This window comes from Pigmentiphaga sp. MLSB6-MA01 (assembly GCF_058793475.1).
Genome location: NZ_JBXAFV010000021.1, coordinates 1 through 56,053 on the forward strand (window position 1 = coordinate 1; position 56,053 = coordinate 56,053).

Sequence of the window (56,053 nt, forward strand, 5' to 3'; positions counted from 1 at the left end):
CGGCGGCTCCGAATGCGCCCCGCCCGCCCCCCGGCCCCGGCACCCCGGACAAGACCTGCACCGTTGGTCACCTAGCCTCGTGAATGCCAGTACGGTTGTCTTGGTCGATCAGATAAAAACCCCTCGCCGTCTCTGGACCTGCGATCGTCACTCATCACCGTCGGTAGTCCTTGACCGGTGGGGTGGGGTGGCCCGCGGTGGGGCGCATTCGGAGCCAACTCCGGGAAGTCCCGCTCAGCGGGACCAGCTTCGCTGCGCCCCGCCGCGGGCCGCCCCACCCCACCGGTCAAGGACGGTTCAAGAACCCGATCCCAGACATTCATGAATGTCGATGCAGCCTAGAACAGGCCGAGCAGGGCCGCCAGCCCCAGACAGGCGAAGATGGCCGCCGCGATGCCATGCACCAGGCGCACCGGCAACCTGTGGGCCAGCTTGTCGCCCAGCAACACCGCGGGGACATTGGCGATCAGCATGCCCAGGGTGGTGCCGGCCACCACGGCGTAGTACGCATGGAACTGCGCGACCAGCGCCACGGTCGCGACCTGTGTCTTGTCGCCCATCTCAGCCAGGAAGAACGCCACGACCGTGGTGCCGAACACGCCCAGCCTGAGCTTGCCCGTCCCGGCGTCGTCCAGTTTGTCGGGAACGAGCATCCAGGCCGCCATGGCGATGAAGGAGACGCCCAGGATCCAGCGCAGCGCGTCGGGACCGATGACTTGCGTCAGCCATGCGCCGACGGCGCCGGCCAGGGCGTGATTGACGATGGTCGCGGTGAAGATGCCCAGGATGATGGGCCAGGGCCGCCGCCAGCGGGCGGCCAGGAACAGGGCGAGCAGTTGGGTCTTGTCGCCGATCTCGGCCAGGGCCACGATGCCTGTCGAGACGAGGAAGGCTTCCATGTTTGATACGCGCTCCGGGCCGGACGGTTGACCGAATGATCGTGCAACAGCCCCGGCCCACCGGAAGCTGCACGATCAAAGGTCTTGCCAAGTCCTGGACCGCCTGCGCCATGCCCGTAGGCAAGTATGTTGACGCAGGCCCTTGCACCCGAGGGCAAGGAGGCTACTCCCCAATGACGGGCGAAATTATAGCGCATCTGGCCTGCCCCGCGTCGCACGCCGCATAATAGGCGCTGCTTCACGATGGAAGGCCCGCATGAAGAACCGTTCCTCCGACCAGGACCACCGGAACCCGGCCCGTCCGCTGGCACAGGCCACCGGCGCCTGCCTGGCGGCCGCCGCGCTGCTCTCGCCGGTTGCCCACGCACAGGAAGACTTGCTTCCCATCCCCGTCGGCTTCGTCCACCTGACCGACGTCGCCCAGACCGTGCGGCTCGATATCCGCTACCACGGCAGCGCCAATTTCATGGGCCGGCCCGCCGCCGGCTACGACGCACCCACCTGCATCCTGACCGAACCCGCCGCGCGGCGCCTGCTGGCCGTGCAGCGCGAGATCCGGCCCCTGGGCCTGACGCTCAAGGTCTTCGATTGCTACCGGCCCCAGCGCGCCGTCAGCGACTTCGTTACCTGGACGCGCGACGCCGGCGACCAGAAGACCAAGGCCGACTATTTCCCCGACGTGGACAAAAGCGCGCTGCTCGACCTGGGCTACATCGCCGAACGCTCCGGCCACAGCCGGGGCAGCACGGTCGATCTCACGCTGGCCGCGCAGGACCCCGAGGCCGGCGTCCCCCCACCCGTCCGCGGCCCGCTGCTGGCGGGCGGCGAAGTCGACATGGGAACCCCCTTCGACCTTTTTGATGTAAAGTCGCATACAGACAATCCTGATTTACCCGAGGCTGTCCGGCACAATCGCCAGTTCCTCAAGGAACTGATGACCAGGCACGGTTTTCGCAACCTGCCCGAAGAGTGGTGGCACTACACTCTGGACGAAGAACCGTATCCGGACACCTATTTCAATTTCCCCGTACGCTGATCCGCGCGCCGCGCGCACGGCGCGCGCAGAACAAGAAGATGCCTTCCCTGGACGGACTTACCCCGCCGCGCAAGTACTGGGCCCTGGCAGCCACGATGCTGGCGATGGCGATGACCGTCCTGGAAACCACCATCACCAACGTCGCGCTGCCATCCATCGCGCGGGACCTGGGCGTATCCCCGGCGCAAGCCGTCTGGATCGTCAACACCTACCAGCTCGCCATCGTCGTCGCCCTGCTGCCCTTCTCGTCGCTGGGCGAGATCCTGGGCTACCGGCGGGTGTTCGGCGTGGGCCTGGCGGCCTTCACCATCGCCTCGGCGGGCTGCGCGATGTCGCAGTCGTTCACGATGCTCATCTCCTTCCGCGTATTCCAGGGCCTGGGCGCGGCGGCGGTCATGAGCGTCACGCCGGCGCTGCTGCGCTTCATCTACTCGCAAAAGCAGTTCGGCCGGGCCATCGGCTATAACGCGCTGGTCGTCGCGACCTCGTCCGCCGCCGGACCGATGATCGGGTCGCTGATCCTGTCGGTCGCCTCGTGGCCCTGGCTGTTCGCGGTCAACCTTCCCATCGGCCTGTTCATCCTGTCCATCGGCAGCCGCATGCTGCCCGAGACCGAACTCGCCAAGCGCCCGTTCGATGCGCTCAGCGCCATGCTGAGCGGACTGACCTTCGGCCTGATCGTGGTGGGCGTGGACCGGCTGCTGCACGATTTCACGATGGCGCTCGCGCTGCTGGCCTGCGGCGCGGTCAGCGGACTGGCGCTGGTCCGGCGCGAGCTGACCCAGGCGACGCCGCTGCTACCGCTCGACCTGCTTCGCATCCGTCCATTCGCGTTCTCGGTCGGCGCCTCGGTCTGCGCGTTCTCGGGCCAGACCATTTCCTACATCTCGCTGCCCTTCTACTTCCAGCAGACCCTGGGCCGCAGCCAGTTGGAAATGGGCATGCTGATGGTGCCCTGGCCGCTGGCGGTGGCCATCGCCGCGCCCGTGGCCGGACGCCTGTCGGAGTCCATCGCGCCCTCGATCCTGTGTTCGATAGGCGCCGGGCTCGTCGCCGGCGGCCTCCTGGTCATCTCGCTGCTGCCCGCCAGCACGCCCAACGGCTGGATCATGGCCTGCATGGTGGTCTGCGGCACCGGCTTCGGCATGTTCCAGACCCCCAACAACCGGGTCATGCTGACCGCCGCGCCGTTGCATCGCAGCGGCGGCGCCGGTGGCCTGCAGGCCACCGCGCGACAGTTCGGCATGGCCCTGGGCGCGGCGCTGGTCGCGCTGGCCTTCACCGCCGCCTCGGCGCATGGGCCCACCACCGGCCTCGTGCTGGCCGCCGTGTTCCTGGCCGCGGCCTCCGCCGTCAGCGCGGCGCGGCCCGGCACGCGCGTCTCAGGGTAGTTCCAGCTCGGCCAGCAGCGGCGCGTGGTCGGACAGGCGCGTCCACGGGCGCCCGTACAACACGCTGGCCTGCCTGACCGAGAATCCGCGCTGGTAGATCCGGTCCAGCCTCAGCCACGGGAAGATGGCGGGAAACGTGCGGGGCGGACGCGGCGCCATCAACTCATTGCCCAGGCCGAGCTTGGGCGGCCCCTGGAATCCCGGCCGCAGCCGCCAGGGTGAAGCTTCGCCCCCCCGCAGCACCCGCCCCAACATGCGGACCGAGTCGCGCAGGCGCGGAAGCTCCACGTTGTTGCCCCGCGGCGCGGTCGCGAACACTTCGTGCAGGCCCAGGCGCTCGACCAGGATATCCGACAGCACATTGGTCCAGTCGTTGAAATCCCCGGCGATCAGGATGGGATCCGAGGGCGGCACGATTTCCTCGATGCGCGACACCAGGGCTCCCACCTGGCGCGAGCGGCTGCCCGCGAACAATCCTAGATGGACCACGAAGCAATGCACCTCGTGCGGACCAATGCCCACGCGCGCATGCAGCAGGCCGCGCTGCTCCAGGCGATGATCGGAGATGTCCTGGTTCTGGTGCGACAGGATGGGAAAGCGCGACAGCAGCGCATTGCCGTGGTCGCTGTGCCGGTAGACGGCATTGCGGCCGTAGGCGGCTTCCAGCCGCAGCGCGGCGGCCAGCATCTCGTGCTGCTCGTGCAGGGTGCCGGACCTGTCGTTGCGGCCCTGGACTTCCTGAAGGAAGGCCAGATCCGCGCGGAGCCCATGCAGGCCGAGGCGCAATTCCTGCACGGACTCGCGCTTGCCCAGGGCGGACATGCCCTTGTGGATGTTGTAGCTGACGATACGAACGACTGACATCGTGAGCATCAAGGGAAGACAAGAGATTCATTTTAGTGGATTCGCCGCGCTATCATGAATCGGCAGTTCCCCTCTCCGTAGCAGCCGGCTGTCGCCCACGCTCAGCCGCTACGCTTCGGCAGCCCTTTTCTCATTCAGATCCGGGAATCTTCATGAGCAGCTACAAGATCGGCGTGATCATCGGCAGCCTCCGCAAAGAGTCATTCAACCGCCAACTGGCGCGGGCAGTGACCAAACTGCTGCCGTCCAATTTCCAGACGGCGGAAATCGCCCTCGGGGATCTTCCCCTGTACAACCAGGATCTCGATACCGCGCTGCCTCCGGCCGTCGTCACCTTCAAGCAGCAGGTGGAATCCGCGGACGGCCTGTTGTTCTTCACGCCGGAGTACAACCGATCGTATTCCGGCGTCCTGAAGAACGCGCTGGACTGGGGGTCGCGCCCCTGGGGCAAGACTTCGTGGCCCGGCAAGCCCGCCGGCATCATGGGCGCCTCGCCCGGGCAGGTCGGCACCGCCCTGGCGCAGGAGCATCTGCGCATGGTGCTGTCGGCGCTGGACGTGCCCGTGCTGCCTCAGCCGAGCATCTTCGTGCAATACACGGGCGGACTGGTGGACGCCAACGGCGAAATCACCAACGAAACCAGCGCCAAGTTCATCCAGGGATTCGTGGATCGGTACGTGGCGTGGGTGGGGAAGTTCCCACCCCCTACGCGCTGACGCGCGCCCCCTCAAGGGGGCGGCACTGGCGGACCGGCGGAGCCGGATCCGCGGTGCCCTGGCAAATGCTCGGCTCGCGTGGGGTGGAGTTCTTCCTGGGGAGGAAGGTCAGCGGTTGGGCATGAGGGCGGCGACGGCGACGCCGAGCCAGCCTACGATCATGGCGCCGCCGCCGAAGGGGGCGGTACCCCAGAACAGTTTCATGCCGGCCAGTTGGCGCATGGCCAGGTCCACGGAGAACAACAGCGTGCCGGCGATGATGAGCGCCGCGGCACCGATCAGGACGGTACGGCCGCGCTGGACGTGGGGCACCACGGCGGCCAGGCCGGTGATGGCGGCGGCATGCAGCAGCAGGAACAGCGCGGCGGTGGACAGGATGCCGCCGCCTGTCAGGTGCGTGGCCATGGCGGCCAGCATGACGCCCGCCGCGCCCATCGGTGCGGCGCACCCCAGCAAGACTCGAGAAGATAACAACATGCAGCGCTTCCTTGAAAAATGCCTCCGCGCTTGCCGCTACGCGGCGGCGCTGCCCCCCAGGGGGGCCGTTTTTCATCCTGGGGCGGCCCAGGATGAAAAACCCGCCCGGCCAGGGTCGCGCCGCCCGCGGGCTACTTCGCGAATACCTGGCTCAGGTCGCCAAATGCCTTGAATTCGAGCGCGTTGCCCGAAGGATCCAAAAAGAACATAGTAGCCTGTTCACCCACTTCGCCCTTGAAGCGGACATGGGGTTCGATCACGAACCGCGTGCCGGCCCGGCGCAGCTTCTCGGCCAGGGCCTCCCATTCCTCCATGGGAAGAATGGCGCCGAAGTGGCGCACGGGAACGTCGTCGCCATCGACCGCGCTGGTGTGGCGCGTGCCCGCTTCGCCCGGGGACAGGTGGGCCACGATCTGGTGCCCGTGGAAATTGAAATCGACCCAGGCGTCGGAGCTGCGGCCCTCGGGACAGCCGAGCAGGTCGCCATAGAAAGCCCGTGCCTGCGCCAGGTCGTCGACGGGGAAAGCCAAGTGGAAGAGGGGAATGCCAGCCATGGGGGAAACTCCGGTGCAGGCCCGCCATCCGGGCCCGGGCTATGATTGTATTGAACGAAATTTCCGATACGAAACGAAAATTTCAGGCCCATGTCATCAATATTTTCTATTAGCTTCGCGCCGTGCCCATGGTGATCCGCTACCTGCAAACCTTCGTGGCCGCCGCCCGGACCTCGTCGTTCTCGGCCGCGGGCGCGCGGCTGGGGCTGACCCAGTCGGCCGTCAGCACGCAGATCAAGCGCCTGGAGGAAGACCTGGGCTGCCTGCTGTTCGACCGGGCGGGCAAGTCGGTCCGCCTGAGCGAGCGCGGGCGCCAACTGCTGCCCGAGGCGGAACATATCGTGCAACGCTACCAGGCCATGCGCGGCGCCGGCCGGCAGCCAGCGCCCATGGCGATCGCCTTGGGCGCGATCTCCACGGCCCAGACGGGGCTGCTGCCCGGCGCGCTGCGTCGCTTCCGGCAGTCCCGCCCCGCCGCGCACGTCAACGTGGTGCCGGGCATGTCCTCGCAGCTCCTGACGCAGGTGGACGAACAGGAACTGGACCTGGCCGTGCTCATCAAACCCAACCTGAACCTGCCGCGCCACCTGAAGTGGACGCCGCTGATGCGCGAACGCTATGTCGGCATCGCGCCGCGCGGAACACGGGGCGACTGGCCGGCGGTCGCGGCGGCGCTGCCTTTCATCCGCTACAACCGCAAATCGCATGGCGGGCATCTGGTCGACCAGTTCCTGCGCCGTCTCCCGGCCGGGGTGGACGAGTTCATGGAGCTGGACGAGCCGGACGTCATCCTGCGAATGGTGCGCGCGGGGCTGGGCTGCGCCGTCATCCCGGGCACGCTGGTGGATGCGGCCGGAGATCGGCAGGTACGCATCATCGAGCTGCCCGGCCCCCCCTTCTTCCGTGAAATAGGCGTGGTTGCGCATCCCCGCGAGCGCAATGAAGCCGTGCTGGCATCGCTGGTCGAAAACATGCGGGAGCAGGCGGTCGAGCTGGAAACACGGACCTGACGCGGCCCGCCCCGCCCGCCGGGGCCCATATGGGAGCGAGGGAAGCGGCATGGCGCCTTGTTCGCCGCGCGGGCGCCGTGCTACGGTTTTCGCACGCCCCGATGTATTCCTTCCCCAGGAGACCGCTCATGACACGCACCTCCATCATGCCCTGCCTGGTCTACCGCGACGCCCCCGCCGCCATCGACTGGCTCTGCCGGGCCTTCGGCTTTGCCCAGCACCTGGTGGTGCCGGGCGATGGCGGCACGATTACCCACGCCCAGCTCACCCTGGGAGACGGCATGATCATGCTCGGCTCCGGGACGAGCGAATTCATGCGCCAGCTCACCGCCCTGCCGGCCGACATCGGCGGCCGGCAGACCCAGACCCCCTACGTCGTCGTCGCCGATCCCGAGGCGCACTACGCCGCCGCCATCAAGGCCGGGGCACGGATCGTGCGCCCCATCCAGGAGGAAGACTACGGCGGCAAGGGTTATACGCTCGCGGATCCCGAAGGCTACGTCTGGCACTTCGGCAGCTACGATCCGTGGCAGGACTCGGAACTCAACCCTCCGTAGTCCCCCCGCTTCCTCGGCCCGCCACGCGGCGCGACAGGAGCACGGCCAGCGCGGGAGCCGCGGCGAAGGCGCCGAACAGCCAGAGCGCGGCGCTTTGGGCACCGGACTGGCCGCCCGGATCGGCCAGTCCGGCCGCATTCGCCACCATGCCCGCCAGCGCCGAGGCCAGCGCCATCGCATACAGCTGCGCCGTCGTGATGGACGCCGAAGCCAGATTCTCCTCCCCCGGCGGCGCCGCGACGAACAGCCGGGTCAGGAGATGCGGCCAGCCCACGCCTATGCCCAGGCCCACGCCCGCCAGCGCCAGGCAGTACAGCGCCAGGCCGGGCGCGCCCTCCAGCCACCCCGCGCGCGGCGTCAGGATCGCCAGCGCCACCAGCGCCGCCAGGCTGATCCACGGACCGGCCCGCACCATCCGGTCGGCCGAGGCGCCGCGCCGGCCAGCGCTGCCCACCGAGCCCAGCGTCCACCCGCCGGCCATGACGGCGGTCAGGTAGCCGGCGGCGAGGGGCGTCATGCCGTGGATGACCTGCAGGAAATAGGGCACGAAGATCTCGGTGGTGATACCGACCACCAGCAGGCTCATCAACGCATACAGGACTCCCAGCCGGGTCGACAGCGAGTACGCGCCCGTCGGCAGCAGCCGCGCGGCGGCGCGCCGGTCGATCGCCGCGATGCCCACGGCCAGCAGCCCCCCCGTCGCGACGCCCGCGAGGTTCCAGGCGGCACTCGGCGCAAGGCCGCCCAGGGACACGGCCAGCACCGACACGACCAGCAAGCCGATGGTCGCGTAGGGCGGACGCATGCGGGCATCGCCCCCGGCCCGCGTCCGGCCCGGCAACTGGACAACCACGATGACGCCCAGCACGGCAGCCACCGGAATCAGCGACCAGAAGGCCCAGCGCCAATGTCCTCCCTCGGCGAACAGGCCGCCCACCGCGGGGCCGCACAGCGTCGCCACGCCCCACATGCCCGACACCAGCCCCATCGCCCTGGGCCACAGCCGCGCCTCGAACACCTGGCGGATCAACGCATAGCTCAGTGCGAGCAGCACGCCGCCGCCGAAACCCTGCACCGTTCTTGCCGCCAGCAGGCTGGGCATGGACGGAGAAAGCGCGCACCATGACGATCCCGCGGCGAAAGCGGCCAGCGCCGACAGGTAGGCGCCGCGGGGCCCCAACGATTCCAGCAGGCGGGCCGACAGCGCCGATCCCACGATGGACGCGACGACGAACAGCGAGGTGTTCCAGGCGTAGTACGCCAGCCCGCCGATGTCGGCGATCATGCTGGGCAGGATGGTGGTGACGACGTAGACGTTGATGGCATGCAGCGCGACGCCGCCGGCCAGCGCGATGGACCGCAGCGCATTGCGGCCATGGAGCAGCTCGCTCCAGGAAGCGTCGGGCAAGGTGGACGAACTCATGAGGCCTCCCGGATTCCGTCCATGCCCCAGCCCAGGGCCTTGTACAGGGCCACTGCGTTCACGTACGAGGCGGTCTCCGCATCCGTCGCCTCCTGGCTGATCTGGTAGTAGCTGCGCTGGTTCTCCAGCACGGCCAGGTACGGGCCCGCACCGGCCCGGTAGCGCCGCGTGGCGATCTCCAGCCCCGAGCGCGCATGCGCGGCGGACCTCGCCAACGCCGCCAGGCGCTCTTGCTGCAGGACAAGCCGCGTCACCGCCCCTTCGACCTCTTCCTGAGCCAGCAGCAGCGCCTGCTCATAGCGTGCCTGGGCGCCGGTCGACTGGGCATGCGCGGCGCGCAGGCGGGCGCGGGCGCTGCCCAGCCGGAACGCCGGCCAATCCACGGTAGGCGCGACCTCGAATGCACGCGCCGCGCCGCCGAGGTCTCCCCCCCGCAATGCGAAGAACCCGACGAATCCCCCCAGGCTCACGCGCGGATAGAGGTCGGCGGCGGCTGCCCCCTCGCTGGCCGTGCTGGCCGCAAGCAGTCTTTCGGCACGTACCACGTCGGGCCGGCCGCGGATCAGCGCATCGACGTTGCCCAGCGGCAGGCGGCCCACCAACGGCGCTTGCCCGCCCGCGCCGGCCGGCGCGGGCGTCTCGCCCGGCCGCCGGCCCAGCAGCACGTCCAGCCGATAACGGGTCTCCTGGCTGGCGGCCCGCAGCGGCGCGATGGCCGCTTCGCTGCGGGCCAGGTTGGCGCGCGCGTTCTCGAGGTCCTCCCGCAATCCGCTGCCGGCCTGGACGCCGGCATCCACCAGGCGCACCGTCTGTCGCCAGCTGTCGGCCTGGGCCCGCGCGACATCGAGACGGCGCTGCAACCCCTGGTACTCGTAGTGATAGCGCGCGACATCGGCGGCGATGGCCAGCCGCACGCGCTCCAGGTCAGCCTGCGCCGCCTCGGCCTGCGCCTGCGCCGAACGGGCCAGATTGGCCAGGCGGCCGAACAGGTCGATCTCCCACTGCGCATCGAACCCCGCGCGAAAGCTCTCGAAGGGCTTGCGTTCCGGATCCCCGGAGGACATGGCCTGCTGCTGGACGCCCTGGCGCCAGGCGGCCTGCGCGGTGACCGCGGGATAACGATCCAGCGCGCGTTCGTCGAACATCGCGCGCGCCCCCTGCAAGCTGGCGTAGGCCTGGCGAACGTCGTGGTTGTGTTCCAGCGCGGCGGCGATCAGGCGCTCCAGCTCGGGATCGTCGAAAAACGACCACCAGGCCGCCGTGGAAGGCGCGGAGGCGAACCGGCCCTGCTCGGCACTGGCCAGCTTGATCGCGGCGACCCGGGGCGCCTGGTAGCGGGGCCCCACGGCGCATCCCGCGATCAATGCCGCCATCGCCAGCATGGCGGGCACGACGGGTTTCTTGTGCATGCGATTCTCCTCAGTGCGCCAGCGGCGCGGCGTCGCCGGCCTCGGCCAGCTCGCGCCGGCGCGCCTGGCCGGTGGCGTGGTCGCGGGCCAGCAGCGAATAGACGGTGGGCAGCACGAACAAGGTGAACAGCGTGCCCACCACCATGCCGCAGACGATGACGATGCCCAGGCCGAAGCGGCTCTGCGCGCCCGCGCCCGAGGCGCCCAGCAACGGCAGCAGCCCGAACACCATGGCGGCGGTGGTCATCAGGATGGGCCGCAGGCGGATCTGCGCGGCGCGCAGCACCGCTTCGGCGGGCGTCAGCCTCTCGGCCACGCGCAACTCGTTGGCGAATTCCACCATCAGGATGCCGTGCTTGCTGATCAGGCCGATCAGCGTCACCAGTCCGATCTGCGTATAGATGTTGAGCGTGGCCCAGCCCAGCGCAAGCGGCACCAAGGCGCCGCAGATGGACAGCGGCACGGTGATCAGGATGACCAGCGGATCGACCAGGCTCTCGTACTGGGCCGCCAGCACCAGGTAGATGACGATCAGCGCGGCGGCGAAGGCCAGCGCCAGCGCGTTGCCCTCCTGCTTGTACTGGCGCGCGTCCGACTGCCAGTCGTGGCTGAAGCCCGCGGGCAGGTCCGCCGCGACCGACTCCAGGAAGGCCACCGCATCGCCCAGCGTCACGCCGGGCGCAGGGATGGCCTGGAAGGTGGCGGAGTTCTGCTGGTCGAACTGGGTCAGCCTGTTGGGCTCGACCTGCACCGATACCGCGACCACCGACGACAACGGCACCAGGTCGCCATCGGCGGTGCGCACGTACTGGACCGCCAGGGCCTCGGGCGTGAGCCGCCGTTCGCGGGTGCTTTGCGGGATCACGTCGTACGACCGGCCGTCCAGGCCGAAACGGTTGATGTAGTTTTCGCCCACCAGCACCGCCAGCGACTCGCCGATATCGCGCATGCCTATGCCCAGGCTGTTCGCCTTGGCGCGGTCCACCTTCACCTGCACGACGGGATTGTTGTAGTCCAGGTCGCTGTCCACCACCACGAACAGGCCGCTCCGCCGCGCGCGCTGCTTGATGTCTTCCATGACGTCGAACAGGGTCCGGTAGTCCAGCGAACTGCGCAGCACCATCTGCACCGGCAGCCCGCCGGTGGAACCAGGCAGCGCGGGCAGCTGGAACGCGAAGATGCTGCTGCCTTCGACATCGTTGACGGCCGCCTGCAGCGCCGACTGGATCTCGGCGCCCGAACGGTCGCGCTCGTTCCACGCCGACAGGTCGATGCCGCCGATGCTGGATGCCAGCCCATCGCTGCCGTTGATGATCCAGCGCCCCGTGGTCTCGGGCAGGCTCTTGTAGACGTCGTCCAGCTTGCGCGAGAAGTGCTCGACGTAGTCCAGGTTGGCATATTGCGGCGACTTGACCGCGGTCAGCACGCTGGCCTGGTCCTCCACCGGCGCCAGTTCGCGCTGCGGCATCGAGTACAGCACCGGCAGGCTCACGCAGACCGCGAGCGCCAGCGCGCCCGTCACCCAGCGATGCCGCAGCGAACGTTGCAGCACCGAGGCATAGCCGCGCGTCAGGCCGCCGAAGAAACGTTCGGCCAGCCGCGCCATGCGCCCCTCGTTCTGCCGGGCGGGAAGCAGGAAAGAGCTCATCACCGGAGACAGCGTCAGTGCGATCACGCCGGACACGATCACCGAGCCGGCCAGCGTGAACGCGAACTCCTTGAACAGCGCACCGGTCAGCCCTCCCATCAAGCCGATGGGCGCATAGACGGCCGCCAGTGTCAGGGTCATCGCAATGACCGGACCCGCCACCTCCCGGGCCCCGACCAGCGCGGCCGCGGCGGGCGAACGCCCTTCCTCGATGTGCCGGTGGACGTTCTCGACCACCACGATGGCATCGTCCACCACGAGCCCGATGGCCAGCACCATGGCGAGCAGCGTCAACAGGTTCACGCTGAACCCGAACGCCAGCATCAGCGCCGCCGCGCCCAACATCGACAGCGGGATGGTGACGATCGGCACCAGCACCGTGCGCAGCGACCCCAGGCACAGGAAAATCACCGCCACCACGATGGCCAGCGCCTCGATCAACGTATGCCCGACCTCGTCGATGGACGCCTTGATGAAGCGCGAGGTCTCGAACGCCAACTGGGCGTGCACGCCCGGCGGCAGGGTCTGGTGGATCTCGGCGAGCTGCCTGCGTATGCCGTCCACGATCACCAGCGGATTGCCGGACGGCGTCGACGCCAGGCCCACGAACACTGCCGGCGTGCCGTCCATGGTGGCGCTGCTCTCGGTCGAGGCCGCGCCCAGCTCCACCGTGCCGACGTCACGCAGCCGCACCAGCCCGTCGGCGCCGCTGTGGATCACCATATCGCGGAATTCCTCGACGCTGATGAGGTCGGTGTTGACGCGCACGTTGGCGATCACGTACATGCCTTTCACCTTGCCGGGCGCCGCCTGGTAGTTGTTGCGCCGTACCGCCTCGGCCACATCGGCCGCGGTCAGGCCCCGCCCGGCCAGCCGGTCGGGGTCCAGCCACAACCGCATCGCCAGCCGCTGCGCGCCATAGACCGAAACCTTGGCCACGCCCTCGATGCCGGAGAATTTCGGTTCCACGACCCGGCGCACGTAGTCGCTCAGCGCCGGCATCGACAGCGTGTCGCTGGCGAAGCCGACATAGGCGACATCGGTGGACTCGCCGGCCGACCGCTCGATCACCGGGTCGTAGGCCTGCTCGGGCAGCCGGTAGCGCACCTGGTTGACCTTGGCCATGACTTCGGCCAGGGCCTGCGTGGAATCGCGGTTCAGCTCCATGCGCACGGTCACGATGCTGCGGCCCTGCACCGAGGACGAGGACAGGTAGTCGATGCCTTCCACCGAGGACACGGCCTGGGCGATGGGCTGCGTGACGAACCCCTGCATCAGCTCGGCGGAGGCGCCGGGATACTCGGTCGTGATGGTGACGGTGGAACTTTCCAGCAGCGGATATTGGCGGATCGGCAGCCGGCTCAGGGACAACAGGCCCAGCAGCAGGATCAGCGCGCTGACCACCAGGGCCAGGACCGGGCGGCGGACGAAGACGTCGGTGAATGTCATGGCGGCCCCCGGTTCAGATGCCGGAGACGCGCGTGGCGGACGCGGTATCGCGCAGCGTATCGCCCGTGCTCAGCTCCACCGGCATGCCGTCGCCCAACTTGAGCTGGCCCGAGGTGACCACGCGATCGTTCTCGCGCAGGCCCTCCTCGATCTCGACCAGGCCCTCGTGGCGCGTACCCACCTTGACCGCCACCCGCCGGGCCACCAGCCCCGTGCCCGGCGCTTCCTGGACCACGAACACGGTGTCGCCATAGGCGGTATAGGCAACGGCGGTCTCGGGCACCGCCAGTACCGAAGCCGGGCCGTCCTGCCGCTCGACCCTGACACTGGCGTACATGCCCGCTTTCAGCACGCCTTCCGGATTGGCGAGGCTGGCCTGGACCCGCACGGTGCGTGAACGCGAAATCATCGGATCGATGGCGTTGATCGTGGCGCGAAAGCGCTTGCCCGGATAGGCGTCCACCCGCACGTCCACGGGCTGGCCGGTCCGCAGCCGCGGGACGGCCTGTTCGTCCAGCGAGAAATTGGCCCGCAGCGATGCCGCGTCGACCAGGGTCGCGATGGGATCGGCGGCATTCAGGTATTGCCCGGCATGGACCCGGCGCAGCCCCAGCACGCCGTCGAAGGGCGCCCGGACGGTCTTCTGCGCGATCAGGGCCTGGACCCGCTGCAACTCCCCCTGCGCCATGTCCCGCGCGGCGCGGGCATTGTCGAGCTGTTCGCGCGTGGCGGCGTCGTCGTCCAGCAGGCGGACCACGCGGGCGAGCTGGCTTTCGGCGTTGCGCAGTTGCGCCTCCAGGCGCCGCGCCTCGGCCTGCTCGGGAGCGTCGTTCAATTGCGCCAGCACCTGCCCGGCCTTGACCCGCTGGCCCGACTCGAAAGCGATGCGCGTGACACGCCCGCCCACTTCGGTGGCCAGGAGGACCTGGCGCACGGCCTCCAGCTCGCCGACGCCCACGTAGACCTGGGGCAGCCGGGCGCGCTGCACGCCGGCGACCGCCACCTTGGGCGCGGGATAGGAGGCGGCGGGAGGAGCGTCGTCGCCGCCCGATACGGCGACGCGCAGGCCGGCCAGGACGACGGCGGCCAGTATCGCCGTGCCCACCAGGATTTTCTTGCGCATGATGCGGACCTTGAAGAAGGAATGAAACCCTTCGGGCGTGGCCGCGGAACCGGGGAACGCGAACGCCGGCCCCGGCTTCCTCGACAACGGGACCGGCTGGGCCTATTATCAAAGCAATTTCTTGCATATTAGAGAGCGCCCTTTATTTATGCAAGAAAATACTTGGAAAATTGAATGACATTCCCCACCGCCGATCGCATCCTGTTCTTCATCAAGACCCATGGACCGGTCTCCACCGCCACCCTCGCCGGCAAGCTGGACCTGACCTCCGAGGCCGCGCGCCAGCAGGTGCAGAAGCTGGTGGCGGCGGGCCTGGTCGAGGGCCGCCAGCAGCCCGCGACCGGCGCCGGCCGGCCGCGCCAGGACTGGGTGCTGACCGAAGCGGGCAATCGTCGCTTTCCCGACACACACGCCCAATTGATGACACAGTTGATCGACTCGATCCGGCAATTGTTCGGCGAGGAAGGCCTGGACCGCCTGATCGCCAGGCGCGAGGCCGAAACCAGGGCCGCCTACACGGAAGCCTGCGACGGCAAGAGCCTGGAGGAACGCCTGCACCAGTTGGCGCAGGTGCGCTCCAACGAGGGCTACATGGCGCGCGTGGAACGCGACGGCGCCGACTGGCTGCTGGTGGAGGACCACTGTCCGATCTGCGCCGCGGCGCAGGCATGCCAGGGCTTCTGCCGTTCGGAACTACAGCTGTTCCAGGAAATCGCGGGCCAGGACACGCAGGTGGCGCGCGAGCAGCACCTGCTGGCCGGGGGTGGCCGCTGCGTGTACCGCATCCACAAGGTGTAGGGGCGGCGCGCCACTACGCCACTCTTGTCGTTCGTTGTCGAGCCTTTGAACGAACCTCCGCGCAAGACTCCAGCATGCGCCGCGCACCTTCCAACTCTTTTTGCAGCACTTCGGCATCTGGCCCACATCCGCGTGGGTCAGGCTACCTAGTTTCAAGTCGATGATGACGATACAGCGCAACCTGCGATGGAAAAACAGCAGGTCCACCCTATGCCAGGTCTGGTCGATGCGCAGTCGGCGCTGTCGGCCCACGAAGGTGAATCCCTCGCCAAGCTCGAGCAGGAGGTCCTCCAACCGCTGGTTCAAGGCTCCCTCGAGATCAGACTCCGAATACTCGTCCTTGAGATCCAGAAACTCCAGCACATACGGGTCCTTGATCGCATCGTCCGGCGTGATGATGTCCCCCGGCTTCGGTCTCATTGCCCTTGCGAGCATCGCGTCCTTGTCCTTGGACAACGCGGTCCGTTCATAGAACTGGCTACCTATCTGCCGATCAAGCTGGCGTACGCTCCCCCCTCGCAGCGCTTCGATTTCGTAGAACCGGCGGGCATGAACATCGCTGACCGATAGCAGCCGGACATAGGCCGACCACGACAACGTGAAAGCCTGCGCCAACTCAAAAAGATCGAGGGTCCGAGAGGCAGGCAAAGGCCTCCCTGCAGGGCATTCATTTCCAGATTTCCGAGACAGTGTCTCGGAAATGCAGGACGAAGGATAGGCAAGGAAAAACCGCCGCATGTTTTCGAGGTTGTCCACACTGAAACCACGCCCGAATCTGGCGGTCAGGTCATGAGAAAGCCTTGCGATCAACGGTAGAGAACTCCCCTCTGCTCATCCAACGCCCCCCGGAGCACTGCGCTCGGGTACGAAGATAGCGCGTGCGCATCACCATGGCTGCATGGACTATGAGCATCCTGTCCAGCTTGACGGCAGGCGAACACATTCCCCACTAAAGCGCGTACAAGAAAAAAGCCCCGCCTCTTGCGAAGCGGGGCCCGGATGGCCGCGTGGCGAAGCCGGTCGCCTACTGCGCCGTCTTGACCTCGGCGGCGCGCAGGCGCACGTGCAGCTCGCGCAGTTGCTTCTCGTCCACTTCCGACGGCGCGCCCGTCAGCAGGCACTGGGCCCGCTGGGTCTTGGGGAAGGCGATCACGTCGCGGATGGACTCGGCGCCGGCCATCATCGTGACGATGCGGTCCAGGCCAAAGGCGATGCCGCCATGCGGCGGCGCGCCGTATTGCAGCGCGTCCAGCAGGAAGCCGAACTTGACCTGGGCTTCCTCCGCATCGATCTTCAGCGCGCGGAACACCTTGCTCTGCACTTCCTCGCGATGGATACGGACCGAGCCGCCGCCGATTTCCCAGCCGTTCAGCACCATGTCGTAGGCCTTGGCCAGGCAGGCGCCGGGATCGGTTTCCAGCAAGTCCTCGTGGCCGTCCTTGGGCGAAGTGAAGGGATGGTGGGCGGCGGTATAGCGCTGCTCTTCCTCGTTGTACTCGAACATGGGGAAGTCGACCACCCACAGCGGCTTCCAGTCGCCTTTGAGCAGGCCCTGCTTGCGGCCGAACTCGCTGTGGCCGATCTTGACGCGCAACGCGCCGATCGAGTCGTTGACGATGCCGGCCTTGTCGGCGCCGAAGAACAGGATGTCGCCGTCCCGGGCGCCGCTGCGGTTCAGCAGTTCCTGCAGGGCCGCGTCATGGATGTTCTTGACGATGGGCGACTGCAGGCCCTCGCGGCCCTTGGCCAGCTCGTTGACCTTGATCCAGGCCAGGCCGCGGGCACCGTAGATGCCGACGAACTGAGTATAGGCGTCGATCTCGCTGCGGCTGAGTTCCGCCCCGCCCGGCACGCGCAGCGCCACGACGCGGCCGCCGGCGCTGTTGGCCGCGCTGGCGAAGACCTTGAAGTCGACGTCCTTCATGACGTCGGTCAGGTCGGTGAACTCGAGCTGGACGCGCAGGTCCGGCTTGTCGGAACCGAAGCGGCCCATGGCTTCGCTCCACGGCATGACCGGGAACGGGTTGGCCAGCTCGACGCCCTTCACTTCCTTGAACACGTGACGGATCATGTTCTCGAAGATGTCGCGGATTTCCTGTTCGTTCAGGAACGAGGTCTCGCAGTCGATCTGCGTGAACTCGGGCTGGCGGTCGGCGCGCAGGTCCTCGTCGCGGAAACACTTGACGATCTGGTAGTAGCGATCGAAGCCCGACACCATCAGCAGTTGCTTGAACAACTGCGGCGACTGCGGCAGCGCGAAGAAATGGCCAGGGTTGACGCGCGAGGGCACCAGGTAGTCGCGCGCGCCTTCGGGCGTGCTCTTGGTGAGCATGGGCGTTTCGATGTCGATGAAGCCCAGGCCGTCCAGGTACTTGCGCGACTCAATCGCCACGCGATAGCGCAGCATCAGGTTCTGCTGCATCTGCGGGCGGCGCAGGTCCAGCACGCGGTGCGTCAGGCGGGTGGTTTCCGACAGGTTCTCGTCGTCGAGCTGGAACGGCGGGGTCACCGACGCGTTCAGGATCTCGATGTCGTGGGCCAGCACTTCGATCTCGCCCGACTTCAGGGCGGGATTGGTCGTGCCCTCGGGGCGCTTGCGCACCAGGCCGGTCACGCTCACGCAGAATTCGTTGCGCAGGCGCTCGGCGATCTGGAAGGTGTCGGCGCGATCGGGGTCGCAGACGACCTGGGCCAGGCCTTCGCGGTCGCGCAGGTCGATGAAGATGACGCCGCCATGATCGCGGCGACGGTGCACCCAGCCAAACAGGGTCACGGTTTGTCCCAGGTGCTCGGTCGAGACCTGGCCGGTATAGCAGGTACGCATGGAATCTCCGTCTAAATTGGTGTGTATCGATGCAGGGCCGGGCCGCGCGCACGCGCGCCGGACGTCCTTGGGGACGTCAATTGCCCCGCGCCGGAGAACCCGGCGCCACCACCCCCATCGATACGATGTACTTCAAGGCCGCATCCACAGACATGCCGAGCTCGACGATATCGGCGCGCGGCACCATCAAAAAGAAGCCCGACGTCGGATTCGGCGTCGTCGGCACGTAAACGCTCACGCAATCGGCCGGCAGGTGTTCGGCGACTTCGCCGCCGGGCGTCCCGGTCAGGAAGGCCAGCGTCCATGAGCCCTCGCGGGGGTACTGCACCAGCACCGCCTTGCGGAACGCCTGGCCGTTGGGCGCCAGCACCGTGTCGCTGACCTGCTTGACCGAGTTATAGATGGAACGCACCAGCGGAATGCGGCCCAGCAGGCCCTCCCAGACCTCGAGCAGCTTGCGCCCGAGCAGGTTGGCCGCGCCCATTCCGGTGAGCAACACCACCAGGATCACCACCGCCAGGCCGAACCCGGGGATGTGGGTGCCGAACAGCGACTCGGACGTGAGCACCGACGGCACGACGGCCTCGAGCGTCGACACGACCAGCCCCAGGACCCACACGGTGATGACCAGCGGGACCCAGATCAGCAATCCGGTGACGAAGTAGCGTTTGAACACGAAGGTTCCAATAGGAGGGGCGGGCGGCGCCCCTGGCGCCGCGCCCGGGTCAGGTCGAGGCCGGCGTGCTCGTCGCGGGCGCGGCCGGTGACGCAGCCGCCCCCGAGTCCGAACCGGACGAAGCTTGCGCCGCGGGCGGACTGCTCGCGGCGGCCGAAGCGCCCTCCGTGGACGAATCGGACGACGACGCGGTCGAGCCCGCGGACTTGCCACCGCTGTTATTGCGGAAATCGGTCACGTACCAGCCCGAGCCCTTGAGCTGGAAACCGGCCGCGGTCAATTGCTTGGAAAACGCAGCCTGCCCGCATGCGGGGCAATCGGTCAACGGGGCATCGGACAGCTTCTGCAACACATCCTGCTGGTGTCCGCAGGCACTGCACTTGTAGGCGTAGATAGGCATCGCCAAGACTCCTCAGGCATACCTTGGCACCGAAGTCCGGCCACGGCCGTCTGGACCGCGGGGCCGAGCTTCGGGAAATTGATCAAAGCCTTGAATTTTAGCGACTTTTTAGGTATTTAGCGCGACGAGGAGGAAAAACAGCGCCGGCGGGAAATTCCCCGCCCTCCTAGACCGGCAGCAGGAAGAAGGCCGCGGCGATGGCCGTGGGCAGCGCGGCGCCCAGCAGCAGCGCGACCGGCGTGATGGTTCCGCCCGGGAAAGACCCCTTCAGGACCGCGAAACCGGCCGGATTGGGCGCGTTGGCAATCACGGTCAATCCCCCCCCGGTAACGGCTCCCGCCACCAGCATGGTGCGCCAGGCCTCGGAGGTCCCGTCCACCAGCGATCCCAGGTAGGTCAGCGCCGCGTTGTCGGTCACGGCGGTCAGCGCGGTCGCGCCCCAGTACAGCACCAGCGGCGACATGTCGGCCAACAGGTCCTGCAGCCACCATTTCTGCAAGCCGCCCAGCACCACCAGCCCGGCCAGGAAGAAACCCACCATCAGGCCCTCCTTGATCATCAGCGGACGCTGGTACTTCCGGTAGGCCTCGGTATAGCCGATGAACAGCAGGAACAGGCCCACGAACACCGCGGGATGGTGCGCGAACAGCACGACGGCCGCCAGGAAGACGAGGTGCACGGCCGTGACGCTCACGGGCACCCGGCGCTCCTCGCCCGCCTCCCCCGCCGCGGCGGGCGCCGAGGCCCGGATCAGGCGGTGGAAGCAGAGCGTCACGATCAGGGCGTTCAGGACCACCGCGCACGCCGCGCGCCAGCCGAAATGGGCCAACATGTAGGCCGAGTCCCAACCGAAGGTGGACGCCACCATCAGCACCGGCGGCGCCGCATACGAAGTCAGGACCCCGCCGATCGAAACATTGACGAACAGCGCGCCCAGGGTGAAATACTTGAAGCGGGTGTTCTCGATGCGATGGAAACTGGTGTCGCGCAGCATGACCGCGGCCAACGTCATGGCCGCCGGCTCGGTGATGAACGACCCCAGCAGCGGCACCACCGACAAGGTCAGGAAATAGACCGCGACCGACCGGCTGCCCGGCACCAGCGCGGCAATGGCCCCCACCAGTTGCGTGACCAGGTTCAGGATCGGCCGGCTGGCGGCGATGACCATGATGGCGAACACGAACAGCGGCTCGGTGAAATTGCGCGTGTCCATGTATTCGACGGCCGCCCCCGCGCCCGACAGGCCGGCCATGGCCACCAGCAGCACGAAGGCCCAGAACCCGAACACGGCCTCGACCTCGGACAGCATGTGCCAGAGCCCGGCGTGCCGCCCGCCCTTGTGCGCCAACGCGGCGAAGGCGGGCACCGAGAACGTGTGGACGATCGCAATCGCGAACAGGACGGTGGCGATCAACTCGATCGCGCTGACGGAGGCAAGAGTCATTGCTGGTGGGCGTCTTAGACTGGCAAGGTGCCTGTGGAGTGTAGCCCACCCCCTACGCCCTTCGGGCGCCCCCTCAAGGGGGCGATGCGGGTGGACCGGCGGAGCCGGATCCACCGCATCCTGGGTCTAGTACACGCTTCTTAAGTTGTAGCACCGGTGCTATCGCTGGCTGCCAGCGGTAGCAACCGTGTTTCAGGCCAAGACAGTTTCCCTAGACCCAGGAAACCGCGGATCTGGCTCCGCCAGTCCGCCGGTTTCGCCCCCTGGGGGGCGCGCGTCAGCGCGTAGGGGGGGCTCCCCTTCACGTCCGCAGCGTGCGGATGGTCTCGTCCAGGACTTGCGCCTGGTTCTGCAGCGACTCGGCCGACGCGACCGACTGCTGCACCGCCGCCGCCGATTCTTCGGAATACTGGGCGATCTGCTCCACGCGGCTGGCGATCTGCTCGGACGCCGCCTTCTGCTCCATGGCCGCGTTCGAGATGTCGGCGATGACTTCGGCCGTGCGGCCGGCCGCCTCGCGGATGCGGACCAGCACATCGCCGGCCTGGCGGGCGCCTTCGGCGGAACGCTGCATGTCGGCATTCACCTGACGCATGGCGTCGGCGGCGACCGAGGTCTGCTTTTGCACCGCGGCGATGACCGCGGCGATCTGCGAGGTCGAGGATTTCGTGCGCTCGGCCAGGCCGCGGACCTCGTCCGCGACCACCGAGAAGCCGCGGCCCTCTTCGCCGGCGCGAGCCGCCTCGATGGCGGCGTTCAGCGCCAGCAGGTTGGTCTGCTCGGCGATCTCCTGGATGGTCTTGACCACCGCTGAAATCTGGCGCGACGAGGCTTCCAGCTCTTGCACCACCTCGGCCGAACTGGCGACCTGGCTGGCCATTTTCTCGATCTCGGACACCGTCTGGGTCACGACCACCGCGCCTTCCTCGGCCGCGGTGCTGGACGTGCGGGAGAAGCCGTTGGCCTCGCGGGTGTTGTCGGCGATCTGCGAAATGGAGACGGTCAGTTGCTCGACCGCGGCCGCGACGCCGCTGGCCGCCTCGGACTGCACCTCGGTGCCCTTGCCGATCTGGTGCAGCGCCTGCAGCGTCTGGGTCGTGGCCGTGGCGACCTGCGACCCGGTGGCGTTCATCTGCTGGGCAAGATGGGCGATGCGGGCACGCGTGGCGTTGATGCGATCGGCCATGATATGGATCTCGTTGCGCGAACCGCGCGGACCCGCCGGCACGTCACGCGTCAGGTCGCCGTCGCCCAGCCGCGCGATGCCCTCGACCACGTCGCGCACCGGCCGCAGCGCGGTAGACATCTGGTAGTAGATCAGGAGACCGGTCACGAGGCCGCCCGCCACCAGCAGTCCGACGATCAGCGCAAGCTGCCTGTACTGCACCGCCATGAACTCGGCTTTCGGCCCTGCCGCCACCAGTGTCCAGCCCCAGTTGGGCACGGTCTGGTACGAGACCAGCATCTCGGAATCGTCGGTGGAGAGCCGGGCCTCCAGGGAGCCCAGTCCATGCTCCACCAGGTCGCGGAAGAAGGGCCGATCGGCTTCGGGAACCTCCTCCACGGTCTTGCTCTTGTAGAGGGGATGGACCAGGAACTCCGAGGTACCGTTAACGGATGGCGTCATCGCGAACATGGAACCGTGGCCGGCCACCTTCGTCCTCTCGATGAAATCGAGCGCGCTGGCGACGTCGTCCGACATGTCCACCTGGAGGGCGAGGCCGCCGAAGATCTTGCCGTTGTCGTCCTTGAGCGGCCGCACGTGCAGCGCATACCACCGCTTGTTGCGATAGACGATATTGGTCGCCGCCTGCTGCGAATCCATGGTGGTCGCGACGAAATCGTCGGCCGGTACGGGCTGGCCGGTCAGCGGCGAACCGTCGGCTCCGCGCAGCAAGGTCGCGGCCCGGATCCACCGGTTGTTGTGGCGTACCACGAGCTCGGGCTCGGCACCGGTATAGCTGCGCATGCGTTGCAGGATGGCGGAATTGCCGTTGAGCACGTTTTCGCCCGCCCGCACCGTCATCACCTCGCCGGCGGCCCCGGTTTCCGTGAGCGTGCCGTCCGGAGACGGCAGCTCGCCCAGCATGCGCTGGAACACCAGCAACTGGCGCTCGACCCGCACCCGCGACGACTCGAACGAGGACCCGAGGCTGGAGTTGACCGACCCGAGCGCGTCCATCATCTCGCGCTCGACGCCTTCCTTGCCTGCCTTCAAGCCTTGCCAGGCCACGACGACGGCGGTCACCAGCGAGACGACGGCGCTGACGGAGAGAGCCAGCACCAGTACCTGTTTGGCCAGAGAGCGCTGACCCAAGCCGAGAGACACAGCCATTCTTTACCCCAACGTTGTTGCCGGCTCGTGCCGGTCGTTTCGTGCGCACACGTTCTCTTCGCGTGGCGGGCGTGTCAGCATTTACGGCAGCGATGGCGGGGAATTGAGCATTTTTTGCTGGAGTGTTACAGGCCGGCGCCCCCTGCCTGCCCAGGATCTACAATTCGCCGGCGAAGCGTGCCGGCGCCCGCCGGACAGCGCGACCTCCACGCATGGCATATGCCGGGAGAGGCTATGAGATTGGCCGACTTCATCGACGCGAACCTGGACGAGCTTCTGGGCGATTGGCGCCGGTTCGCGCAGCAACTGGACCTGCGGCGGTCGGCCGTGTCCGGGCATGCCTTGCAGACCTCGACCCGTTCGCTGCTGCGCCAGCTCGCCGCGGACCTGCGCACGCCGCCCGCGGAAGACAGCGCCGGGCAGAAGCCGGGCGCGACGCGCCAGGCGCGCGCCCATGCCCGCAACCGGTTGCGGGCCGGCTTCACCCTGGCCGAGGTGGTGTCCGAATACTGCGCACTACGCATCAACATACTGGAACGCTGGACGCGGGAAACCGACGACATCGGACCGGATGCCAGCAAAGACCTGGTCCGCTTCAACCAGGCGCTGGACCAGGCGCTCAAGGAGTCGATCTCCCGCTATTCGGCCGGCCTGGAGCGGGCCCGCGACCTGTTCGTCGGCATCCTTGCCCATGATCTCCGGACGCCGCTTGGCGCCATCGCCATGTCGGCGCAGGCGCTGCTGCACAACGAGGGGCTTCCCGACCGCTGCCTGCAGGCCGCCGCGCGGATCGGACACAGCGGCTCGCGCATGCAGCGCATGATCGACGACCTGCTGGACTTCACCCGCACCCGCCTGGGCAGTCCGCTCCCGCTGGCGCGGTCGCGCGCCGACCTCGCGGACGTCTGCGCGCGCGCCCTGGACGAAATCCGGGCCGCGCATCCGGAACGGACCTTCCTGCTGGAATGCCAGGGGCCCCTTGCCGGCCACTGGGACCCCAACCGCCTCGCCCAACTGCTGGCCAATCTCCTGGACAACGCGGTCCAGCACGGCCACCCCGCCCGGCCGGTCGCGCTGCGCGTGCGCCGGGCCGAGGACGGCGTCATCGCCGAGGTCCACAACGACGGCCCCGCCATCCCGGCCCACATGCGGCACCAGATCTTCGATCCGCTGATGCGCGGACCGCGGCCTGGCACCGAGCGGCGCCAGACCGGCCTGGGGCTGGGCCTCTACATCGCCCGGCAGATCGCGGTGGCCCACCAGGGCACGCTCGCCGTCACATCGGCCGAATCGGGCACCACCTTCACCTTGTGGCTGCCCGACGCCCCCTCCGCGCCCTGACCGGCGCCGGCCCACCCGGGCCCGCCGGCGTCGGCGCTTCGCACGGCGGCAACTCGGTCAACTCGGCGCCGGGGTCTTCGTTGCCGGTCTCGTCCACCGCGGCCCGGGGCAGGCCGGCGGGCACGGACGGACGGCGCCCGGGCGAACCCGGCTGCTGCCCGCGCTTGGGGTCGGTTGGCATGGCGGCCTCCTGGTTGTCCGCGGGACGCTCCAGCAATGTTCGTACCTGAGCCTTGTCTATACTGCGCCATGGCGCTTCAGAGTCACACCGCATGACAGACCCCCTCTCGCATTCGACGAGTACCCGGCCCATGCTGGTGGTGGGTGTATCAACGACCAAGGCCGAACCCGCGCTCCGCCCGCACAAGGACGGCATCGGGACGTACACAGCGGCGCTGATCGGCCGTCTGCCCCGTCATGGCTGGCGCCCTGTCGGCTATGCCTGGCCGGACGGCCGGCCCCGGCCAGCGCTCTCACTCGGCGGCTACCTGCCGCATTCGTACGGCGTCCAGACCGCTGGGCAGATGCTGGGCTTGCTGCGACCGGCCGCACTGGATGTGGATGTCTTCCATTGCACCGACCATATGGCATTCAGGACGAAATGCCCCTGCGTCATCACGCTGCACGACGCCGCGCCGCTCCGCCACCCCGAATGGGCGGCCCCGCGCCTGCGGGGGCTGCGCAACCGATTGCTGGCGCGAGCCGGGAAGCTCGGCGACGCCTATATCGCGATCTCACATGCCGCGGTCGCCGAACTCGTTGCCCACTTCGGCGTCGACGAGCAAAAAATCCACGTCGTGCCCAATGGCATAGATCCCCTCTGGTTCGAAGCCGGGGACACCCTGGAACGCTACGCCCTGCTCCGCTCGAGGCTGTCGCTGCGAGGGCGCCATTTCCTGTTCGTGGGAACACTGCAGCCCCGCAAGAATGTCGATCGCATCCTGGACGCCTACCTGCTGCTACCCGTCTCTTTGCGACGTGAACATCAGTTGCTGATCGTAGGACGGCCGGGTTGGCGCAGCGAGACGACCATCGCTCGCCTCAAGGCCATGCGTGACGAAGGGGTCATATGGCTGAACGACCTGGCCGATGACGGAGACATGCGCGCCTTGTACCGCCAAGCCGAAGCCCTGGTCTTCCCTTCCTTGCACGAAGGCTTCGGCCTGCCCGTGCTGGAAGCGTTCGCCAGCGGCACCCCGGTCGTGACATCCAATGTCGCCTCGCTTCCTGAAGTAGCGGGAGATGCCGCATTGCTCGTGGACCCCGAGAATGCCGGCGACATTTCTTCCGCCATGCGGAACCTGGTCCGTTCGCCAGGCACCCGCGAGCAATGCGTAGCCCGCGGCCTGCTGCGCGCGCGACAATTTTCGCTGGACCGCACCGCGTCGGAAACGGCTGCCGTCTACCGAAGCGTGCTGTGATGCTCGCGGTCGTCCGCGCGGATGGTCACGGCACGGGAGAATGGCCCAGCACTTCCCGGTAGCACTTGGCGTAGCCGCGCACCATGGCGTCTTCGGTGAACAATTCGAGATAACGGGCTCGGGCATTCCTGCCCCACTGCCTCGCCTGCTCGGGATCCAGCCAGAAGCGGTCCATGGCCTCTCCCAGGGCCCGCGGATCCCGTGGCGGCACCACAAGCCCCGTTTCCTGGTGCAGGTTGACAAAACTCGTACCGGTACCGATTTCACACGAAATCATGGGCAGGCCCTGCTGGGCGGCCTCCGCCAGGGCAAGGCCGAAAGCTTCCGTGCGAACGTGCGATGGAAAAACGAAACCACTGGCAGCCGCCAGAACGTCGGACTTTTCCTCGTCATCGAGCGAGCCCAGGAAATGTATGTTTTTCAATCCCAAGGCCCGTGCCCGCGCCTCGAGCGCGGCGCGCTCGACGCCGTCACCGATCAGCGCCAACGGATAGTCGCGCCCCACTTGCGCCTCGAGCAGGAAATCCAGCCCCTTGTAGTAGCGGGGCACTCCCAGGAAGACGAAGAATCTTTCCCCGATCTGCTGGCGCCAACGCCAGATGGCTTCCTGGTCCCGCGGTTTCACGGCCGCTATTCCGCACGGCACCACGGCCACCTTGTCCCGCCACGCCTGGAGTACCTCGCTGCTGGCGACATAGTTCGGAGACGTCGCCACGATGCGCGCCATCCGGGCAAGATGCCGGTCCCGGATCGGCTTGTAGAGTTTCAACAGCTTCGTCTGCTTGACGATATCCGAGTGGTAGGTCATGACAGCCGGGGTTTCAATCCCCGGCATGAGGTACGCCAGGTCTCCGAATGGCCACGGAAAATGGAAATGCAGCAGATCGGCCCAGGCGGCTTCGCGCCTGAAATTCACCAGGAACTGCAGCGACATCCCGGTGGACGCGACGTCCAGATTCCTGCGATAGCGATGAATGGCATATCCCGACGCATCCGCGTCGACCATTTTCCCGCGTGGTGAGAGCGTCAGGACACGGCTCTCGATGCCATGCGCGGCGCTCCGCGAGGCAAGGCTGTGGATGGCCTGCTCGATCCCACCATAGGCATCGGGAAAATAGATCTTGAAGATATGAAGAACACGCATGACGAGGCGGATGGGCTTGAAGCGATTCCGATTCTACCCTTCCGGGGGGGGAACTGCCGAGGCGAACTGGCACCGCGGAACGTCCCAGCTCCACGGACTGGCCGGCCTTCACGTCTTGCGCCAGTACAACAGCGTCAACAGCCCGATGCATGTGGCCAGCACCGCGGCCATGGTGCCGAACGCGCCGGTCACCGTGAAGGCCTCGGAGAACGATCCCACCAGCAGATAGCCGAACGGCATGGTGCCGTTGTAGGCCATGCCGTAGAGCCCGACCAGCGCGCCGCGCACGGACTCCGGGCAGCGGCGCTGGATGGTGGCGTTGGTCGACGTGGCCGAGAAACTCAGGCAGAAACCCAGCAGCACGAAGGCCGCGCCGCTGACCACGCTGCTCCAGCTCGCGGACAGCAGCGCCAGCGCCACGCAGGCGACCCAGGGCGCGAACCGCAGCAGGCTGGCGGTGCGCGACGCGATGGACGAGGACAGGACGACGGCGGCGGCCAGCGCGCCCACGCCCGCGCAGGCGAAGAAGACGCCGGTGTATCGGGCGGCGTCGTGGAAGACCCGGTCCGCCAGCAGCGGCACGAGCGTCTGGTAGCTGCCCGCCAGCAGGCCCATGCAGGCCAGGATGGACAGGTACTTGGCGGTGAAGCGGTCGTCCAGCACATAGACCAGCGCATTGCGCAGACCGCCGCGATCGTGCGAGGGCGATGGCGCCGCCGCCGCGCGGCGCGGCATCGACCGCACGCACCAGGCCATGAACACCAGCGCGGCGGCGTAGGTCAGGAAGGCCGCGGCCTGGCCGAACGTGGGATAGATGATGGCGGCCATGCTCGGCCCCACCATGCGGCCGACGTTATAGACCATGGTGTTCATCGCGATGGCGTTGGGCAGCAGCGCCGGATCTTCCAGGCCGGTCAGCAGCAGGACCTGGCGAGACGGCGTCTCGATCGCGTTGAGCACGCCGGCGCACAGCGCCAGGGCCAGGATGATGGGCAGGGTCAGCCAGTGCAGCAGCGACAGCGCCGCGAGGATGCAGGCCACGGTCATCGAGGAATAGAGCACGCTCAGCGTCGACCGGCGCGCGTTGCCCGCGTTGACCCGCGCGCCCGCCAGCGGCGCGATCACCAACTGCGGTCCGTACAGCAGGAAATTGAGCAGGGCCAGCACGGCGGCCGAGCCCGAGAGGTGATAGACGACCAGGTTGAGCGTGACGTTCTGCGTCCAGCTGCCCAGCACCGACACCCCCTGCCCCATCAGGTAGCGCCGCATCGTGGGTTCGGTCAATGCGGGAAACACGCGTTCGAGCTGCAGCATGGGAGGGGGGCGGCGGAAGTGGGCGGAGCGACCCTGGATGTTAGCTCACGGCGCCATGGAACTCGTCCATCCATCGGCGCAGCGCCTCGATGGGCATGGGCCGGGCATACAAGAAACCCTGCGCGTAGTGCACGCCCCTGGCGGCAAGGTAGTCGCGCTGCTCGCGCGTCTCCACGCCTTCCGCCGTCAGCTCAACGCCCAGCCGCGCCGCCAGCCCGATGATCATCTCCAGGACCGAGGCATTGACCGCGTCCGTCCCGATGGCCGACACGAAGCCACGGTCGATTTTCAGGTAGTCGACCGGAAACCGCTCCAGACAGGCCAGCGAACTGTGGCCCGTGCCGAAGTCGTCGATGGCCAGCTTGACACCGCTGGCGCTGAGCACGCCCATGTTTTCGTAGACCTGTTCGATGGGAGGCAAGGGTTCCCGTTCGGTGATCTCCAGCACGAAGTCCGCGGCGCCGGAACCGACGACGCCGCGCAGGCGGGCAACGTCGTCGACGATGCCGGGCTGCACGAGATGGGCTGCCGTGATGTTCAGGCCCAGGCGGAATCGCGGCCCCAGCGGGCAACGGCGCAGATCGCGCCCGACGAGCTTGAACAGATGGCCGGTCAGGGGAACCGCCAGGCCGTTGGACTCGGCCACGGCAAAGAACAGATCCGGCCGCACGCTCCCCTGACCGGGACGGAACCAGCGCATCAGCGCCTCCGCGCCCGCGCACGATCCGTCGCGCAGGTCGATGACAGGCTGGTAGTGGACCTCGAATTCGCCCCGCCGCATGCCGCGGCGGATGGCGGCCACCAGCGAGAACCGGGACTTCAGGAAGTGGTGGCAGAGATAGCCGAGCAGCAGGGCCAGCAGGACGACGAAGGGCGCATAGCTGACCGCCAGGCGCCTCCGGTACTCGGCCAGCAGCGCGCTAGCAGCCAGGGACCGCACCCGGAACGGATAGAGCGTCGACACCGCTTCCTGCACGAGGGCGGCGCCCGGAAGCGGGGTCCCCACGCGCCGGCCCGCCAGGCCATGCCGGCCATCGAGCGACTCGATGCCGATCCGGTAACGGCCGGTGCCGCCGACGGAATCGAGCAGGTCCCCCAGGTAGCGCCCGTCCACCGTGACGACGACGCCGTCACCGGCCTCGTCCAGGCGTATCGCCATCACGGCGGACCGGTCCGGGACCATGGGCGTGCCCAGGACGAAATGAAAAGACCGCCCCGGCGGCACCTCGTCGTCCGGCAACAGCTGCGCCAGCGGCAGCGTGAATGCTTCCGTGATCGAGGAACAATAGAGCACGCGCTGCCGTATCAGGACGACGGCGCGAAAATAGGGCTGGAAGGCCGCCTGGTGCAGCGTGGCGTCGGCCTCGGCGCAGGACTTGCCGGCCAGCGGCGCCATCTCGGCCGCCATCCTGTCGGCCTCGGCGAAGATGGCGTCGGCCTGCCGCATCACCACCTCGGCGGCCCCCCGCGCGTCGTGGCGCGCGAGCTGCGCGGCCTGCATATAGACGAAGGGCACCGCCACCACCACGGGCAATGCGGCGGCGGCCGCCACCAGCAGCCCCCTCAGCCACCTGCCCTTGTCGTGCCGTTCCCGGGTCGTCACACGGCCTCTTCATGCACGGATGATAGACCCCATGCTACCGCGCGGGCGGCCCGCGCGGCTACTGGAAAGCGGTTTCGAGGAAGCTGCGCAGCTTGCGCGAATGCAGCCGCTCGGGCGGCATCTTGCTCAGGATCTCCAAGGCCCGCAGTCCGATATCCAGATGCTGGCCCACCTGCCGGCGATAGAACGCGCTGGCCATGCCCGGCAACTTCAGTTCGCCGTGCAGCGGCTTGTCCGACACGCACAGCAAGGTGCCGTAGGGCACGCGGAAACGGAAGCCATTGGCCGCGATGGTGGCCGACTCCATGTCGAGGGCGATGGCGCGCGACTGCGAGAACCGCTGCACTGGCTCCAGGTGCTCGCGCAACTCCCAGTTGCGGTTGTCGATGGTCGCCACCGTGCCGGTGCGCATGATGCGCTTGAGTTCCCAGCCCGACAGGCCCGCCACTTCTTCCACCGCCTGCTCCAGCGCCACCTGCACCTCGGCCAGCGGAGGGATGGGCACCCAGGTCGGCAGATCCGCGTCCAGCACATGGTCGTCGCGCACATAACCGTGCGCCAGCACGTAGTCGCCCAGCCGCTGCGAGGCGCGCAGCCCGGCGCAGTGCCCCAGCATCAGCCAGGCATGCGGCCGCAGCACCGCGATGTGGTCGGTGATGGTCTTGGCGTTGGATGGTCCCACTCCGATATTGACCAGGGTGATGCCCGAATGCCCCGCGCGCACGAGGTGATAGGCGGGCATCTGGGGCAGCCGCGACAGCGGCGCGGCCGGATCCGGCTGCGGATCGCCCGCGCGGGTGATGCGGTTGCCCGGCTCGACCAGCGCGTCGTAGTGCCCCTGCGCCACCAGCGTGCGGGCGCGCAGGCAGAACTCGTCCACGTAGAACTGGTAGTTCGTGAACAGCACGAAATTCTGGAAATGCGACGGCGCGGTGGCGGTGTAGTGCTGCAGGCGATGCAGCGAATAGTCGATGCGCGGCGCGGTGAATGGCGCCAGCGGCTGCGGCCCGTCAGGCGGATGGCTGTGGGTGCCGTTGACGATGGCATCGTCCGTGACCGCGAGGTCGGGCGTGTCGAACAAATCCCGCAGGGGCCGCTTCAGCGCCTCGATATCCTCGCCCTCGACATAGGTGCCGTCGGGGAACGCGAAATGCAGCGCGATGGGCACGTCGGACTCGCCGACCTCGACCGCGACGCCGTGGTTCGCCATCAACTGCCGGAGCTGCTCGGTCAGATAGGAGCGGAACAGCTTGGGCTTGGTGACGGTGGTCTGGTAGACGCCAGGCTCGGCCACGTGTCCGTACGACAGGCGCGAGTCGACCTCGTCGTACGTGTCCACGCGTATCCGGATGAACGGATAGCAAGCGCGGAAACGGCCGGGCGACGACGCCTGCATGGCGACCACCTCCCGGAAGCTGTCGCACAGGAAGGCGGTATTGCGCGCGTAGATGTCGATCAGGCGCTGGACGGCCGCGTCAGGATCGCGGAAGGATTCGGCGGGCCAGGGAGCGGGATGGCGGAGGAGGACGCTGGCGGGCGGAGTCATGATCGGTTTTGATGAAAGGCTTGACATAGCTTAGCCTACCGCGGCCTCGCCGGTCCCACCGCGTCGTACTACACTATGTGCCTGGAGATGGCATTCCTCCATGAACCGCCGCGCAAGCAGCTGATGATGCCTACAGACCCCGGCAGCGGGCTGTAGGCGCACGCCTGCACCTGGCTGATCGGGCCCTTTCCTTCCTGTCCACAAGGAGTCCGTCATGCTGCTCGCGGTCGTCGCGATCGCCATCGGCGCCGCCGTCGGGGCGCTGCTTCGCTGGGTCCTGGGGCTGAGCCTCAACGCCCTGCTGCCGGCCCTGCCGCCGGGCACCCTCGCCGCCAACCTGATCGGCGCCTACATCATCGGCCTGGCCGTGGCCTATTTCGCCGGCAACCCCGCCCTGCCGCCGCATTGGCGGCTATTGATCATCACCGGCTTCTGCGGCGGGCTGACGACCTTTTCCACTTTCTCGGCCGAACTGGTCGCCCTGATCCAGCAAGAGCGGCTGGGCTGGGTGGCCGCGACCATCCTGGTCCACGTCGGCGGCTCCGTCGCGATGACCCTGCTAGGCATCGCCACCTACGCCGGATTGCGGCAGTCCTGAGCCCGCAAGGAGACACATCGTGAACGGTTTCCAATTGACCTTCTTCACCCAGCAGGACCGGCGCCACGACGGCCAGCCCCTCGCCCACTGGCTGCTGGCGTTCGCCAGGACCCAGGGTGCCCTGGGCGGCACGCTGGTGGCCGCCGGCGAAAGCTTCGGGCACACCGGCCGCTTCCACTCGGCGCACTTCTTCGAACTGGCTGACCAGCCGGTCGAGATCACGATCGCCGTCGACGCCCCCACCTGCGACCGGCTGCTGGCGGCCCTCGCGAAAGAGCCAATCGACCTGTTCTACGTGAAGCAGCCCGTCGAATTCGGACGGGTGGGCGCCCTGGTGCCGGCGGAACACTGAACGAAGCCGGGAGACGAAGCGCCCGTTCGATCCGATGCCGCGCCGCGGCCTCAGGCCGGCGCGTGCGGCATGGCGGCAAGATCGGCCAGCAGCCCCGGACCGCTCGGGCGCCAGCCCAACCGCTCCCGCGTAAGCACGCTCGACGCCGACATGTCCTTGTCCACGAAGGCCGCAAGCCATCCAAAGTGATCCATGGCTTCGGTCGAAGCCATGGACCGGACCGGCACGCCCAGGCTGCGGCCAACGGCGTGCGCAATCTCCCGGAACGGAATCGCCCCCTCGTCCGTGGCATGGAAGCGCTCCCCCGCTCCGCCCTGCTCCAGCGCAAGACGGAACAGGCGTGCCGTGTCCGATAGATGCGCCGCCGACCAGCAGTTCGCGCCCTCGCCGACATAGGCGGAAAACCCCGTCCGGCGGGCAAGCGCGATGACATCGGTCACGAGCCCCTGCTTCGCGGGGTCATGGATCTGCGAAAGCCTCACCGTCACCACGTTCACTCCGCGGTCCAGGAGTGCCTGCCCCGCCAGCTCCGAGGCGACACGGGGATTCGGATGGCTCGGATCGAACTCGTCCTCCGCCGCCGCCACCCCCGGCGTGGATAAACCCATGGCGGTGCTGGATGCAATGACGAGCGGCCGTGCCGTTCCCGCCAACGCCGCCCCCAGCGCCTCGATGGCGCGCCGGTCCTTCCGGCAGTTTTCCACGAAATGCGTGAAATCGTGGTCAAAGGCGGTGTGGATCACACCGTCGCAGGCCGCCGCGCCGCGATGCAGGCCGGCCAGGTCTTCGATGTCGCCGCGATACGCCTGCGCGCCCGCGGCGGCCAGCGCCGCCGCCCCCTTGTCCGAGCGGGCCAGGCCAAGCACCTCGTGGCCCGCCGCGAGCAGTTCACGGCAAACGGCGGATCCGATGAAACCGGTGGAGCCTGTCAGGAAGATACGCATGGATGCTGCTCCGATCTTGATCAGTCTTCAGTTTCGCCGTGTCTCTATCATGTTAAAAGTAGTGACGTTATCGTATTAAAAGCACTAACGGGATCATGGTGAATTCGAAACCCGACAACCCGCTGGGCGCCTACCTGCGGGACCGGCGTGCACGGATCGATCCCGCGGCACTCGGCTTGCCCGCCAGGCGCCGCCGAACCCCGGGCCTGCGGCGCGAAGAGGTCGCGCAACGCGCCAACATCAGTCCGACCTGGTACACGTGGCTGGAACAAGGCCGTGGCGGAGCGGCCTCTCCCGACGTCTTGAACCGCATCGCCCATGGGCTGATGCTGACCGAAGCCGAACGCGAACATCTCTTCATCCTCGGCCTGGGCCGGCCGCCGGAAGTGCGATACAAGGCGGCCGAAGGCGTCACGCCGCGTCTTCAACGACTACTGGATGCCCTGGAAACCAGTCCGGCGATCGTCAAGACCGCGACGTGGGATATCGTGGCCTGGAATCGCGCGGCGGCGCTGGTGCTCACCGACTACGGCCAACTCCCGCCGCGCGAGCGCAATATCCTCCGGCTCGTATTCGGCAACTCCCGCATCCGGGCCGCCCAGGACGATTGGCAAAGTGTGGCGAGATTCGTCGTCGGCGCTTTCAGGGCGGAAGCCGCACGCGCCGGCGCCGCATCCGAGATTCGTGGACTCGTGGCCGAACTGGCCGCGACGAGCCCTGAATTCGAGGCATTGTGGCGGGAGAACGATGTGCACGCCCACGGCGAAGGCACCAAGCGCCTGCGCCATCCTGTTCTTGGCGTGATCGAGCTGGAGTATTCCGGCTTTGCCGTTGACGGCCGGCCCGACCTGGGCCTCATCGTCTACAACCCGGTCCATGCCGCCGACGCGGACCGCATCCGGTCGCTCGTGCGGGGGTAGCGTCGCGCGGGCGACGCCTCCGCTTCCGATGCCAGGCGCCGTCAGATCGCCGCTTGCCTCATGCGCCTGGACAACGCCTCGGCGCTCTCCTTCCGTTCGCTATAGCGGTCCGCCAGACACGGGGCCGCGTCGCGCGTCAACAGGGTGAATTTCATCAGTTCCTCGGCCACGTCCACCACCCTGTCGTAATACGCCGACGGCCTCATGCGTCCAGCCTCGTCGAACTCCTGGTACGCCTTGGCGACCGACGACTGGTTGGGAATGGTCAGCATGCGCATCCAGCGGCCCAGCACACGCATCTGGTTCACCGCGTTGAAGGACTGGGATCCCCCCGAGACCTGCATCACCGCCAGCGTCTTGCCCTGGGTGGGGCGTATCGCGCCGATGGACAGCGGGATCCAGTCGATCTGCGTCTTCATCAGGCCGCTCATGGCGCCATGGCGCTCGGGGGAACTCCAGACCATTCCTTCCGACCACTGGACCCATTCCCGCAGTTCGCGCACCTTCGGGTGCTCGTCGGACACGTCGTCCACCTGCGGCAGGCCGGAAGGATCGAACATCCGCGTCTCGCCCCCCATGGCCCGCAACAGGCGGCCAGTCTCTTCGGCCACCAGACGGCTGTAGGACCGCTCCCGCAGCGAACCGTACAGCAACAGGAAGCGGGGCGCATGGGCTGCTCGCGCCGGCGCGAGCAGCCTGCCGGGATCCAGCCGCCCGAACAGCGCGGGATCGATGTTGGGTAGATCGACCAGGCGGTCAGACACGCCGCCCCTCCCCATCGACCACGGGGACGCCGTCCTCCTTGGCGAAGGCGCCACGCTGCGGCGACGGCAGGATGTCCAGCACGGTTTCCGACGGCCGGCACAGGCGCGTGCCCAGCGGCGTGACGACGATGGGCCGGTTGATCAGGATGGGATACTGGAGCATGAAGCCGATCAGCGCGTCGTCGTCCCATTTCGGGTCGCCCAGCCCCAGCGCTTCGTAGGGGGTGCCCTTGACGCGCAGGACGTCCCGGACCGGCACGCCCATCGCGGCGATCAGCCGCTCGAGCGTGCCCCGGTCCGGCGGCGTCTTCAGGTACTCGACGATGACCGGCTCCTCCCCGCTGTTGCGGATCAGGCCCAGGACGTTGCGCGACGTGCCGCAGGCGGGGTTGTGATAGATCGTGATGGCGCTCATGGGGATACCCTGTGGCTGGACGATGAACCGGCAGCGTGCGCGTTGGCGGTGCCGGCGTCGTACCAGCCTCGGCTCCGGTTGACGATGCGCACCACCAGCAGCATCACCGGTACCTCGATCAGCACGCCCACCACCGTCGCCAGCGCAGCGCCGGAATGGAAGCCGAACAGGCTGATGGCCGCGGCCACCGCCAGCTCGAAGAAATTGCTGGCACCGATCAGCGCCGACGGACAGGCGATGCTGTGCTGCTCGCCCACCTTGCGATTGAGCCAATACGCCAGGCCGGAATTGAAGAACACCTGGATCAGGATGGGCACCGCCAGCATGGCGATCACCAACGGCTGGCGAAGGATGGCCTCGCCCTGGAACGCGAACAGCAGCACCAGGGTCAGCAGCAGCGCGGCGATCGACAGCGGACCGATGCGGCCCAGGACGCGGTCGAAGGCAGGCTGGCCGCGGCGCAGCAGCGCACGCCGCCACAATTGGGCGAACACGACCGGAATCACGATGTACAGGCCGACGGACACCAGCAAGGTGTCCCACGGCACGGTGATCGCCGACAAACCCAGCAGCAGTCCCACCAGGGGCGCGAAAGCGAACACCATGATGGTGTCGTTCAGCGCGACCTGGGACAAGGTGAACACCGGGTCGCCGCCGGTCAGACGGCTCCAGACGAACACCATGGCGGTGCATGGCGCCGCGGCCAGCAGGATCAGGCCGGCGACGTAGCCGTCCAACTGGTCGGCCGGCAGCCACGCGGCAAAAACGTGCCGGATGAACAGCCAGGCCAGCAGCGCCATCGAGAAAGGCTTGACGCCCCAGTTGATGAACAGCGTGACCCCGATGCCGCGCCAGTGGCGTCGCACCTGGCCAAGCGCCGCGAAGTCCACCTTCAGCAGCATGGGCACGACCATGACCCAGATCAGCAGGCCCACCGGCAGATTGACCCGCGCGACCTCGAGGCGGCCGATGGCCTGGAAGACGCCGGGGGCGGCCTGGCCCAACGCGATGCCGGCGCCGATGCACAGCACCACCCACAGGGTGAGAAATCGTTCGAAGCGGTTCATGGGGTTCAACCGCCGCACCGGGAAGGCGACACTTCGCAGACGCCCCCCTGGCAGCAATGTTCGGTCAGGTATTCGATCAGGCCATTCATCTGGCCATACTCCGCCCGGTAGATCAGGTTGCGCCCTTTCTGCTCGGCCGTGACGAGCCCCGCATGCGCCAACTCCTTCAGATGGAAGGACAAGGTATTGCGTGCGACCGCCATCTGCCCGGCCAGGACGCTGGGGGTGAGCCCCTCGGGCCCGGCGACGACCAAGGCACGGAACACACGCAAACGCTGGGGGTGGGCCAGGGCCCCCAGGGCCGAGACGGCTTGATCTTCTTTCATTATTCCATGATACAACAATTATCGAATCATTGGCCACGAAAAACCCCGCCAAAGGGCGGGGTTCGAGGAACCGCCTTGCCGTCCCGTTCGAGATCAGAACGGAATATCGTCGTCCATGTCGGCGAAGTTCGGCGCCGAGCCCGACGGCGAAGCCGGACGCTGGCCGCCGCCACCGCCACCGCCGCTGGCCGGACGGTTGGACTGGCGCTGGGCCGGCGCGGAATCGCCATAGCCGCCACCGCCGCCTTCGCCACCACCGCCTTCGCGGCCGCCCAGCATCTGCATCTGGTCGGCGACGATCTCGGTCGTGTATTTATCGGCGCCGGTGTCCTTGTCCTGCCACTTGCGGGTCTTCAGGCGACCCTCCACGTACACCGAACGGCCTTTCTTCAGGTACTCGCCGGCGATCTCGGCCAGGCGGTTGTAGAACACCACGCGGTGCCACTCGGTTTCCTCGCGGCGTTCGCCCGAGTTCTTGTCCTTCCATTGGGACGTGGTGGCGATGGACACGTTGCAGATCGCGGCGCCGTCGGGCGTATAGCGAACTTCGGGGTCGCGGCCCAGGTTGCCGACCAGGATGACTTTGTTGACGGATGCCATTACCACACTCCTATTGACTGTATTCACCGGCCCGCGGCGAAGCGGAGGGATTGTAGCCACCCCCGCCCGGCGCGGCCACGGGCCACAAGAAAAAAAACATCATTCGTTGAAAATGCGCCGACCGCAATACGGTCTCGTGCGTAAATGGGACAAGAAGGGCTCAGGATACGGGGCGGGACACCTGCTCCGGCCGGGCGGCCCGCCGGGCTGGCAGGGGCTTCATCCCCCAGGCCGCCAGCAGCCATATTACCGCCAGCCCCGCCGCCGCCTGGAATACCGCGGCGGACCCCAGGTGGGAGACCAGCCAGCCGCCCAGCGCCCCGCCGGCGAAAAGCCCGATGGCCTGGCTCGTATTATAGAAACCCAGGGCCAGCCCCTTCAGGGACGGCGGCGCCACGCGGGACACCAGCGAGGGCTGCATGGCCTCCAGGATGTTGAAGACGGAAAAGAAGGCGATCATCGCGCCGACCAGCCATCCGTAGTGGTCCTGCGCCCATGGCAGGAACATGCACACCAGCACCAGCCCGGCGACCGCGCCCAGCAGGGTCTTGCGGTGGGTCGCATAGCGTTCGGTGACGCCGATCACCGGCACCATGACGACGAACGAGGCCAGCACCACCGGCAGGTAGACCTTCCACAGCGTGGCCGCGTCCAGGCCGCCGGTACGCACCAGCGCGGCGGGCACCACCACGAACAGCGCGATCTGGACCAGGTGCAGGGTGAAGACCCCGAGGTTCAGCCGCAGCAGATCGGGATGCGACAGCACGCGCGACATGGGGACCGGCTCGCCCCGCGGCGCCGGCGGCGCGGCCGGGACCACCCAGGCGGCCACCCCCAGCGCGGCCACCCCCAACGCGGCAATGGTCCAGAACAGGCCGGTCAGCCCGCCCCAGCCCACCACCACCGGCGCCAGCACCAGCGATACCGCGAAGGTCAACCCGATGGACGCGCCTATCATGGCCATCGCCTTGGTCCGAACCTCGTCGCGCGTGGCATCGGCCAGCCACGCCGTCACCGCCGCCGAAATCGCGCCCGAGCCCTGGATGGCCCGCCCGATCGTGATCCAGAACAGGTCGTCGGTCGTGGCGCAGACCACGCTGCCGATGACGAACAGCACCAGCCCCATCACCACCACCGGCCGCCGGCCCCAGCGGTCCGAGGCCAGCCCGAACGGAATCTGCATGAAGGCCTGGGTCAGCCCGTACATGCCCAGCGCCAGCCCCACCCTCGCCGGATCGTTGCCGCCCGGCAGCGCCTTGGCCGCCACCGCGAACACCGGCAGCAGCAGGAACAACCCCAGCATCCGGCACATGAACAGCGCCGCCAGCGACAAGCTCGCGCGACGCTCGAAAGGCGTCATCCGGAATGAAGTCATTGGTCCCCCCCGTACGCGCTGACGCGCGCCCCCCAGGGGGCGATGCGGGTGGACCGGAGGGAAAGCCCGCCCCCTACGCGCTTCGCGCGCCCCCTCAAGGGGGCGATGCGGGTGGACCGGCAAAGCCGGATCCACCGCATCCTGAGTCGTGCGGCAGTGTTTCGCAACGCGGGGCCCTTTTCAAGAAGCAGCACTGACAAACCGGCGGCGCCGGACCCGCCATGCTCCAGATCCAATACAAGTTTCTTTGCCATTTCACCCATCGCTAACGCCGGCAGCCAGCGACAGCACCAGCGCCCCACCCCAAGAAAGCCCCACTAGACCAGGGCACGGGGGATCCGGCTCCGCCGGTCCCCCGCCGCCCGCCCCCTGGGGGGCGCGCGTGAGCGCGTAGGGGGGAGTTATATTACCAAGTTGGCTTTCGCCACCGCTCGCGTAAAGGTTTGCTTGATGGATGTCATCCGCATCAGGGGTGCGCGCACCCACAATCTGAAGAACGTCTCGCTGGAGTTGCCCCGCCACCAGCTTGTCGTGATCACGGGGCTGTCCGGTTCGGGCAAATCCTCCCTGGCATTCGATACTCTCTACGCCGAAGGCCAGCGACGCTATGTGGAAAGCCTGTCCGCCTACGCCCGCCAGTTCCTGCAGTTGATGGACAAGCCCGAGGTCGACCTGATCGAGGGACTGTCGCCGGCCATCTCCATCGAGCAGAAAGCCGCCAGCCACAACCCGCGTTCGACCGTGGGCACGGTCACGGAAATCCACGATTACCTGCGCCTGCTGTTCGCGCGGGTGGGCACGCCCTATTGTCCCGACCACCAGTTGCCGCTGCAGGCGCAGAGCGTCAGCCAGATGGTGGACATCACCCTGGCCCTCCCGGCTGAAAGCCGGCTGGCGATCCTGGCGCCGCTGGTGCGCGACCGCAAGGGCAGCTTCGAGGACGAGCTGGCCAACCTGCAGGCCCAGGGTTTCGTGCGGGTGCGCGTGGATGGCGAGGTCCTGGACATCGACAGCGTCCCGCCGCTGAAGAAGACCGAGAAGCACAGCATAGATGTGGTGATCGACCGCCTGCGCGTGCGGCCCGAAGCCCAGCAGCGCCTGGCCGAGAGCTTCGAGACGGCCATCGGCCTGGCCGAGGGGCGGGCCGTCGTGCTGGAGATGGACGCCGGGGCCGAGGGCCCCGAGCGCGAACACCTGTTCTCCAGCCGCTATGCCTGTCCGGTATGCGGGCACAGCCTGCCGGAACTCGAGCCGCGCCTGTTCAGCTTCAACAACCCCATCGGCGCCTGCCCAAGCTGCGACGGCATCGGCCACGTGGGGTTCTTCGATCCCAAACGGGTGGTGGCTTTTCCCGAACTGAGCCTGGCCAGCGGCGCGATCCGCGGCTGGGACCGGCGCAACCCCTTCTATCACCAGTTGCTGACCAGCCTCGCGGCCTTCTACGACTTCGACGTCGACACACCGTTCGAGGAATTGTCCGAGGACACCCGGCAGCGCGTCCTGTACGGCTCGGGCGACCAGGAAATCGCCTTCACCTACGTGAACGAGAAGGGCCGCACGACGGTCCGCTCGCACCCCTTCGAAGGGGTGATCCCCAACCTCGAACGCCGCTGGAAGGAAACCGACTCGGCCACCGTGCGCGAGGAACTGGGCAAGTACAGGAACGTGCGGACCTGCCCCGACTGCGGCGGCTCGCGGCTGCGCGCCGAGGCCCGCAACGTCCGGGTGGGCGAGGATGACCAGGGGCGCGCCATCTACCAATTGGAGGCGCTGCCGCTGTCCGACTGCCTGCACTGGTTCGAGGAACTGGCGCTGACCGGCGCCAAGCGCGAGATCGCCGACCGCATCGTGCGCGAGATCTCGGCCCGCCTGACCTTCCTGAACAACGTGGGACTGAGCTACCTGTCGCTGGACCGCAGCGCCGACACCATATCGGGCGGCGAGGCCCAGCGCATCCGCCTGGCCAGCCAGATCGGCTCGGGCCTGACCGGCGTGATGTACGTGCTGGATGAACCGTCCATCGGCCTGCACCAGCGCGACAATGACCGGCTGATCGGCACCCTGAGGCATCTGCGCAACCTCGGCAACAGCGTGATCGTGGTCGAGCACGACGAGGACATGATCCGCGAAGCCGACTGGGTCGTGGACATGGGCCCCGGGGCGGGCGAACACGGCGGGGAAGTCGTGGCACAGGGATCGCCCGCGGACATCGTGGCCGATCCGCAATCGCTGACCGGTCAGTACCTGAGCGGCCAGAAATCCATCGCCATCCCGGCCCGCCGGCCGGTGGCGGGACAGGACGAGCTTGCGTGGCTGGAGCTCAGGGGCTGCACCGGCAACAACCTGAAAGGCGTGGACCTGCGCATCCCGGCGGGCCGCCTGGTCTGCATCACCGGGGTCTCGGGCTCGGGCAAGTCGACGCTGATCAACGACACCTTGGTCAACGTGGTCTCGCGCCACCTGTACAACAGCCAGGCCGAGCCCGCGCCTTACGAGTCCATCGATGGACTGGAGCATTTCGACAAGATCATCAGCGTCGACCAGAGCCCGATCGGCCGCACGCCACGCAGCAACCCGGCCACCTACACCGGCCTGTTCACCCCGATACGGGAATTGTTCGCGGGCGTGCCGGAAGCCCGGGCCCGGGGGTACGACCCCGGCCGCTTCAGCTTCAACGTCAAGGGTGGCCGCTGCGAGGCCTGCCAGGGCGACGGCGTGGTCAAGGTGGAGATGCACTTCCTGCCCGACATCTACGTCCCCTGCGATGTCTGCCACGGCAGCCGCTACAACCGCGAAACGCTGGAAATCCGCTATCGCGGCCGCAACATCAGCGAAGTGCTGGACCTGACCGTCGAGCAGGCCCTGGAATATTTCGAGGCCGTTCCTGCCATCGCCCGGCGGCTGCAGACGCTGATCGACGTGGGGCTGGGCTACATCCGGCTGGGACAGAGCGCCACCACGCTCTCGGGTGGAGAGGCCCAGCGGGTCAAGCTGTCGCAGGAACTGTCCAAACGCGGCACCGGCCGCACCCTGTACATCCTGGACGAGCCGACCACCGGCCTGCACTTCCACGACATCTCGCTCTTGCTGGAGGTGATCGGGCACCTGGTGGATGCCGGCAACACGGTGGTCGTGATCGAACACAACCTGGACGTGATCAAGACCGCTGACTGGCTCATCGACATGGGGCCGGAAGGCGGCGACGGCGGCGGCGGCATCGTGGCCCAGGGCCCGCCCGAGGTGATCGCGGCGGCGCCCGGCAGCCATACCGGCAGCTATCTGCGCAAATTCCTGGCGGCGCCGGCCCGGGCAGGCACTTGAGCGTTCATGGCGGAGCGATGCCTGTCGCCCCGCCGCAATGCAACATTCAACCGGCGCGGCAAACCGCCTGGGCGGCAACGCCCTGGCCGGCCTTGGCGCGGCCGGGCTGCTGCCCGGCACGGCGGTAGACCGACAGGATTTCCTTCAAGGACGACGGCAGCAACGGCGTGGCGTGGCGCACGGCATCGCGCTGCTCATAGTGGACCAGCAGTTGTTGGCCGATGCGCGGAGTGGTCGGGAAACGGGAAACTTCGGGATTACGAGACATGGGAAAACACCTATTGCATACAGTATCTTGAAATTATACCCATTGCACCCGGCACACTCAAACCGTCCGTTGCATCGCCGCAATCCGATCGTCATTCCCTCGACGCCTTGAAGCCCACGAAACATCAAGGTTTCCCCGCCGCCCCCAGTTGCCCCGCGCTCCATGGATTCACGCTTTCCCCTAGCCTGAATCTCACCCTTAACGGTATACAATATTCTATAAACCAACATTTCCAAGGACATCGGATGCCCAAGGTCGTGTTCCACAAGGCGGGAGAGACCCAGACCAGCGATGTGCCCGACAACGCCAATCTGGTCGTGCGGGCCGGGATCCGCCAGTTCCCTTTTCCGTATCTGCGCTATCAGTGCGGGATGGGCAAGTGCGCGACCTGCGCCTGCCGCGTCCTGGCTGGCGCCGAGCACCTGCCCCCGCCCAACTGGAAAGAGAAGAAACAACTGGGCGAGCGCCTGGAGCAGGGTTACAGGCTGGTCTGCCAACTGTGGCTGACCCACGACCTGGAACTCGAACAGGAAGCGTGATCCGCCATGCAGCCCAGACAAGGACGATAGCCGTGTACATCATCCTGACCAGCAAGCCCGGCATATTCCACACGGAATCCGGCCCCGACCTGGAGCCCGTCGAAGCCTACGACTACGTGTCCTATGGCAAGACGCGCGCGCATTTCATCATCGCCCGCCTGGCACGGCCGACCCGGGTGCGCGTGATCGAAGACGAGCCGCCGCACATCAGCAATACCGTTCCATCGAAATTCCTGCCGCAATTTCCGTCGCTGGAACAGGCGCGCGCGGAACTGGCTGCGCTGACGCGCTTCGGCACCGTCGACGGCCAGTTGATTCTTCAAACCGATGCCCAGGCGCGCCCATGATCGAGATCACCTTCATCAGCAACGGCAATAAGGTCGTTGCCGCTCCCGAAGACAGCAACCTGCTGCGCGTCTCGCTGCGCGAACAGGGCGGCATCCCCTTCAAGTGCGGCGGCGGCCTGTGCGGCACATGCAAATGCCGGATCGAGGAAGGCCTGGACCACACCGACGCGATCAAGCCCAAGGAGCGCCGCCACCTGACCCCCGAGCAATTCGAGCAGGGTTATCGGATGGCCTGCCAGACCTTCGTGAACGGCAACATCAAGGTTTCCTGGTAGCCGCGACCTTGCGGCTTCAGGGCAGGTCCCAGCCCTGGCCCTGCGCCACCTGCCGGTAGACATGCCCCGCCAGGGCAATATCCTGCAGACCCACGCCCACGGCCTTGTAGATGAAAAGCCCCCGCGGCGCACCGCCTCGCAAGGAGCCCGGTTCCGCCAGCACCTCGGCGAATTCGCGCGTGCGGGCGGCCAGATCGAGCGTGGGGTCCGCCAGGCGCAGGTCGCCCGCTTCCTCGAGAGACTGGCGCCGCCACTCCACGGCGATCACCTCCGCGCGGGCCAGCGTCGCATCGTCGAGTTCACGCGTATGCGGCAGACTGGATCCGACCGCGGCGATGAAGGTGCCCGGCGCCACGTCCGCGCCGCGAAACAGCGCGGCGGCCGACCGCGATGCCGTCACCACGATATCGGAACTCCGGACGATGGCGTCGGCATCCGCGCGCTCGACCGGCAGGCCGACCTCCTTCGACAAGCCATCCAGCACGGCATCCGGCACCCCCGGATCGCTGACCAGGATCGACCGCAACGGGTAGGCCCCGGCAAACTGGCGGACGTGCTCGCCCCCTTGCGCGCCAAGACCGAACACCCCCAGGCGGCCGGCATCGGGACGCGCCATCCGACGCGCCATCAGCACCGAACTGGCGGCCGTGCGGCGGCGTGTCAGCGCGGCGGCGTCCATGGTCGCCAGCGGCCGGCCGTCCAGGCAGGAAAACAACAGGATCACAAAGGAGAACCGGCCCGCGATCGTCGTATAGACCTTCGCGCCGGCGATGCCCAGATGCGGCACCACCGCCCCCAGGGTGGACAACTTCACGCCTTCGGCCTCGATGCGTTCGCGCTGCTGCATGGCGGCCTGCCCGCGCCCGAACGCGCGAAAGGCCTCTTCGACCACATCTTGCGCCTGCCTGGCGTCGGCCGCGCGCTCGACCATTTCATCGGAAATGTGATGCAGCATGTACGTTCCCCCCGGGAACAGGACTATCTATCGGGGCGTGGATGAGAGGGCCGCCCCCCACCTTCGGCCTTGGCCTCGGCATATGCCTCGGCGGCGTTGTAGACGTGCTGGCTGGCCAGCAGCGACGCGAGCTCGCCATTGCCGCTCAACACGGCCGACAGTATCTGCGCATGTTCGTCCCAGTTCTGCCGGGCCCGGCGGATGTTGCTGGGCGCGAACAGCAGGGCCGTCCGGGCCCGCAGGACGGACAGCATGTCCCGCAGCACCTCGTTGCCCGTGGCGGTGGCCAGCAATTGGTGGAATTGCGAGTTCCGCTCCTGGAAAGCCTCGATCCGTTCCTCGCGGGACGCGAGTTCGCCCTCCCGCAGAAACTCACGCAATTGCGCCAGCGTCTTTTCGTCGCGCTGCTGCGCGGCCAGCTTGGCATTGAGCCCTTCCAGCGCCGCCCGGACCGCGACCATGTCATAAGCCATTTTTTCGGACAGCACCGCCACCGAGGCCCCCCGGCGCGGCTCGACCGTCACCAGGCCCTCGGCCGCCAGCGCGCGCAAGGCCTCGCGCACCGGGATCCGGGACACCCCCATTTCCTCGGACAGACGCCCCTCGACCAGACGGTCGCCGGGCTTGAATTCGCCACTGAGGATGCGGTCGCGCAGACGGTCGCGCACCACGGCGAACAACTGGGGGTGCACTTCACCGAGCTTCGCGGACCCGGACGAGGCGTTCGCGCTCGCCACAGGCGCCTGAAGATAAGAATTGAGCATGGTCTCTGGCTAGGCTTGGTATGAGGCGTGGGATACATGCAAGCACTTGCACATCGGGTTGCGCCAACGTGCGCTGCGACATCCCTTGCATCGGAATATTGTATTACGCAGACCCTCGCACCCCCATCAGGGTTCCTCGCGCCGTCCCCCACCCCCCCATCATTGCCCCATGACGAAAAACATCACGCGGCGGCCTGTTTTTTCATAAAAAATATACTGTATACGAAAAAAGGCGTGAGCAAAAATGTCTTTGACGATGAGGGAAACTCCATCGAAGCGATGCACGGGTTCCGTGGAATACCTCGAAAACACGAGGGATTTCGACATTCCTCCGCGGTTCTCCCTGCGAGTATTCCCCTACATTCAACCCGGCTCAGTCACTTCATAATTTGAAATACTGTATACGATTCTAGACAACCCCCGCCCGAGGAGTGTTTCTACATGGAATCCACCGCAACGCTGACCGTCGCGCACGGGATCTACCTCGCCAGCGTCGCCGTCATCATCTTGACGATGATCCTGCGCGCCAATGTCGTCGTTCCTTCCATCATCGGCACCTTTCTCGTCGTCACCGCCCTGACCAGCAATCCAATCAGCGGATTGATCGGCATTTTTTCGGCCAGTTTCGTGGCGGCCAAGGAGTTGTTCAACATCTTCCTGGTGATCGCCCTGATGACCGCGCTGCTGAACTCCTTGAAAAGCCTGCAGGCCGACATCCGCATGGTGCAACCCTTCAGCCGCGTCATGCGCAGCGGCACCAGCGCCTACATCATCATCGCCACCTGTACCTACGTCCTGTCCCTGTTCTTCTGGCCGACGCCCGCCGTGCCCCTGGTCTCGGCGATCCTGCTGCCAGCCGCGATCGCCGCGGGCCTGCCGCCACTGGCGGGCGCGATGGCCATCGCCATCGCCGGCCAAGGCATGGCGCTGTCGTCCGACTACGTCATCGGCGTGGCCCCCGGCATCAGCGCCAAGGCGGCCGGCGCCGCGGTCAGCGCATCCGTGGTGGCCGATCGCGCCCTGGTCCTGTCGCTGATCACCGGCGGCATCGCCCTGGTCCTGGCCTACATGTTCATCCGCCGGCACATCCAGGCGCCCAACCCCGCGCTGCTGTCGGCCTGGCAGGCCCAGGCCCAGAGCGGCACCCTGGCGCGCATGGAAGAATCCGGCTCCTTCGACAAGGCGGAAATCGCGCGCGCCACCAGTTACGAAGAAGCCCCGCCGGCGCTGGCCGACAATGGCCGGACCACCGACGAGCAACGCCGCATCCATTGGTCCAAGACCTTCGCCATCGTCACCCCGCTGGTGTTCCTGGGGGTGATCGCCGTCATGGTCCTGCCGCGCATCTTCCCCAGCCTGCCCGCCCTGCGCGGCGGCGATGCCGCCGCCCTGGTGGGCGGCGCGGCGGCGGCCCTGACGCTGTTCGTCGCCCTGGCGGCCGAAGGCGGCCGCAAGATGCTCGACATCTACCCGGAACACATCACCGATGGCTTCGTCTTCGCCTTCAAGGCCATGGGCTCGGTGCTGCCCATTGCCGGTTTCTTCTTCGTCGGCGCCAACGAGACGGCCGCGCAGATCCTGGGCGTGCCCCAGGCCCAGGCTCCCGGCTTGCTGTTCGAGATCATCTCCGCCGCCCAGCACCTGATTCCGGACAACCACTTCCTGGTGGCCTTCGGCGTGCTCCTGGTCGGCATGATCACCGGCATCGACGGCTCGGGCTTCGCCGGGCTTCCACTGACCGGCACGCTGTCCGGCGCCCTGGGCCCGGTGGTCGGCATCGATCCCGCCACGCTGGCGGCGGTCGGCCAGATGGGCGCGGTATGGACCGGCGGCGGCACGCTGATCGCCTGGTCCTCCCTGATCGCGGTCGCCGGATTCGCCCGCGTGCCGGTCCTGGACATGGTGCGGGCGCTGCTGATCCCGGTCGTGGCCGGCCTGGTCGTCTCCACCATCGCGTCCATTCTGATCTGGGGTTGACGTGCCGCTTCCCCCCGTCGCCAAGACCGCGCTCGGCCTCCATGCGATGGTCTCCACCGGCCATCCGCTCGCGGCGCGGGCCGCGCTCGACATCCTGCGGCAAGGCGGCAATGCCGTGGACGCGGCGATCGCGGCCGATGCCGTCATGGGCGTGGTCGAACCCATGGCGACGAGTGTGGGCGGCGACCTGCTGGCCATGATCGTTCCGGCCGGCGGCGCGGTCGTCAGCTACAACGGCACGGGGCGCGCCCCCGCGCGCCTGCTGCCCGCGCTGGTCGAGGCCCTGCCCGGCCGGCGCATCCCCGAGCGCCATCCCCTGGCCGTCACCACGCCCGGCGCGGTCCAGGGCTGGCACGACCTGCACCAGCGGCTGGGCCGCGCGCCCTGGTCCGGCCTGTTCCAGAGCGCCATCGCCACCGCGCGTGACGGCTTTGCCGTCACCCCCATCACCGCGCGCGAATGGAAGCTGTTCGCGTCGACGCTCCTGCCCGACGCCACGGCGCGCGAACTGTTCCGCGCCGAGGCGCCGCCCGCCCCGGGCGACCGGTTCCACAATCCCGAGCTGGCGGCACTGCTGGACCGGATCGCGGCGCTCGGACCGGCGGCGTTCTACCAAGGCGCGATCCCCGCCGCCGCCGCCCGGGCCGTCCAGGCGGCCGGCGGCGTCCTGGACGCCGGGGACTTCGGCCATCACAGCGGGCATTTCTGCCCCCCTGTCCACGCCGACTTCCACGGCTATCGGATCCACCAGTGCCCCCCCAACACCCACGGCGTCGCCATTCTCGAAGCCTTGGGCCGGACCGCCCGATCCACGGCGCCGCCCGACAGCGCCCAGGCCACCCTGGAACTGGTCGAGGCCACCGAACAGGCGCTGGCCCAGGCCAGCCGCACGGTGGCCGACCCCGCCGGCAATACGGTATGCACGGTCGTGGTGGACCAGGAGGGCCTGGCGATCACGCTCATGTCCAGCATCTTCAAGCGTTTCGGCTGCGGCATCGCCGTGCCGGGCGGCGGTTTCGTATTGCAGAACCGGGGCTTCGGCTTCGCCACGCCGGGCCACATCAACGGGCCGGCTCCCGGCAAGCGCCCCTACCACACCGTCGTGCCCGGCGCGGTGACGCGCGGGGGACACTTCGAAATGGCCCAGGGCGTCGTCGGCGGACTGATGCAGCCCCAAGGCCAGATCCAGCTGCTGACCCGCATCCTGGCCTGGCGGCAGGATGCGGCCGCCGCCATGTCGGCACCGCGCTGGCGCCTGGAGGCCGGACGCACACTGGCCCTGGAATCCGGCATGGATGAGGCGCTGGCAGCCGCCCTGCGGGAAGCCGGCTACCCGGCGCCCGCCAAGGGCACGGGCGAACTGGCCGGCCGCAGCGACTTCGGCGGCGCCCAACTGGTGCGGCGGCTGCCCGACGGCGGGCTGCAAGGCGTGTCCGACCCACGCAAAGACGGGATTGCCCTGGGGTTCTGATCCTGGTTTTTACCTATTCCACCCGCCCCTAAACGGTATACAGTATATAGAATGGCACGGAAAAGACTGGGCCATCTCGCCAACCATGAAGCCGGAGGAAGAGATCATGGCCACATTGATGAATCGCGACGAATTCCGCAGCGCACTCGAAACCGCCATCAAGGGCAAAAGCGCCAACGCCTCGCCCTTCAGCATCGCCTGGGCGACCGGAAAGCTCAGCCGGGCCCATATGGCCCGCTGGGCCGAAAACCACTACCACTACGTCGGCCCGTTCGCCGACTACCTCGCCTACGTCTACGCCCGCACTCCCGATACGCACACCGAGGCCAAGGATTTCCTCCTGGCCAACATGTACGAGGAAGAAATCGGCGGCGATCGGCATACCGACCTGCTGATCCGCTTCGCCGAAGCCTGCGGCACCACGCGCGAACGGGTCGTGAACCCCGACAACATGTCGCCCACCACGCGTGCGCTGCAAAGCTGGTGCTATGCCATCGCCATGCGCGAGGACCCCATCGTGGCCGTGGCCGGCCTGGTGGTAGGGCTGGAGTCCCAGGTACCCTCGATCTACCGCAAGCAGGCCCCCACCCTGCGCAATGCCTATGGGTTCACCGATGAGGAGATCGAATTCTTCGATCTGCACATCGTCTCGGACGAAATCCACGGCGAACGCGGCTACCAGATCGTGCTCGAACACGCCGACACGCCCGATCTGCAGCAACGCTGCCTGAAGATCTGCGAAGTCGGCGCGCAGATGCGCCTGCTTTACACGACCGCGCTCTACACCGACTACGTCCAGCAGGACCTCCCGCTCGATCAACTGAAGCTGGCCGCCTGAGGCCCGAGACCGGCGGCGCGCCGCGCCGCCTCGCATCCGTTTATCCGCAAAGGCCCGACGTGCACGAACAGACCGCTCAGGAATATCGCAACCACATCGCCGGGCAATGGATTGCCAGCGCGACCGGCCGGACCTTTCCCAACATCAATCCGGCGGATACGAACGACATCGTGGGCCGTTTTGCCGCCTCGGATGCCGGCGACGCGCGCCGGGCCGTGCAAGCGGCGCAGGAGGCCTTCGCCGGATGGCGGGACATGCCCATTTCCCAGCGCGCCCGCATCCTGCTCAAGGCCGCCGACCATCTCGACGCCCACGCCAGCGACTACGCATCGGACATGACGCGCGAGGAAGGCAAGCCGTTGGCCCAGGCCCGCGACGAATTCATCCGGTCGGCGCAGACCCTGAGGTTCTACGCGATAGAGGGCCAATCATTCGGCGGGGAAACCTATCCGGTCGACGACGCCGACATGCTGGTCTACAGCCTGCGCGAACCGCTGGGCGTCGTCACCGTGATCGCACCGTGGAATTTCCCGGTCTCCATCCCCGCGCGCAAGATCGCGCCCGCGCTCATCACGGGCAATACGGTCGTATTCAAGCCTTCGTCGGAATCGCCATTGACGGCCGTGCGGCTGGTCGAATCCTTCATCGCCGCCGGCCTGCCCGCGGGCGTCCTGAACCTCGTGACCGGCAGCGCCGCCGAAGTCGGCCCCACGCTGGTCGAGTCGCCGGAGATCCGCGCCATTTCGTTCACCGGCTCGACCGCGGCCGGACGGCAGATCCACCGCGCGGCGGCGCTGAACACCCGCACCCAGATGGAGCTGGGGGGCAAGAATCCGCTCATCGTGCTTGCCGATGCCGATCTCGACCTGGCCGTCGACCTCGTCATCAAAGGCGGGTTCTCGCTCAGCGGCCAGGCATGCACCGGCACCAGCCGCGTGCTGGTCGACCGTCCGATCCGCGCGGCGTTCAACGAACGCCTGATGCGCCGCACACAGTCATTGAAGATCGGCCCGGGAGCGCAGCCCGGGAATGACCTGGGGCCGTTGGCATCGCGCAAGCAACTCGACTCGGTGCTGTCCTACATCGACATCGGCAAGAAGGAAGCGACCTTGCTGGCCGGCGGCCACCGCCTGAGCGGAGGCCTCTACGACGCGGGCTACTACGTGGCTCCGACGCTCTTCACCGACGTCACGCAGGACATGCGCATCGCCCGCGAGGAAATATTCGGCCCGGTCATCGCCCTGATCGACGTCGACGGCTACGACGATGCCCTGGCGAAAGCCAACGATACCGAGTACGGCCTGGCGGCCGCCCTGGCGACCCGCGATGCCGGGTTGGCCCACCGTTTCGCCCGTGACATCCAGGCCGGCACGGTCAAGATCAACCGGACCACGACCGGCAATCTCATCAACGCGCCTTTCGGCGGGCTCAAGCAATCGAGCACCGCCACCTTCCGCGAGTCCGGCCGCGCCGGCCTGGAGTTCTACACCCAGGTCAAGACCGTTTACCGGGCCTGACGCCGTTTCCCCTCCCTGCCAAGAGCCGTTCCATGAAAAATCTCGTCCGCCTCGAAATCGAAGAAGCCCGCGCCATGGTGCACGCCGCCATCCGCAAATCCCAGGAGATCGGCGTCCTGGAAACCGTCTGCATCGTCGATGAAGGCGGCTATCCGATCGCGCTGGAACGCATGAACGGCGCCCGCATCACCGGTCCGCAGATCGCCTGGAACAAGGCGTTCACCGCCGCCGGCCACAAACGGTCGACCCATCTGTTCACGACCCCGCCCAACGGCCCCGCCTTGCCCGGCAACGAAGCCTTCGGCATCCAGTGGAGCTTCGACGGAAAATTCGCGGTGTTCGTGGGCGGCTTCCCCATCGTGGTCGATGGCGAAGTGGTCGGCGGGGTCGGACTGAGCGGCGGCAACGGCGAACAGGACACCGCGGCCGGCGTGGCCGCGCTGCAAGCCCTGGCCGACCTGCTGGCACCGGCCGGCCACGAAGTGCTGGTGGCCGCCGACATCAAGCGCTGACCCCACGGCCCGGAGGGTTCCATGCCCCGCCATCAAGTCCTGATCGAAGAAACCGGCGCGTGCTTCGGCGTCGACGACGGCGAGTCGGTGCTGGCCGCCGCGCTGCGCGCGGACATCCCCTTCCCGCACGAATGCACCTTCGGCAATTGCGGCTCGTGCCGCTTCAGGCTGTGCCAGGGCGAGGTAGCCTACGACGAACCTCCGCCCGCGCTGAGCGACGAAGAAGCCCGGGCCGGCTATGCCTTGGGCTGCCAGGCGCGCCCCCGTTCGGACCTGCGCATCAGCATCGCGGCCGGCGCGGCCGATTTCCCCCCCTCGCGGGTGTGCGAGGCACGGATCGTGGAAATCGGCGCCTGGAACCCGGACACCACGCGCCTCGTCCTGCAGGCCGACGGCGACCTGCCCTATGTTCCCGGACAGCACCTGGGCATCCTGCTGCCCGATGGACGCACCCGCAACTTCTCCATGGCGGCCCCGCCGTCTGACGGCCGGATCGAGCTGCAGATCCGGCGCATCCCGGGTGGGGCATTCACCGGGCAAGGCCTGGCCGCGCTGCGCCCCGGCGATGTCTTGCGCATCGAGGCGCCCCTGGGCACCTTCTGTTATCACTTCCGCGACTACCGCCCATTGCTGATGGCGGCAACGGGCACGGGCCTGGCGCCCGTCAAGGCCATCGTCGAATCGCTGCTGGACGACGGCGATACGCCGCCCATTCATTTGTATTGGGGCCAGCGCGCCGAATCCGACCTCTACCTGCTCGACACCATCGCCGGCTGGGCTTCGCGCCTGGACGATTTCACGTTCGTACCCGTGCTCTCGCGTCCCGGCCCGGACTGGACAGGACGCAGCGGCTACGTGCAGCACGCGATCGCGGCAGATTTCGACGACCTGTCGGAACACGCCTGCTATCTATGCGGATCGCCCGCGATGATCCTGGACGCCAAACGCACGCTGCTGGAACTGGGGGCATCGGCGGCCCACCTCTATACGGACAGCTTCACATTCCAGCCGGATGCCCTGGCCGCCGCGTAGCGGCCGGGCCGCCACGGCTCACTCGTCGAATTCGCAGACGGTGTAGAGGTTCAGTCCCGAGTTGCGTATCGCCTGCGACCCGCCCAGCCTGGGCAGGTCGATGACGGCGGCCGCCTCGACCACATTGGCGCCCAGCCTCTGCAACAGCTTCATGCCGGCCAGCATGGTGCCGCCGGTGGCGACCAGATCGTCGACCAGCACGACCCGCTGCCCCGGACGCACGGCGTCGGCGTGCATCTCCACCGTTGAACTGCCGTACTCCAGGGCATAGTGTTCGGCGATGGTGTCATAGGGAAGCTTGCCCTTCTTGCGCACGGGCACGAACCCCAGGTTCAGCTCGTGCGCGATCACGCTGCCCACGATGAACCCCCGGGCGTCGATGCCGGCCACCAGGTCCAGGCGCTGGTTCATGTAGCGGTAGACGAACAGCTCGATCAACACGCGGAAGCTGCGGGGGTCCTGCAGCAGCGGCGTGATGTCCCGGAACTGCACGCCGGGCTCGGGCCAGTCGGGCACCGTGCGGATGCGGTCTCGGATGTAGTTCGGATCCAGGAACATGGCGGGCTCGGGCGGGAAGATGTCGGGAGGGACCGGGGCTCGGGCACCCGGCGGCGCAGGACGCCACTGTAACGCAAAGAGCATGAAGCAAGGATCGTGCCCTTGCTACTATACTGGTAGATCGTCGCAATTGAATGACCGTTGCCGCGCGAGGCGACGCGAGGCGCCTTTTTTCGCCGCCCGCCCTCCCGCGGCACCGGCGCGGACCCATCATGCACACCTCAGACCACGGCACGTCCAACGTATACGTTCCCGGCGCCTCCGGCACCGTCGACGTCATAGACTCGGCCCGCAGCACCCTGGCGGTGGAAATCGAAGCACTCCAGGCCCTGTCCAGCCGCCTGGACCGCACGTTCGTGCGCGCGGTCGACATCCTGCTTGCCTGCCCCGGCCGGGTGGTGGTCAGCGGCATCGGCAAGTCCGGGCACATCGCCCGCAAGGTCGCCGCCACCTTTGCCTCGACCGGCACGCCCGCCTTCTTCGTCCACGCGGCCGAGGCCGTGCACGGCGATCTTGGCATGATTACCGCCAACGACGTGCTGGTCACGATTTCGTACTCGGGCACGACATCGGAACTGCTCACCATCGTGCCCGTCGTCAAGCGCCTGGGATCGCCGCTGATCGCGATCACCGGCAACGCGGACTCCGAACTGGCCCAGCTCGCGGACGTGCACCTGGACGCCAGCGTGCCCCAGGAAGCCTGCCCGCTGAACCTCGCGCCCACCGCCAGCACCACGACCGCGCTGGCGCTGGGCGACGCGCTCGCGGTGGCCTGCCTGGAAGCGCGCGGCTTCGGCCCCGAGGATTTCGCCCGGTCCCACCCCGGCGGCGCCCTCGGCCGGCGCCTGCTGACCCATGTCAGCGACGTCATGCGCACCGGCAAGGACCTGCCCGTCGTGCCGATCACGGCGTCGGTCACCGAGGCACTGGTCGAGATCACCCGCAAGAGCATGGGCATGACGGTCGTCGTCGACGGCGACCGCGTGGTCGGGATCTTCACCGACGGCGACCTGCGCCGCCTGATCGAACGCGAAGGCGACATCCGCAACCTGACCGTGATCGCCGGCATGACGCGCAACCCGCTCTATATCGGCCCGAACGCGCTCGCCACCGAGGCGGCCGCGCTGATGGACGACAACCGCAAGAACCAGTTGCTGGTGCTCGACGCCACCGGCCGGCTGGTCGGCGCCCTCCATACCCACGATCTGATGGCAGCAAAGGTGCTCTGAGTCCATGGCGATCCCTCTTCTCCCCCATCCGGCCGAAGCCCTGATCCTGGCCCGCGTGCCGCAAGACGTCCGCGAACGCGCCACCCGGCTGCGGCTGATGATTTTCGACGTCGACGGCGTACTGACCGACGGCCGTCTCTACTACGGCGAACACGGCGAAACCATGAAGCGCTTCCATGCGCTGGACGGTTTCGGACTGCGCATGCTGCACGAAAGCGGCATCGAGGTCGTATTCATGACCGGACGCGATTCGCCCTCCGTATCGCGGCGCGCCGCCGAGCTGGGCATTTCCGAAGTCCAGCAGGGCGTGCGCGACAAGAGCGCGGCCGTGACCGCGCTGGCGCAGCGCTGCAACGTCGAGCTGGACGACGTGGGATTCATGGGCGACGACATCATCGACCTGGCCGCCATGCAGCGCGTGGGCTTCGCCGCCAGCGTGTCCGAGGCGCCGGTCTACGTCACCCAGGCCGCCCACTGGGTGGCCACCCGCCCCGCCGGCGACGGCGCGGCGCGCGAATGCTGCGACCTGATCCTGGCCGCGCAGGGCCGGCTGGGCGGCTACATCACCAGCCGCACCCGCACGACCATCACCGCCGGATCCTCGCCTCAATGAAATCGCCCCCCTACGCGCTCACGCGCGCCCCCCAGGGGGCGATGCGGCTGGACCGGGGGAGCCGGATCCACCGCATCCCGGGTCGGGCGACGCCAGCTCGACGCATGGCGTCGTCGCCGGCTCGCCCCGGCCGGGGAATCCAATGAAGGACCGACTCGCCTCCGGGGTATCGATCGCGCTGCTGGCCGCACTGGTGGCCGGCACGTGGTGGGCGGCCGACTACGCCAAGCGGGCGGTCAAGGAAGATCCCCCGCGCCGGCTGACCCACGAGATCGACTCCTTCGTCGAGCAGTTCGTCATGGTCCGCAGCGACCCGCACGGCATGCCCATGACACGGATGGAAGGCGACCGGCTGGAGCACTATCCGGACGACGACTCGTCGGAAGTCACGCAATTCCGCGCGGTCAGCCAGCGCCCCGAACGGCCGACCATGACGGCCACTTCGCGGCACGCAAGAATGGATCAGGACGGCGCGCGCGTGGTCATGCGCGGCGACGCCCAGTTGAAGCGGCTGCCCAACCAGGGGCGCCCCGAACTCGACATACGCAGCGAGGAAGTCACCCTGCTGCCCGACGAAGATGTCGCCTACACGGACCTGCCCGCCACCGTGGTCAACGGCACCACGCGCATACAGGGACGCGGCATGCGCTATGACAACGTCACGCGCGAACTGAAGGTCAGCGAGCAGACGCGCGTACAGATCGTGCCCGGCAGCACGCGGCCGGCCGCGCCCCCGGCCCGCCGGCCATCCAAAGGATAGAAACACCGTGCCACATCACCGATTCTCCCGATACGCCGCCCAGGCCGTGTTCGCCCTGGCTGCCCTCGCCTGCGGCGGCCAGGCGTTCGCGGCCGCCGCGGACCGCAACCAGCCGACGACCGTCGATGCCGACTCGCTGCGCTACGATGACCTGAAACAGACCAGCATCTTCACCGGCAACGTCGTGCTGACGAAGGGATCGCTGATCCTGCGCGCCGACCAGCTCGAGCTGCGCGAAGACGCCGAGGGCTATCAGTTCGGCGTCGCCACCGCCAACGGCGGCAAGCTGGTCAACGTGCGCCAGCGCCGCGAAG

General features: G+C 67.6%; 54 protein-coding genes and 2 riboswitches (1 of these 56 cut by a window edge). Of the genes, 25 read left to right on the plus strand and 29 right to left on the minus strand.

What is annotated here, in order from left to right; genetic code table 11:
* Positions 1-338: 338 nt before the first annotated feature.
* Entirely contained in the window at positions 339-899 is a 561-nt protein-coding gene (locus AC1Q6E_RS26290; protein ID WP_152793631.1) for a TMEM165/GDT1 family protein, read from the minus strand.
* Positions 900-916: 17 nt separating this feature from the next.
* A riboswitch (yybP-ykoY riboswitch) is annotated at positions 917-1,083 on the minus strand.
* A gap of 72 nt (positions 1,084-1,155) precedes the next feature.
* Between AC1Q6E_RS26290 and AC1Q6E_RS26295 the strand changes: the two genes are divergently transcribed.
* Positions 1,156-1,935, plus strand: a complete 780-nt coding sequence (locus tag AC1Q6E_RS26295) for a M15 family metallopeptidase (RefSeq protein WP_152793632.1) — start codon at positions 1,156-1,158, stop codon at positions 1,933-1,935.
* Between the two features lie 38 nt (positions 1,936-1,973).
* Positions 1,974-3,326, plus strand: a complete 1,353-nt coding sequence (locus tag AC1Q6E_RS26300; protein WP_152793633.1) for an MFS transporter — start codon at positions 1,974-1,976, stop codon at positions 3,324-3,326.
* Here AC1Q6E_RS26300 and AC1Q6E_RS26305 read toward each other — a convergent pair.
* The gene (locus AC1Q6E_RS26305) at positions 3,318-4,190 is read right to left on the minus strand and encodes an endonuclease/exonuclease/phosphatase family protein (RefSeq protein ID WP_152793634.1); all 873 of its coding nucleotides are present in this window, start codon (positions 4,188-4,190) and stop codon (positions 3,318-3,320) included. The two genes, AC1Q6E_RS26300 and AC1Q6E_RS26305, sit on opposite strands and share 9 nt — an antisense overlap.
* A 152-nt stretch (positions 4,191-4,342) precedes the next feature.
* Between AC1Q6E_RS26305 and AC1Q6E_RS26310 the strand changes: the two genes are divergently transcribed.
* Positions 4,343-4,906, plus strand: a complete 564-nt coding sequence (locus tag AC1Q6E_RS26310) for an NADPH-dependent FMN reductase (RefSeq protein WP_152793635.1) — start codon at positions 4,343-4,345, stop codon at positions 4,904-4,906.
* A gap of 108 nt (positions 4,907-5,014) precedes the next feature.
* On the opposite strand, the gene AC1Q6E_RS26315 is transcribed toward AC1Q6E_RS26310, so the two are convergent.
* Together AC1Q6E_RS26315 and AC1Q6E_RS26320 are read right to left on the minus strand one after the other, a co-directional pair.
* The gene (locus AC1Q6E_RS26315) at positions 5,015-5,383 is read right to left on the minus strand and encodes a DUF423 domain-containing protein (protein ID WP_152793636.1); all 369 of its coding nucleotides are present in this window, start codon (positions 5,381-5,383) and stop codon (positions 5,015-5,017) included.
* A gap of 131 nt (positions 5,384-5,514) precedes the next feature.
* Positions 5,515-5,937 carry a VOC family protein gene (locus tag AC1Q6E_RS26320; protein WP_296558455.1) on the minus strand — a complete coding sequence of 141 codons (423 nt, stop codon included), beginning with the start codon at positions 5,935-5,937 and terminating at the stop codon, positions 5,515-5,517.
* Between the two features lie 128 nt (positions 5,938-6,065).
* Between AC1Q6E_RS26320 and AC1Q6E_RS26325 the strand changes: the two genes are divergently transcribed.
* Positions 6,066-6,947, plus strand: coding sequence for a LysR family transcriptional regulator (locus tag AC1Q6E_RS26325; protein ID WP_152794718.1), 882 nt, complete (start codon positions 6,066-6,068; stop codon positions 6,945-6,947).
* 128 nt (positions 6,948-7,075) lie between these two features.
* Positions 7,076-7,504: a VOC family protein gene (locus AC1Q6E_RS26330; protein WP_152793638.1), complete on the plus strand. Its 429-nt coding sequence runs from the start codon at positions 7,076-7,078 to the stop codon at positions 7,502-7,504.
* On the opposite strand, the gene AC1Q6E_RS26335 is transcribed toward AC1Q6E_RS26330, so the two are convergent.
* Genes AC1Q6E_RS26335 through AC1Q6E_RS26350 form a run of 4 tightly spaced genes read right to left on the minus strand, consistent with a single transcriptional unit; the run spans position 7,491 to position 14,559 of the window.
* Positions 7,491-8,927 (minus strand): MFS transporter, encoded by a 1,437-nt coding sequence (locus AC1Q6E_RS26335; RefSeq protein ID WP_152793639.1) that lies wholly within the window; start codon positions 8,925-8,927, stop codon positions 7,491-7,493. The two genes, AC1Q6E_RS26330 and AC1Q6E_RS26335, sit on opposite strands and share 14 nt — an antisense overlap.
* The gene (locus AC1Q6E_RS26340; RefSeq protein ID WP_152793640.1) at positions 8,924-10,336 is read right to left on the minus strand and encodes an efflux transporter outer membrane subunit; all 1,413 of its coding nucleotides are present in this window, start codon (positions 10,334-10,336) and stop codon (positions 8,924-8,926) included. Before AC1Q6E_RS26340 ends, AC1Q6E_RS26335 begins: the two co-directional genes overlap by 4 nt.
* Before the next feature lie 10 nt (positions 10,337-10,346).
* Positions 10,347-13,433 (minus strand): MexW/MexI family multidrug efflux RND transporter permease subunit, encoded by a 3,087-nt coding sequence (locus AC1Q6E_RS26345; protein ID WP_492573836.1) that lies wholly within the window; start codon positions 13,431-13,433, stop codon positions 10,347-10,349.
* A gap of 13 nt (positions 13,434-13,446) precedes the next feature.
* Entirely contained in the window at positions 13,447-14,559 is a 1,113-nt protein-coding gene (locus AC1Q6E_RS26350) for an efflux RND transporter periplasmic adaptor subunit (RefSeq protein ID WP_492573865.1), read from the minus strand.
* A gap of 171 nt (positions 14,560-14,730) precedes the next feature.
* Between AC1Q6E_RS26350 and AC1Q6E_RS26355 the strand changes: the two genes are divergently transcribed.
* A complete protein-coding gene (locus AC1Q6E_RS26355; protein ID WP_492573837.1) occupies positions 14,731-15,354 on the plus strand; it encodes a helix-turn-helix transcriptional regulator in 624 nt (207 codons plus the stop codon).
* Here the strand turns inward: AC1Q6E_RS26355 and AC1Q6E_RS26360 are convergent.
* From AC1Q6E_RS26360 to AC1Q6E_RS26385, 6 genes are all read right to left on the minus strand, one after another.
* Complete coding sequence (locus AC1Q6E_RS26360; RefSeq protein WP_492573838.1) at positions 15,250-16,164, minus strand: PDDEXK nuclease domain-containing protein; 915 nt, start codon at positions 16,162-16,164, stop codon at positions 15,250-15,252. The genes AC1Q6E_RS26355 and AC1Q6E_RS26360 overlap by 105 nt on opposite strands.
* Positions 16,165-16,378: 214 nt before the next feature.
* Positions 16,379-18,178: an aspartate--tRNA ligase gene (aspS, locus tag AC1Q6E_RS26365; RefSeq protein WP_152793644.1), complete on the minus strand. Its 1,800-nt coding sequence runs from the start codon at positions 18,176-18,178 to the stop codon at positions 16,379-16,381.
* Between the two features lie 76 nt (positions 18,179-18,254).
* The gene (locus tag AC1Q6E_RS26370) at positions 18,255-18,854 is read right to left on the minus strand and encodes a DUF502 domain-containing protein (RefSeq protein WP_296558466.1); all 600 of its coding nucleotides are present in this window, start codon (positions 18,852-18,854) and stop codon (positions 18,255-18,257) included.
* A gap of 49 nt (positions 18,855-18,903) precedes the next feature.
* Positions 18,904-19,254 (minus strand): FmdB family zinc ribbon protein, encoded by a 351-nt coding sequence (locus AC1Q6E_RS26375; RefSeq protein WP_152793645.1) that lies wholly within the window; start codon positions 19,252-19,254, stop codon positions 18,904-18,906.
* 166 nt (positions 19,255-19,420) lie between these two features.
* Entirely contained in the window at positions 19,421-20,698 is a 1,278-nt protein-coding gene (locus tag AC1Q6E_RS26380) for a putative Na+/H+ antiporter (protein ID WP_152793646.1), read from the minus strand.
* Positions 20,699-20,999: 301 nt separating this feature from the next.
* A complete protein-coding gene (locus AC1Q6E_RS26385; protein WP_152793647.1) occupies positions 21,000-23,033 on the minus strand; it encodes a methyl-accepting chemotaxis protein in 2,034 nt (677 codons plus the stop codon).
* Positions 23,034-23,267: 234 nt separating this feature from the next.
* On the opposite strand from AC1Q6E_RS26385, the gene AC1Q6E_RS26390 reads away from it, so the two are divergent.
* The gene (locus AC1Q6E_RS26390; protein WP_296558469.1) at positions 23,268-24,374 is read left to right on the plus strand and encodes a sensor histidine kinase; all 1,107 of its coding nucleotides are present in this window, start codon (positions 23,268-23,270) and stop codon (positions 24,372-24,374) included.
* A 311-nt stretch (positions 24,375-24,685) separates the two neighbouring features.
* Positions 24,686-25,795 carry a glycosyltransferase family 4 protein gene (locus tag AC1Q6E_RS26395; protein WP_492573839.1) on the plus strand — a complete coding sequence of 370 codons (1,110 nt, stop codon included), beginning with the start codon at positions 24,686-24,688 and terminating at the stop codon, positions 25,793-25,795.
* A gap of 25 nt (positions 25,796-25,820) precedes the next feature.
* On the opposite strand, the gene AC1Q6E_RS26400 is transcribed toward AC1Q6E_RS26395, so the two are convergent.
* The 4 genes from AC1Q6E_RS26400 to AC1Q6E_RS26415 form a co-directional block, all read right to left on the minus strand.
* A complete protein-coding gene (locus AC1Q6E_RS26400) occupies positions 25,821-26,939 on the minus strand; it encodes a glycosyltransferase (RefSeq protein ID WP_152793650.1) in 1,119 nt (372 codons plus the stop codon).
* Positions 26,940-27,047: 108 nt separating this feature from the next.
* Positions 27,048-28,253 carry an MFS transporter gene (locus tag AC1Q6E_RS26405; RefSeq protein ID WP_152793651.1) on the minus strand — a complete coding sequence of 402 codons (1,206 nt, stop codon included), beginning with the start codon at positions 28,251-28,253 and terminating at the stop codon, positions 27,048-27,050.
* A 40-nt stretch (positions 28,254-28,293) separates the two neighbouring features.
* On the minus strand, positions 28,294-29,856 hold the full coding sequence (locus AC1Q6E_RS26410) for an EAL domain-containing protein (protein WP_152793652.1): 1,563 nt from the start codon (positions 29,854-29,856) through the stop codon (positions 28,294-28,296).
* Positions 29,857-29,914: 58 nt separating this feature from the next.
* Complete coding sequence (locus AC1Q6E_RS26415; RefSeq protein WP_492573840.1) at positions 29,915-31,402, minus strand: AMP nucleosidase; 1,488 nt, start codon at positions 31,400-31,402, stop codon at positions 29,915-29,917.
* Between the two features lie 74 nt (positions 31,403-31,476).
* Positions 31,477-31,542: riboswitch (Fluoride riboswitch) on the plus strand.
* A 74-nt stretch (positions 31,543-31,616) separates the two neighbouring features.
* Between AC1Q6E_RS26415 and crcB the strand changes: the two genes are divergently transcribed.
* Together crcB and AC1Q6E_RS26425 are read left to right on the plus strand one after the other, a co-directional pair.
* Complete coding sequence (gene crcB / locus AC1Q6E_RS26420; RefSeq protein WP_152793654.1) at positions 31,617-32,000, plus strand: fluoride efflux transporter CrcB; 384 nt, start codon at positions 31,617-31,619, stop codon at positions 31,998-32,000.
* Positions 32,001-32,019: 19 nt separating this feature from the next.
* Complete coding sequence (locus tag AC1Q6E_RS26425; RefSeq protein ID WP_296558473.1) at positions 32,020-32,352, plus strand: DUF190 domain-containing protein; 333 nt, start codon at positions 32,020-32,022, stop codon at positions 32,350-32,352.
* A gap of 50 nt (positions 32,353-32,402) precedes the next feature.
* On the opposite strand, the gene AC1Q6E_RS26430 is transcribed toward AC1Q6E_RS26425, so the two are convergent.
* A complete protein-coding gene (locus AC1Q6E_RS26430; RefSeq protein ID WP_152793655.1) occupies positions 32,403-33,296 on the minus strand; it encodes an SDR family oxidoreductase in 894 nt (297 codons plus the stop codon).
* A gap of 98 nt (positions 33,297-33,394) precedes the next feature.
* On the opposite strand from AC1Q6E_RS26430, the gene AC1Q6E_RS26435 reads away from it, so the two are divergent.
* Positions 33,395-34,216, plus strand: a complete 822-nt coding sequence (locus tag AC1Q6E_RS26435) for a helix-turn-helix transcriptional regulator (protein WP_492573866.1) — start codon at positions 33,395-33,397, stop codon at positions 34,214-34,216.
* A 41-nt stretch (positions 34,217-34,257) separates the two neighbouring features.
* On the opposite strand, the gene arsH is transcribed toward AC1Q6E_RS26435, so the two are convergent.
* From arsH to AC1Q6E_RS26465, 6 genes are all read right to left on the minus strand, one after another.
* Positions 34,258-34,980: an arsenical resistance protein ArsH gene (gene arsH / locus AC1Q6E_RS26440; RefSeq protein ID WP_492573841.1), complete on the minus strand. Its 723-nt coding sequence runs from the start codon at positions 34,978-34,980 to the stop codon at positions 34,258-34,260.
* Positions 34,973-35,395, minus strand: coding sequence for an arsenate reductase (glutaredoxin) (gene arsC / locus AC1Q6E_RS26445; protein WP_152793658.1), 423 nt, complete (start codon positions 35,393-35,395; stop codon positions 34,973-34,975). Before arsC ends, arsH begins: the two co-directional genes overlap by 8 nt.
* Positions 35,392-36,462: an ACR3 family arsenite efflux transporter gene (arsB, locus tag AC1Q6E_RS26450; RefSeq protein WP_492573842.1), complete on the minus strand. Its 1,071-nt coding sequence runs from the start codon at positions 36,460-36,462 to the stop codon at positions 35,392-35,394. The genes arsC and arsB overlap by 4 nt, the downstream gene beginning before the upstream one ends.
* 5 nt (positions 36,463-36,467) lie before the next feature.
* Positions 36,468-36,788, minus strand: coding sequence for an ArsR/SmtB family transcription factor (locus tag AC1Q6E_RS26455; RefSeq protein WP_152793660.1), 321 nt, complete (start codon positions 36,786-36,788; stop codon positions 36,468-36,470).
* A gap of 93 nt (positions 36,789-36,881) precedes the next feature.
* Positions 36,882-37,388, minus strand: a complete 507-nt coding sequence (gene ssb / locus AC1Q6E_RS26460; protein WP_492573843.1) for a single-stranded DNA-binding protein — start codon at positions 37,386-37,388, stop codon at positions 36,882-36,884.
* 160 nt (positions 37,389-37,548) lie between these two features.
* Positions 37,549-38,763, minus strand: a complete 1,215-nt coding sequence (locus AC1Q6E_RS26465; protein ID WP_492573844.1) for an MFS transporter — start codon at positions 38,761-38,763, stop codon at positions 37,549-37,551.
* Between the two features lie 450 nt (positions 38,764-39,213).
* Here AC1Q6E_RS26465 and uvrA point away from each other — a divergent pair, with 450 nt between their 5' ends.
* The gene (gene uvrA, locus AC1Q6E_RS26470; protein ID WP_152793662.1) at positions 39,214-42,084 is read left to right on the plus strand and encodes an excinuclease ABC subunit UvrA; all 2,871 of its coding nucleotides are present in this window, start codon (positions 39,214-39,216) and stop codon (positions 42,082-42,084) included.
* Between the two features lie 46 nt (positions 42,085-42,130).
* Here uvrA and AC1Q6E_RS26475 read toward each other — a convergent pair whose 3' ends face one another.
* A complete protein-coding gene (locus AC1Q6E_RS26475) occupies positions 42,131-42,352 on the minus strand; it encodes a hypothetical protein (RefSeq protein ID WP_492573845.1) in 222 nt (73 codons plus the stop codon).
* A 245-nt stretch (positions 42,353-42,597) separates the two neighbouring features.
* Here AC1Q6E_RS26475 and AC1Q6E_RS26480 point away from each other — a divergent pair, with 245 nt between their 5' ends.
* Genes AC1Q6E_RS26480 through AC1Q6E_RS26490 form a run of 3 tightly spaced genes read left to right on the plus strand, consistent with a single transcriptional unit; the run spans position 42,598 to position 43,513 of the window.
* Positions 42,598-42,891 (plus strand): 2Fe-2S iron-sulfur cluster-binding protein, encoded by a 294-nt coding sequence (locus AC1Q6E_RS26480; protein WP_152793664.1) that lies wholly within the window; start codon positions 42,598-42,600, stop codon positions 42,889-42,891.
* Between the two features lie 32 nt (positions 42,892-42,923).
* Positions 42,924-43,238, plus strand: coding sequence for a ferredoxin (locus AC1Q6E_RS26485; RefSeq protein WP_296558491.1), 315 nt, complete (start codon positions 42,924-42,926; stop codon positions 43,236-43,238).
* On the plus strand, positions 43,235-43,513 hold the full coding sequence (locus AC1Q6E_RS26490) for a 2Fe-2S iron-sulfur cluster-binding protein (protein WP_152793665.1): 279 nt from the start codon (positions 43,235-43,237) through the stop codon (positions 43,511-43,513). The genes AC1Q6E_RS26485 and AC1Q6E_RS26490 overlap by 4 nt, the downstream gene beginning before the upstream one ends.
* 16 nt (positions 43,514-43,529) lie before the next feature.
* On the opposite strand, the gene AC1Q6E_RS26495 is transcribed toward AC1Q6E_RS26490, so the two are convergent.
* Entirely contained in the window at positions 43,530-44,465 is a 936-nt protein-coding gene (locus AC1Q6E_RS26495) for an ornithine cyclodeaminase family protein (RefSeq protein WP_492573867.1), read from the minus strand.
* 26 nt (positions 44,466-44,491) lie between these two features.
* Positions 44,492-45,232: a GntR family transcriptional regulator gene (locus AC1Q6E_RS26500; protein ID WP_152793666.1), complete on the minus strand. Its 741-nt coding sequence runs from the start codon at positions 45,230-45,232 to the stop codon at positions 44,492-44,494.
* 441 nt (positions 45,233-45,673) lie between these two features.
* Here AC1Q6E_RS26500 and AC1Q6E_RS26505 point away from each other — a divergent pair, with 441 nt between their 5' ends.
* From AC1Q6E_RS26505 to AC1Q6E_RS26530, 6 genes are all read left to right on the plus strand, one after another.
* On the plus strand, positions 45,674-47,209 hold the full coding sequence (locus tag AC1Q6E_RS26505) for a hypothetical protein (RefSeq protein ID WP_152793715.1): 1,536 nt from the start codon (positions 45,674-45,676) through the stop codon (positions 47,207-47,209).
* A gap of 1 nt (position 47,210) precedes the next feature.
* On the plus strand, positions 47,211-48,680 hold the full coding sequence (locus AC1Q6E_RS26510) for a gamma-glutamyltransferase family protein (protein WP_492573846.1): 1,470 nt from the start codon (positions 47,211-47,213) through the stop codon (positions 48,678-48,680).
* A 106-nt stretch (positions 48,681-48,786) separates the two neighbouring features.
* On the plus strand, positions 48,787-49,518 hold the full coding sequence (locus tag AC1Q6E_RS26515) for an iron-containing redox enzyme family protein (RefSeq protein WP_152793716.1): 732 nt from the start codon (positions 48,787-48,789) through the stop codon (positions 49,516-49,518).
* 59 nt (positions 49,519-49,577) lie between these two features.
* Entirely contained in the window at positions 49,578-51,035 is a 1,458-nt protein-coding gene (locus tag AC1Q6E_RS26520; protein ID WP_492573847.1) for an aldehyde dehydrogenase family protein, read from the plus strand.
* Positions 51,036-51,067: 32 nt separating this feature from the next.
* The gene (locus tag AC1Q6E_RS26525; RefSeq protein ID WP_152793718.1) at positions 51,068-51,547 is read left to right on the plus strand and encodes a GlcG/HbpS family heme-binding protein; all 480 of its coding nucleotides are present in this window, start codon (positions 51,068-51,070) and stop codon (positions 51,545-51,547) included.
* Positions 51,548-51,568: 21 nt separating this feature from the next.
* On the plus strand, positions 51,569-52,579 hold the full coding sequence (locus AC1Q6E_RS26530; protein WP_492573848.1) for a 2Fe-2S iron-sulfur cluster-binding protein: 1,011 nt from the start codon (positions 51,569-51,571) through the stop codon (positions 52,577-52,579).
* Positions 52,580-52,597: 18 nt separating this feature from the next.
* On the opposite strand, the gene AC1Q6E_RS26535 is transcribed toward AC1Q6E_RS26530, so the two are convergent.
* A complete protein-coding gene (locus AC1Q6E_RS26535) occupies positions 52,598-53,137 on the minus strand; it encodes an adenine phosphoribosyltransferase (protein WP_152793720.1) in 540 nt (179 codons plus the stop codon).
* A 212-nt stretch (positions 53,138-53,349) separates the two neighbouring features.
* On the opposite strand from AC1Q6E_RS26535, the gene AC1Q6E_RS26540 reads away from it, so the two are divergent.
* The 4 genes from AC1Q6E_RS26540 to lptA all read left to right on the plus strand — a co-directional run.
* A complete protein-coding gene (locus AC1Q6E_RS26540) occupies positions 53,350-54,366 on the plus strand; it encodes a KpsF/GutQ family sugar-phosphate isomerase (protein WP_152793721.1) in 1,017 nt (338 codons plus the stop codon).
* A gap of 4 nt (positions 54,367-54,370) precedes the next feature.
* Complete coding sequence (locus AC1Q6E_RS26545) at positions 54,371-54,979, plus strand: KdsC family phosphatase (RefSeq protein ID WP_152793722.1); 609 nt, start codon at positions 54,371-54,373, stop codon at positions 54,977-54,979.
* A gap of 142 nt (positions 54,980-55,121) precedes the next feature.
* Positions 55,122-55,739, plus strand: coding sequence for an LPS export ABC transporter periplasmic protein LptC (lptC, locus tag AC1Q6E_RS26550; protein WP_492573849.1), 618 nt, complete (start codon positions 55,122-55,124; stop codon positions 55,737-55,739).
* 7 nt (positions 55,740-55,746) lie between these two features.
* Positions 55,747-56,053, plus strand: partial view of a lipopolysaccharide transport periplasmic protein LptA gene (gene lptA, locus AC1Q6E_RS26555; RefSeq protein WP_152793724.1) — the 5' portion only. It continues 302 nt past the right edge of the window; the window shows 307 of its 609 coding nt (coding positions 1-307); it begins with the start codon at positions 55,747-55,749; the stop codon falls past the right edge of the window.

Coding starts and splice junctions, on each gene's coding strand:
- AC1Q6E_RS26290 (WP_152793631.1), bottom strand. CDS start 899: ATGGAAGCCTTCCTCGTCTCGACAGGCATCGTGGCCCTGGCCGAGATC.
- AC1Q6E_RS26295 (WP_152793632.1), top strand. CDS start 1,156: ATGAAGAACCGTTCCTCCGACCAGGACCACCGGAACCCGGCCCGTCCG.
- AC1Q6E_RS26300 (WP_152793633.1), top strand. CDS start 1,974: ATGCCTTCCCTGGACGGACTTACCCCGCCGCGCAAGTACTGGGCCCTG.
- AC1Q6E_RS26305 (WP_152793634.1), bottom strand. CDS start 4,190: ATGTCAGTCGTTCGTATCGTCAGCTACAACATCCACAAGGGCATGTCC.
- AC1Q6E_RS26310 (WP_152793635.1), top strand. CDS start 4,343: ATGAGCAGCTACAAGATCGGCGTGATCATCGGCAGCCTCCGCAAAGAG.
- AC1Q6E_RS26315 (WP_152793636.1), bottom strand. CDS start 5,383: ATGTTGTTATCTTCTCGAGTCTTGCTGGGGTGCGCCGCACCGATGGGC.
- AC1Q6E_RS26320 (WP_296558455.1), bottom strand. CDS start 5,937: ATGGCTGGCATTCCCCTCTTCCACTTGGCTTTCCCCGTCGACGACCTG.
- AC1Q6E_RS26325 (WP_152794718.1), top strand. CDS start 6,066: ATGGTGATCCGCTACCTGCAAACCTTCGTGGCCGCCGCCCGGACCTCG.
- AC1Q6E_RS26330 (WP_152793638.1), top strand. CDS start 7,076: ATGACACGCACCTCCATCATGCCCTGCCTGGTCTACCGCGACGCCCCC.
- AC1Q6E_RS26335 (WP_152793639.1), bottom strand. CDS start 8,927: ATGAGTTCGTCCACCTTGCCCGACGCTTCCTGGAGCGAGCTGCTCCAT.
- AC1Q6E_RS26340 (WP_152793640.1), bottom strand. CDS start 10,336: ATGCACAAGAAACCCGTCGTGCCCGCCATGCTGGCGATGGCGGCATTG.
- AC1Q6E_RS26345 (WP_492573836.1), bottom strand. CDS start 13,433: ATGACATTCACCGACGTCTTCGTCCGCCGCCCGGTCCTGGCCCTGGTG.
- AC1Q6E_RS26355 (WP_492573837.1), top strand. CDS start 14,731: ATGACATTCCCCACCGCCGATCGCATCCTGTTCTTCATCAAGACCCAT.
- aspS (WP_152793644.1), bottom strand. CDS start 18,178: ATGCGTACCTGCTATACCGGCCAGGTCTCGACCGAGCACCTGGGACAA.
- AC1Q6E_RS26375 (WP_152793645.1), bottom strand. CDS start 19,254: ATGCCTATCTACGCCTACAAGTGCAGTGCCTGCGGACACCAGCAGGAT.
- AC1Q6E_RS26380 (WP_152793646.1), bottom strand. CDS start 20,698: ATGACTCTTGCCTCCGTCAGCGCGATCGAGTTGATCGCCACCGTCCTG.
- AC1Q6E_RS26385 (WP_152793647.1), bottom strand. CDS start 23,033: ATGGCTGTGTCTCTCGGCTTGGGTCAGCGCTCTCTGGCCAAACAGGTA.
- AC1Q6E_RS26390 (WP_296558469.1), top strand. CDS start 23,268: ATGAGATTGGCCGACTTCATCGACGCGAACCTGGACGAGCTTCTGGGC.
- AC1Q6E_RS26395 (WP_492573839.1), top strand. CDS start 24,686: ATGCTGGTGGTGGGTGTATCAACGACCAAGGCCGAACCCGCGCTCCGC.
- AC1Q6E_RS26400 (WP_152793650.1), bottom strand. CDS start 26,939: ATGCGTGTTCTTCATATCTTCAAGATCTATTTTCCCGATGCCTATGGT.
- AC1Q6E_RS26405 (WP_152793651.1), bottom strand. CDS start 28,253: ATGCTGCAGCTCGAACGCGTGTTTCCCGCATTGACCGAACCCACGATG.
- AC1Q6E_RS26415 (WP_492573840.1), bottom strand. CDS start 31,402: ATGACTCCGCCCGCCAGCGTCCTCCTCCGCCATCCCGCTCCCTGGCCC.
- crcB (WP_152793654.1), top strand. CDS start 31,617: ATGCTGCTCGCGGTCGTCGCGATCGCCATCGGCGCCGCCGTCGGGGCG.
- AC1Q6E_RS26430 (WP_152793655.1), bottom strand. CDS start 33,296: ATGCGTATCTTCCTGACAGGCTCCACCGGTTTCATCGGATCCGCCGTT.
- arsC (WP_152793658.1), bottom strand. CDS start 35,395: ATGAGCGCCATCACGATCTATCACAACCCCGCCTGCGGCACGTCGCGC.
- arsB (WP_492573842.1), bottom strand. CDS start 36,462: ATGAACCGCTTCGAACGATTTCTCACCCTGTGGGTGGTGCTGTGCATC.
- AC1Q6E_RS26455 (WP_152793660.1), bottom strand. CDS start 36,788: ATGAAAGAAGATCAAGCCGTCTCGGCCCTGGGGGCCCTGGCCCACCCC.
- ssb (WP_492573843.1), bottom strand. CDS start 37,388: ATGGCATCCGTCAACAAAGTCATCCTGGTCGGCAACCTGGGCCGCGAC.
- AC1Q6E_RS26465 (WP_492573844.1), bottom strand. CDS start 38,763: ATGACTTCATTCCGGATGACGCCTTTCGAGCGTCGCGCGAGCTTGTCG.
- uvrA (WP_152793662.1), top strand. CDS start 39,214: ATGGATGTCATCCGCATCAGGGGTGCGCGCACCCACAATCTGAAGAAC.
- AC1Q6E_RS26475 (WP_492573845.1), bottom strand. CDS start 42,352: ATGTCTCGTAATCCCGAAGTTTCCCGTTTCCCGACCACTCCGCGCATC.
- AC1Q6E_RS26480 (WP_152793664.1), top strand. CDS start 42,598: ATGCCCAAGGTCGTGTTCCACAAGGCGGGAGAGACCCAGACCAGCGAT.
- AC1Q6E_RS26490 (WP_152793665.1), top strand. CDS start 43,235: ATGATCGAGATCACCTTCATCAGCAACGGCAATAAGGTCGTTGCCGCT.
- AC1Q6E_RS26500 (WP_152793666.1), bottom strand. CDS start 45,232: ATGCTCAATTCTTATCTTCAGGCGCCTGTGGCGAGCGCGAACGCCTCG.
- AC1Q6E_RS26505 (WP_152793715.1), top strand. CDS start 45,674: ATGGAATCCACCGCAACGCTGACCGTCGCGCACGGGATCTACCTCGCC.
- AC1Q6E_RS26515 (WP_152793716.1), top strand. CDS start 48,787: ATGGCCACATTGATGAATCGCGACGAATTCCGCAGCGCACTCGAAACC.
- AC1Q6E_RS26525 (WP_152793718.1), top strand. CDS start 51,068: ATGAAAAATCTCGTCCGCCTCGAAATCGAAGAAGCCCGCGCCATGGTG.
- AC1Q6E_RS26530 (WP_492573848.1), top strand. CDS start 51,569: ATGCCCCGCCATCAAGTCCTGATCGAAGAAACCGGCGCGTGCTTCGGC.
- AC1Q6E_RS26535 (WP_152793720.1), bottom strand. CDS start 53,137: ATGTTCCTGGATCCGAACTACATCCGAGACCGCATCCGCACGGTGCCC.
- AC1Q6E_RS26540 (WP_152793721.1), top strand. CDS start 53,350: ATGCACACCTCAGACCACGGCACGTCCAACGTATACGTTCCCGGCGCC.
- AC1Q6E_RS26545 (WP_152793722.1), top strand. CDS start 54,371: ATGGCGATCCCTCTTCTCCCCCATCCGGCCGAAGCCCTGATCCTGGCC.
- lptC (WP_492573849.1), top strand. CDS start 55,122: ATGAAGGACCGACTCGCCTCCGGGGTATCGATCGCGCTGCTGGCCGCA.